Annotated in this window: 52 protein-coding genes (1 of these 52 cut by a window edge); 30 read left to right on the top strand and 22 right to left on the bottom strand. The window is 67.8% G+C overall.

The window, feature by feature from the left end; translation table 11 throughout:
* The 3 genes from xth to AC1DOQ_RS10835 all read left to right on the top strand — a co-directional run.
* Positions 1-223, top strand: the 3' portion of a protein-coding gene (gene xth, locus AC1DOQ_RS10845) for an exodeoxyribonuclease III (RefSeq protein WP_477363590.1). Its footprint begins 554 nt before the window's first position; 223 of the gene's 777 nt are visible here — the last part of the coding sequence; its start codon lies off the left edge, out of view; its stop codon occupies positions 221-223.
* 120 nt (positions 224-343) lie between these two features.
* Positions 344-1747: a hypothetical protein gene (locus AC1DOQ_RS10840; protein WP_477363174.1), complete on the top strand. Its 1404-nt coding sequence runs from the start codon at positions 344-346 to the stop codon at positions 1745-1747.
* A gap of 79 nt (positions 1748-1826) precedes the next feature.
* Positions 1827-2162, top strand: a complete 336-nt coding sequence (locus tag AC1DOQ_RS10835; protein WP_477363171.1) for a DUF7668 domain-containing protein — start codon at positions 1827-1829, stop codon at positions 2160-2162.
* A gap of 10 nt (positions 2163-2172) precedes the next feature.
* On the opposite strand, the gene AC1DOQ_RS10830 is transcribed toward AC1DOQ_RS10835, so the two are convergent.
* Both AC1DOQ_RS10830 and AC1DOQ_RS10825 read right to left on the bottom strand, forming a co-directional pair.
* Positions 2173-2568, bottom strand: coding sequence for a YybH family protein (locus tag AC1DOQ_RS10830; RefSeq protein ID WP_477363168.1), 396 nt, complete (start codon positions 2566-2568; stop codon positions 2173-2175).
* Between the two features lie 32 nt (positions 2569-2600).
* A complete protein-coding gene (locus AC1DOQ_RS10825; protein ID WP_477363165.1) occupies positions 2601-3224 on the bottom strand; it encodes a TetR/AcrR family transcriptional regulator in 624 nt (207 codons plus the stop codon).
* 95 nt (positions 3225-3319) lie between these two features.
* Between AC1DOQ_RS10825 and AC1DOQ_RS10820 the strand changes: the two genes are divergently transcribed.
* Genes AC1DOQ_RS10820 through AC1DOQ_RS10800 form a run of 5 tightly spaced genes read left to right on the top strand, consistent with a single transcriptional unit; the run spans position 3320 to position 7388 of the window.
* A complete protein-coding gene (locus AC1DOQ_RS10820) occupies positions 3320-4798 on the top strand; it encodes a flavin-containing monooxygenase (RefSeq protein WP_477363161.1) in 1479 nt (492 codons plus the stop codon).
* Entirely contained in the window at positions 4795-5604 is an 810-nt protein-coding gene (locus AC1DOQ_RS10815; RefSeq protein WP_477363158.1) for an SDR family NAD(P)-dependent oxidoreductase, read from the top strand. The genes AC1DOQ_RS10820 and AC1DOQ_RS10815 overlap by 4 nt, the downstream gene beginning before the upstream one ends.
* On the top strand, positions 5601-6578 hold the full coding sequence (locus AC1DOQ_RS10810; protein ID WP_477363155.1) for an alpha/beta fold hydrolase: 978 nt from the start codon (positions 5601-5603) through the stop codon (positions 6576-6578). Before AC1DOQ_RS10815 ends, AC1DOQ_RS10810 begins: the two co-directional genes overlap by 4 nt.
* A gap of 4 nt (positions 6579-6582) precedes the next feature.
* Positions 6583-7029, top strand: coding sequence for an N-acetyltransferase family protein (locus AC1DOQ_RS10805; RefSeq protein WP_477363152.1), 447 nt, complete (start codon positions 6583-6585; stop codon positions 7027-7029).
* A 2-nt stretch (positions 7030-7031) separates the two neighbouring features.
* Positions 7032-7388 (top strand): hypothetical protein, encoded by a 357-nt coding sequence (locus tag AC1DOQ_RS10800; protein ID WP_477363148.1) that lies wholly within the window; start codon positions 7032-7034, stop codon positions 7386-7388.
* Here the strand turns inward: AC1DOQ_RS10800 and AC1DOQ_RS10795 are convergent.
* Positions 7385-10615 (bottom strand): hybrid sensor histidine kinase/response regulator, encoded by a 3231-nt coding sequence (locus tag AC1DOQ_RS10795; protein ID WP_477363145.1) that lies wholly within the window; start codon positions 10613-10615, stop codon positions 7385-7387. The genes AC1DOQ_RS10800 and AC1DOQ_RS10795 overlap by 4 nt on opposite strands.
* Positions 10616-10742: 127 nt before the next feature.
* Here AC1DOQ_RS10795 and AC1DOQ_RS10790 point away from each other — a divergent pair, with 127 nt between their 5' ends.
* The 5 genes from AC1DOQ_RS10790 to lpdA all read left to right on the top strand — a co-directional run bounded on the left by AC1DOQ_RS10790 (position 10743) and on the right by lpdA (position 17186).
* Positions 10743-11888: an SMP-30/gluconolactonase/LRE family protein gene (locus AC1DOQ_RS10790; protein WP_477363142.1), complete on the top strand. Its 1146-nt coding sequence runs from the start codon at positions 10743-10745 to the stop codon at positions 11886-11888.
* Between the two features lie 211 nt (positions 11889-12099).
* Positions 12100-13332 carry a thiamine pyrophosphate-dependent enzyme gene (locus AC1DOQ_RS10785; protein WP_477363139.1) on the top strand — a complete coding sequence of 411 codons (1233 nt, stop codon included), beginning with the start codon at positions 12100-12102 and terminating at the stop codon, positions 13330-13332.
* 40 nt (positions 13333-13372) lie between these two features.
* Positions 13373-14377 (top strand): alpha-ketoacid dehydrogenase subunit beta, encoded by a 1005-nt coding sequence (locus tag AC1DOQ_RS10780; RefSeq protein WP_477363136.1) that lies wholly within the window; start codon positions 13373-13375, stop codon positions 14375-14377.
* A gap of 2 nt (positions 14378-14379) precedes the next feature.
* Positions 14380-15738: a dihydrolipoamide acetyltransferase family protein gene (locus AC1DOQ_RS10775; protein WP_477363133.1), complete on the top strand. Its 1359-nt coding sequence runs from the start codon at positions 14380-14382 to the stop codon at positions 15736-15738.
* 20 nt (positions 15739-15758) lie between these two features.
* Positions 15759-17186, top strand: a complete 1428-nt coding sequence (gene lpdA / locus AC1DOQ_RS10770; protein WP_477363130.1) for a dihydrolipoyl dehydrogenase — start codon at positions 15759-15761, stop codon at positions 17184-17186.
* A gap of 89 nt (positions 17187-17275) precedes the next feature.
* On the opposite strand, the gene AC1DOQ_RS10765 is transcribed toward lpdA, so the two are convergent.
* Both AC1DOQ_RS10765 and AC1DOQ_RS10760 read right to left on the bottom strand, forming a co-directional pair.
* Complete coding sequence (locus tag AC1DOQ_RS10765; RefSeq protein WP_477363127.1) at positions 17276-17530, bottom strand: hypothetical protein; 255 nt, start codon at positions 17528-17530, stop codon at positions 17276-17278.
* A gap of 21 nt (positions 17531-17551) precedes the next feature.
* Positions 17552-17869 (bottom strand): hypothetical protein, encoded by a 318-nt coding sequence (locus tag AC1DOQ_RS10760; protein ID WP_477363124.1) that lies wholly within the window; start codon positions 17867-17869, stop codon positions 17552-17554.
* Positions 17870-17990: 121 nt separating this feature from the next.
* Between AC1DOQ_RS10760 and kefF the strand changes: the two genes are divergently transcribed.
* The 4 genes from kefF to AC1DOQ_RS10740 all read left to right on the top strand — a co-directional run bounded on the left by kefF (position 17991) and on the right by AC1DOQ_RS10740 (position 22202).
* On the top strand, positions 17991-18527 hold the full coding sequence (gene kefF, locus AC1DOQ_RS10755; RefSeq protein WP_477363121.1) for a glutathione-regulated potassium-efflux system oxidoreductase KefF: 537 nt from the start codon (positions 17991-17993) through the stop codon (positions 18525-18527).
* Between the two features lie 4 nt (positions 18528-18531).
* Complete coding sequence (gene kefC, locus AC1DOQ_RS10750; protein ID WP_477363118.1) at positions 18532-20340, top strand: glutathione-regulated potassium-efflux system protein KefC; 1809 nt, start codon at positions 18532-18534, stop codon at positions 20338-20340.
* A gap of 135 nt (positions 20341-20475) precedes the next feature.
* A complete protein-coding gene (locus AC1DOQ_RS10745; protein ID WP_477363115.1) occupies positions 20476-21132 on the top strand; it encodes a PEP-CTERM sorting domain-containing protein in 657 nt (218 codons plus the stop codon).
* Between the two features lie 161 nt (positions 21133-21293).
* Positions 21294-22202: an alpha/beta fold hydrolase gene (locus tag AC1DOQ_RS10740; RefSeq protein WP_477363112.1), complete on the top strand. Its 909-nt coding sequence runs from the start codon at positions 21294-21296 to the stop codon at positions 22200-22202.
* A 76-nt stretch (positions 22203-22278) separates the two neighbouring features.
* Here the strand turns inward: AC1DOQ_RS10740 and AC1DOQ_RS10735 are convergent, their stop codons facing one another.
* From AC1DOQ_RS10735 to AC1DOQ_RS10690, 10 genes are all read right to left on the bottom strand, one after another.
* Positions 22279-23262 (bottom strand): glycoside hydrolase family 43 protein, encoded by a 984-nt coding sequence (locus tag AC1DOQ_RS10735; protein ID WP_477363109.1) that lies wholly within the window; start codon positions 23260-23262, stop codon positions 22279-22281.
* Positions 23263-23268: 6 nt separating this feature from the next.
* Positions 23269-26091: a TonB-dependent receptor gene (locus tag AC1DOQ_RS10730; RefSeq protein WP_477363106.1), complete on the bottom strand. Its 2823-nt coding sequence runs from the start codon at positions 26089-26091 to the stop codon at positions 23269-23271.
* Positions 26092-26176: 85 nt separating this feature from the next.
* The gene (locus AC1DOQ_RS10725) at positions 26177-27220 is read right to left on the bottom strand and encodes a LacI family DNA-binding transcriptional regulator (RefSeq protein ID WP_477363103.1); all 1044 of its coding nucleotides are present in this window, start codon (positions 27218-27220) and stop codon (positions 26177-26179) included.
* Between the two features lie 9 nt (positions 27221-27229).
* A complete protein-coding gene (locus AC1DOQ_RS10720; protein ID WP_477363100.1) occupies positions 27230-28369 on the bottom strand; it encodes an ABC transporter ATP-binding protein in 1140 nt (379 codons plus the stop codon).
* 29 nt (positions 28370-28398) lie between these two features.
* Positions 28399-29232, bottom strand: coding sequence for a carbohydrate ABC transporter permease (locus AC1DOQ_RS10715; protein WP_477363097.1), 834 nt, complete (start codon positions 29230-29232; stop codon positions 28399-28401).
* Positions 29229-30116, bottom strand: coding sequence for a carbohydrate ABC transporter permease (locus AC1DOQ_RS10710; RefSeq protein WP_477363094.1), 888 nt, complete (start codon positions 30114-30116; stop codon positions 29229-29231). The genes AC1DOQ_RS10715 and AC1DOQ_RS10710 overlap by 4 nt, the downstream gene beginning before the upstream one ends.
* 8 nt (positions 30117-30124) lie before the next feature.
* On the bottom strand, positions 30125-31549 hold the full coding sequence (locus AC1DOQ_RS10705) for a type 2 periplasmic-binding domain-containing protein (protein ID WP_477363091.1): 1425 nt from the start codon (positions 31547-31549) through the stop codon (positions 30125-30127).
* Positions 31488-33503 carry a glycoside hydrolase family 2 protein gene (locus AC1DOQ_RS10700; RefSeq protein WP_477363088.1) on the bottom strand — a complete coding sequence of 672 codons (2016 nt, stop codon included), beginning with the start codon at positions 33501-33503 and terminating at the stop codon, positions 31488-31490. Before AC1DOQ_RS10700 ends, AC1DOQ_RS10705 begins: the two co-directional genes overlap by 62 nt.
* 108 nt (positions 33504-33611) lie before the next feature.
* A complete protein-coding gene (locus tag AC1DOQ_RS10695) occupies positions 33612-35435 on the bottom strand; it encodes a family 43 glycosylhydrolase (RefSeq protein ID WP_477363085.1) in 1824 nt (607 codons plus the stop codon).
* A 132-nt stretch (positions 35436-35567) separates the two neighbouring features.
* Positions 35568-35900, bottom strand: coding sequence for a DMT family transporter (locus AC1DOQ_RS10690; RefSeq protein ID WP_477363082.1), 333 nt, complete (start codon positions 35898-35900; stop codon positions 35568-35570).
* Positions 35901-36002: 102 nt separating this feature from the next.
* On the opposite strand from AC1DOQ_RS10690, the gene AC1DOQ_RS10685 reads away from it, so the two are divergent.
* From AC1DOQ_RS10685 to AC1DOQ_RS10660, 6 genes are all read left to right on the top strand, one after another.
* Positions 36003-36530: a TlpA family protein disulfide reductase gene (locus AC1DOQ_RS10685; RefSeq protein WP_477363079.1), complete on the top strand. Its 528-nt coding sequence runs from the start codon at positions 36003-36005 to the stop codon at positions 36528-36530.
* 66 nt (positions 36531-36596) lie between these two features.
* Positions 36597-37721, top strand: a complete 1125-nt coding sequence (locus AC1DOQ_RS10680; RefSeq protein WP_477363076.1) for a transglutaminase-like domain-containing protein — start codon at positions 36597-36599, stop codon at positions 37719-37721.
* Positions 37722-37734: 13 nt separating this feature from the next.
* Positions 37735-38088 carry a mercuric transporter MerT family protein gene (locus tag AC1DOQ_RS10675; protein ID WP_477363073.1) on the top strand — a complete coding sequence of 118 codons (354 nt, stop codon included), beginning with the start codon at positions 37735-37737 and terminating at the stop codon, positions 38086-38088.
* A gap of 10 nt (positions 38089-38098) precedes the next feature.
* Entirely contained in the window at positions 38099-38386 is a 288-nt protein-coding gene (gene merP / locus AC1DOQ_RS10670) for a mercury resistance system periplasmic binding protein MerP (RefSeq protein WP_477363070.1), read from the top strand.
* A 96-nt stretch (positions 38387-38482) separates the two neighbouring features.
* The gene (locus AC1DOQ_RS10665; RefSeq protein WP_477363067.1) at positions 38483-38884 is read left to right on the top strand and encodes a hypothetical protein; all 402 of its coding nucleotides are present in this window, start codon (positions 38483-38485) and stop codon (positions 38882-38884) included.
* 49 nt (positions 38885-38933) lie between these two features.
* A complete protein-coding gene (locus tag AC1DOQ_RS10660; RefSeq protein WP_477363064.1) occupies positions 38934-39254 on the top strand; it encodes a hypothetical protein in 321 nt (106 codons plus the stop codon).
* A gap of 100 nt (positions 39255-39354) precedes the next feature.
* Here the strand turns inward: AC1DOQ_RS10660 and mntP are convergent, their stop codons facing one another.
* Together mntP and wrbA are read right to left on the bottom strand one after the other, a co-directional pair.
* Positions 39355-39918 (bottom strand): manganese efflux pump MntP, encoded by a 564-nt coding sequence (mntP, locus tag AC1DOQ_RS10655; protein WP_477363061.1) that lies wholly within the window; start codon positions 39916-39918, stop codon positions 39355-39357.
* A 277-nt stretch (positions 39919-40195) separates the two neighbouring features.
* The gene (gene wrbA, locus AC1DOQ_RS10650) at positions 40196-40795 is read right to left on the bottom strand and encodes an NAD(P)H:quinone oxidoreductase (RefSeq protein WP_477363058.1); all 600 of its coding nucleotides are present in this window, start codon (positions 40793-40795) and stop codon (positions 40196-40198) included.
* A 134-nt stretch (positions 40796-40929) separates the two neighbouring features.
* On the opposite strand from wrbA, the gene AC1DOQ_RS10645 reads away from it, so the two are divergent.
* Entirely contained in the window at positions 40930-42735 is a 1806-nt protein-coding gene (locus tag AC1DOQ_RS10645; RefSeq protein ID WP_477363055.1) for a sensor histidine kinase, read from the top strand.
* Between the two features lie 36 nt (positions 42736-42771).
* Here the strand turns inward: AC1DOQ_RS10645 and gntR are convergent, their stop codons facing one another.
* Complete coding sequence (gene gntR, locus AC1DOQ_RS10640) at positions 42772-43812, bottom strand: HTH-type transcriptional regulator GntR (RefSeq protein WP_477363052.1); 1041 nt, start codon at positions 43810-43812, stop codon at positions 42772-42774.
* Between the two features lie 149 nt (positions 43813-43961).
* On the opposite strand from gntR, the gene AC1DOQ_RS10635 reads away from it, so the two are divergent.
* The 3 genes from AC1DOQ_RS10635 to AC1DOQ_RS10625 all read left to right on the top strand — a co-directional run bounded on the left by AC1DOQ_RS10635 (position 43962) and on the right by AC1DOQ_RS10625 (position 47707).
* The gene (locus tag AC1DOQ_RS10635) at positions 43962-44267 is read left to right on the top strand and encodes a hypothetical protein (protein ID WP_477363048.1); all 306 of its coding nucleotides are present in this window, start codon (positions 43962-43964) and stop codon (positions 44265-44267) included.
* 205 nt (positions 44268-44472) lie between these two features.
* The gene (locus AC1DOQ_RS10630; RefSeq protein WP_477363045.1) at positions 44473-46923 is read left to right on the top strand and encodes a sensor domain-containing protein; all 2451 of its coding nucleotides are present in this window, start codon (positions 44473-44475) and stop codon (positions 46921-46923) included.
* A gap of 178 nt (positions 46924-47101) precedes the next feature.
* Positions 47102-47707, top strand: a complete 606-nt coding sequence (locus AC1DOQ_RS10625; RefSeq protein ID WP_477363042.1) for a TetR family transcriptional regulator — start codon at positions 47102-47104, stop codon at positions 47705-47707.
* 34 nt (positions 47708-47741) lie between these two features.
* Here AC1DOQ_RS10625 and AC1DOQ_RS10620 read toward each other — a convergent pair whose 3' ends face one another.
* Positions 47742-48869, bottom strand: a complete 1128-nt coding sequence (locus tag AC1DOQ_RS10620; RefSeq protein ID WP_477363039.1) for a branched-chain amino acid ABC transporter substrate-binding protein — start codon at positions 48867-48869, stop codon at positions 47742-47744.
* Positions 48870-48954: 85 nt separating this feature from the next.
* On the opposite strand from AC1DOQ_RS10620, the gene AC1DOQ_RS10615 reads away from it, so the two are divergent.
* From AC1DOQ_RS10615 to AC1DOQ_RS10605, 3 genes are read left to right on the top strand one after another with little or no spacing between them, the layout of a single operon-like run.
* Positions 48955-49839 carry a MaoC/PaaZ C-terminal domain-containing protein gene (locus AC1DOQ_RS10615; RefSeq protein WP_477363036.1) on the top strand — a complete coding sequence of 295 codons (885 nt, stop codon included), beginning with the start codon at positions 48955-48957 and terminating at the stop codon, positions 49837-49839.
* 38 nt (positions 49840-49877) lie between these two features.
* Positions 49878-50315, top strand: coding sequence for a universal stress protein (locus AC1DOQ_RS10610; protein WP_477363033.1), 438 nt, complete (start codon positions 49878-49880; stop codon positions 50313-50315).
* Positions 50316-50328: 13 nt separating this feature from the next.
* A complete protein-coding gene (locus tag AC1DOQ_RS10605) occupies positions 50329-50781 on the top strand; it encodes a universal stress protein (protein WP_477363030.1) in 453 nt (150 codons plus the stop codon).
* On the opposite strand, the gene AC1DOQ_RS10600 is transcribed toward AC1DOQ_RS10605, so the two are convergent.
* From AC1DOQ_RS10600 to AC1DOQ_RS10590, 3 genes are read right to left on the bottom strand one after another with little or no spacing between them, the layout of a single operon-like run.
* Positions 50778-51710, bottom strand: a complete 933-nt coding sequence (locus AC1DOQ_RS10600; protein ID WP_477363027.1) for a hypothetical protein — start codon at positions 51708-51710, stop codon at positions 50778-50780. The two genes, AC1DOQ_RS10605 and AC1DOQ_RS10600, sit on opposite strands and share 4 nt — an antisense overlap.
* Positions 51707-54100 (bottom strand): LTA synthase family protein, encoded by a 2394-nt coding sequence (locus AC1DOQ_RS10595; protein WP_477363024.1) that lies wholly within the window; start codon positions 54098-54100, stop codon positions 51707-51709. Before AC1DOQ_RS10595 ends, AC1DOQ_RS10600 begins: the two co-directional genes overlap by 4 nt.
* Positions 54094-55341 (bottom strand): YaiO family outer membrane beta-barrel protein, encoded by a 1248-nt coding sequence (locus AC1DOQ_RS10590; RefSeq protein ID WP_477363021.1) that lies wholly within the window; start codon positions 55339-55341, stop codon positions 54094-54096. The genes AC1DOQ_RS10595 and AC1DOQ_RS10590 overlap by 7 nt, the downstream gene beginning before the upstream one ends.
* Between the last annotated feature and the right edge of the window lie 418 nt (positions 55342-55759).

The following is a 55759-nucleotide window of genomic DNA, read 5'->3' as shown; positions in this document are numbered from 1 at the left end:
GACCGACGCCCTGCGCACCATGCATCCGGACGAAGTGATCTACACCTTCTGGGATTACTTCCGCGACGCCTACGGCCGCAACGCCGGCCTGCGCATCGACCACCTGCTGCTCAGCCCAGCGCTGGCGCCGAAGCTGAAAGCGGCCGGCGTCGACCGCGACGTGCGCGGGCGCGAGAAACCGAGCGACCACGCGCCGACCTGGGTCGAGCTGGACTGGCCGTGACATTCGATAACGCGAAGGCTATAACTGATTACCTTCCGCGAACTACCTTAATCGATAAAATTGCATTCGCTCGTGTAGGTGTTATCCTACACAGAAACTATCACGAGCAAGGGAATTTCAATGCGCGGCAGCGATGAAAAGGAAGAAGTCGATTACGTAGCGGTCCTTGAAGCACTCGATATAAAGCCTGACCGAGGCGATAGCAAACAAACAGTCTGGGTATTGGATGCAGTGCCCTGCAGCACGCTTGATCGTTTGAGTACAGCATTCGACGGCAACGACGTGAATGATGAGCAACCTTTTATTGATTTCTTCTTATTGACGCTCCAGGATACGCCCGACTTGCAAGAGCTCAACGCTTACATTCATGTCACCATATCGCGTAGCAGCCGTGACGCCGAAAACGAGATTATGGCGTTTGCAACCGGCTTGAACACGATCGATAACAATAACATTCCTTACTTCGTTCGGTTTCATCCGGCGCCACCCTCAAAGAAATATATCAATACGCTCGAGCAGCTCTCCAGATTCACCCATATCCACGACGCTGAGGATATCTCCGATTTTTTCCCCTTTGAGACCGGCGTGGCCGTCGCGGTCTACGATGTAGGGCAAGGCAGCATGGCTGCTCTGGTGGACGAGCATGAACACCCTCTGGTATTTTTCGACCTTGGTTGGCCACTTTCATTTTTCAAGAAGTCGGTACCGGCGACCCACAACCACTTCAATCCTTTCCCTCCATCTCTCGAGCCTTTCAATGGTCCAACGCCTGTCGTGCTATCTCATCTCGATTGGGATCACTGGGCTTATGCTTACCAAAGCGGTACTGCACATTGGGATGCAACAATAGGCGCCTGGAAAACCACGCCTACTTATCGTGCAGAGGTCTTGGCGCGACCATGGCTAATGCGTCGCCCAGATTATCGACGTCACAAGCTAAATGGCAGCCATATTCATTTTGTACAGACCCTAGAGAAGACCCGTATTAAATGGCATTCGGCGCTACATTTCTGGCCGAAGCGCCGACGAAGCGTTCAGCGCGACCAGATTACTTATTTCACTTGTACCCCAAAGACCGGATCGCCTAAGACCGCAGCATTTCTACGCAACAATCAAGGGCTCGGTGTGCTTATCAACGATAGTGCGAGCGGAGCCCGTGTATTGGTTGCCGGTGATGCAGATTTCCCGTCTATTCCGGCATTCGCAACAAAGCGGCTTACGGGTTTGGTCGCAACGCACCACGGCGGAAAAGTAACAAGTGGGTCTATACCAATTGCAACCAGCCATGGACGCATGGTAATTTCTGCGTATCCCGGCTGCTACAGCAAAATACCCCACCCGGACGTCGAAGCTGAAGCCAGAAAAAGCGGCTGGCACATTGCCTATACTTCCGAGCGAAGGGCTTGTTTCAGAGCGGACAAATCGGTCGAATGTGGAAATCGTCTTATTCGATTAAGCCAAACACCAATGTGCGGATGTCGCGACGTGCCGAATGCGTGCCTATGCATTAGCACTACATTCTGATAATAACCCCTCTGATCGCGATGGAGAGGACTTGACCGATACCGTACAACCAGTGAAGGACAATGACCAGCAGACGCCAGTGCCCCCTGTCTGGCGCCCCGTCCTTGCCGCCATCGTCGACGCCTTCCGCGAGGGCGACTTCAAACTCGCGCGCGGCATCCCCGAGGTCGCCCCGGTGTCGCCGGACGACGCACGGATCATCGCCGATAACATCGAGGATTACGGCGCGACCCTGGTCGGCCTCCCGGACGAGGCCTGGGAGACCTCGGTCTCTCGGTGGATGGGCGGCTACTGGCACGTACTGGTCGACCTGCACACCGAGGACGAAGGCCCAAGCGACCTGGTGCTCGACGTCCGGGTGCGCGAGCACGACGCGGGCTACCGGTTCGAGGTCCACCTCGTGTACGTGCCGTGAGCGCCGGGCGCTAGGCGTCCAGCAACGCCGTCCCGTAGGAATTATCGATGGCGCACAGCCAGCGCCCGTCCGCGCCGTGCCTGAACACATAGGTGGCGCGGCGGTTCGCGTGCACCTGGGTCCCGTCCGCGTCCAGGTAATCAAGAGTCGACTCCATGATCACCAGCGCGCTGTCGCCGGCCTCCAGCACCTCGATTCGGCCCTGGCCCACGCGCAAGGTATGGCGGACGATTTCCGCGATCTTCACGAAGGCCGCGCGGATGCCCTCCTTGCCGGCCACGTTGAGTCCCGGCTTGACGACCAGCACCGCGTCGTCCGTATAGAAATCCATGAGCGCGTCGAAATCCTCGGCGGTGATGGCGCGGTCGGCGGCTTCGATGAGTGCTTGCAGCAGGTGCTGTGCCATGGGTGAGTCTCCTTGTGCGGGGCCGTGCAAGCTCAGGCCGCGACCCCGGGTTTGGCGCCGACCATCACCAGGCGCATCGCGCTGTCGGTGACGCTGTCGATGTCCGGGCTGTAGCCGTCCTCGATCCAGTGCAGCGCGATGTGGATCACGCCGCCCACCACGCCGGCCTGCAGCAGCGGGTCGGCGCCTTCCGCTTCGGGACCGGCAATGCGGCCGACTGCCTCGCCGATCGCGCGCAGCGATGCGTCGAAGGCCTTGTCGACGGCGCGGCTGACGCCACGGATCTCGACCAGGAACACGCGCGCGGAGCGCGGCTCCCTTTGCAAGGCCGCGAAGTAGGCGCCCAGCATGGCGCGTGCCCGTTGGGTGCGGTCCGGGCCGGCCTCTTCGGCGGCCTTGCGGATCTCGCCGAACACGGAATACGTGACCGCGTTGTACGACGCGATCAGGAGGTCCTCGCTGTTGGCGAAGGATTCGTAGAAGTAGCGTTCGGTCAGGCCTGCCGCTTCGCAGACCGCCTTCACGGTGGCCTGGCGGTAGCCGCGCTCTCCATACACTTCGATGGCGGCGGCGATCAACTGGCTGCGGCGCTGGGCGCGGCGCTCGTCTTGCGACATGCCCCGGTAGGGACGCGCTGGGGGAGTTTCTCGAGACATCCCTCTATTCTGGCATAGAACATTGCAAAATTGTTGTCAGACATAAACTGACAATGTACAGTGTCAGTATAAAGAACCAGAACAAGAGAGACACCATGCCCCATCCTTCGACTGCGGGCGCCGAGCTGCTGGACGTGCTGATCGTCGGCGCCGGCCTGTCCGGCATCGGCGCCGCCTGGCACCTGCAGCAGCGCTGCCCTGACAAGCGCTACGCGATCCTCGAGGCGCGCGATGCCATCGGCGGCACCTGGGACCTGTTCCGCTATCCCGGCGTGCGCTCCGATTCGGACATGTACACCCTCGGCTACGCCTTCCAGCCCTGGACCGCCGGCAAGGCGATCGCCGACGGGCCCTCGATCCGAAACTACATCCGCGACACCGCGCGCGACAACGGCATCGACCGCCACATCCGCTTCCGGCACAAGGTGGTCGCGGCCGCGTGGTCGAGCATCGATGCCTGCTGGACCGTCGAAGCCGATCGCGACGGCACCCCGGTCACGATCCGCACCCGCTTCCTCTACATGTGCAGCGGCTACTACAGCTACGAGGAAGCCTACCGCCCCGCCTTCGAGGACGAAGACCGCTACCTCGGCCGCATCGTGCAGCCGCAGTTCTGGCCGCAGGACCTCGACTACACCGGCAAGCAGGTCGTGGTGGTCGGCAGCGGCGCCACCGCGGTGACCCTGGTGCCGGCGATGGCCGGGAAGGCAGCCCACGTGACCATGCTGCAGCGTTCTCCTACCTATGTCGTGACCCGCCCCTCCGAATACGGCTTCGCGCAGCGCTTCCGCAAGTGGATGCCGGAGCGGGCCGCCTACCGGGCCACGCGCTGGCGCGTGATTCTCGAATCCATGCTGCTGTACCGCGTGGCGCGCAGCAAGCCGGAGCTGGCCAAGCAGAAGATCGTGGCGATGGCGCGCCACCAGCTCGGCAAGGATTTCGACGTCGACACCCACTTCACGCCCGATTACAAACCCTGGGACCAGCGCGTCTGCGTCGTGCCGGACGGCGACATGTTCAAGGCCATCCGCAAGGGCGATGCTTCGGTCGTCACCGACCACATCGAGCGCTTTACCGGGCGCGGCATCCTGCTGAAGTCGGGCAAGGAGCTGGCGGCCGACGTGGTGGTGCTGGCGACCGGCCTGAAGATCAAGGTGCTGGGCGGCGTCGCCGTCACCGTCGACGGCAAGCCCTTCCACGCCGGCGAGTCGATGTCGTACAAGGGCATGATGCTCAGCGAGCTGCCGAACTGCGTGATGACCTTCGGCTATACCAATGCCTCCTGGACCCTGAAGGCCGACCTCACCGCCGCCTATGTCTGCCGGCTGCTGCGCTACATGGACCGCAAGGGCGCGGCCATCGCGGTGCCGCGCCGCGAAGCCGGGGTCGAGCCCGAGCCCTTCCTGAACTTCACCTCGGGCTATGTGCAGCGCGCCAGGGGCGAACTGCCGCAGCAGGGCTCGCGCCGCCCCTGGCAGGTCTACCAGAACTACCTGCAGGACATGATCACCATCCGCTACGGCCGCATCGCCGACGGCGTCATGCATTTTGGAGCGAAAGGAGTACTGCCTTGAAGCTGAAAAACCGGGTTGCCCTGATCACCGGCGCGGGCGGCGGCATCGGCCGCGCCACCGCGCTGGCGATGGCGAAACGCGGCTGCCACCTGGCGCTGGCCGACATCGACCATGAGGGCGCGGCCGAGACCGCGCATCTGGCCCAGGCATTCGGCGTGCGCGCCACCGCCCACCGTCTCGACGTCGCCGACCGCGAGGCGGTGCGCGCCTTCCCCGACGAGGTCGGCGCCGCGCACCGCAAGCTCGACATCCTCATGAACAATGCCGGCGTCGCGCTGGGCGGCACTTTCGAACAGGTCAGCGAGGCCGATTTCGACTGGCTGCTGGAGATTAACTTCCACGGCGTGGTCAGGATGACGCGCGCCTTCCTGCCGCTGCTGCACGGCTCGGACGATGCCCGCATCGTCAACGTCTCCAGCATCTACGGCATCATCACGCCGCCCGGCCAGGCCGCCTACTCGGCCAGCAAGTTCGCGGTGCGCGGCTTCTCCAACGTGCTGCGCCACGAGCTCGAAGGCAGCACGGTCGGCGTGTCGGTCGTCCATCCGGGCGGCGTCGCCACCTCGATCGCGAGGAATGCGCGGATCCCCCACGGCGCGCCGCGGGACGAGGTCGAGCGCGGACGCAAGACCATGGAGAAGCTGCTGCGCATGCCGTCCGAACAGGCCGGCGAGATCATCGTGCGCGGCATCGAGAAGCGCCGGGCCCGCATCCTGGTCGGCAGCGACGCCAAGGCCGCCGCCTTCCTCGAACGACTGGCCCCGGTGGGCTACTGGAATCTCCTGAAGAAAGCGATCAAGCGATGAGCACACTCCTGACGGTCATCGGCTTCCTGCTTGGCGCGCTGCTGGTGCTCGCCGCCATCCTGGTCCTGTTCAGCGCCTGGACGGCGCGCAAGGTGCAGTCCGTGCTGCCGCCCAAGGGACGCTTCGTCGACGTGCCCGGCGCCCGCCTGCACATCCGCGAATTCGGCGAGCCGCGCGCCGGCGAGCCGGCCATCCTGATGATCCACGGCCTGGCCGGCCAGCTCTCGCACTACACCTACGGCGTGGTCGGCCGGCTGGCCGAGCGCCACCGCATCGTGGTGGTCGACCGTCCCGGCTCCGGCTATTCGACCCGCGCGCCCGGAACCTCGGCCGACCTCTCGGCCCAGGCCGCATCGATGGCGGCCCTGATCCGCACACTGGGTCCCGGCCAGGCCTTCGTGGTCGGCCACTCGCTGGGCGGCGCCGTCGCGCTGACGCTGGCGCTGGAACATCCCCGGCAGGTGGCGGGACTGGCCCTGCTGGCGCCGCTGACCCATATGCGCGACGACGTGCCGCCGGTGTTCAAGGGCCTGGCGATCGAGCCGCCCCTGCTGCGCAAGCTGGTGGCCTGGACCCTGGCGATTCCGGCCTCCGTCAAGAACAGCGCCGCCACGCTCGAAGCGGTGTTCGGCCCGGAAGCGGTGCCGCGCGATTTCGCAACCAGGGGCGGCGGCCTGCTCTCGCTGCGCCCTTCCGCCTTCCTGTCCGCCTCGGCCGACATGCAGGCCCTGCCCGCGCGCCTGCCGCTGGTACAGGCGCGGTATGAAGAATTGCGGCTGCCCGTGCACGTCCTGTACGGGAAGGACGACCGCATCCTCGACTGGAAGGCGAACGGACAGGCGCTGGTGGACAAGGTGCCGGGTGCGAAGCTGGAACTGGTCGAGGGCGGCCATATGCTGCCGGTGACCCAGGCGGAACTGAGTGCGCGCTTCATCGAAGAAGCGCTCAGCAACGCCGGCGCCGGAGTACAATAATCGGATGACCACGATCCGACCAGCCCTTCCCGCCGACGCCCGCCTCGTCGCGCCCCTGTTCGACGCCTACCGCCAGTTCTACGGCAAGCCGGCCGAGCCTGACGTCGCCCTGCGCTTCGTGTCCGAGCGCCTGGCGAACGCGGACTCGGCGATCTTCCTGGCCCTTGGCGACGATGGCGAGCCGCTCGGCTTCACCCAGCTCTACCCGTCCTTCTCCTCGGTGTCCGCCGGCCGCGTGTATATCCTGAACGACCTGTTCGTGGCGCCGCAAGGCCGCGGCAAGGGCATCGGCCGCGCCCTGCTCGACGCCGCAGCCGCCTTCGGCCGCGAAAAGGGCGCGCTGCGCCTGGCGCTGTCGACCGCACGCACCAATATCACCGCCCAGGGCCTGTACGAGTCGCAGGGCTGGGTGCGCGACGAGTCCTTCTTCGAATACTCGCTCAAGCTGTAAGCATGGGGCCCTTCTACAGCGGAAGGACGCTCCAGGCGCGCCATGCCCTGGTCAAGGAGTTCGACGACGGCCTGGCCGTGTATGTCGACAAGGAGCGGGGCTTCGCCACCATCGGCACGCGCGGCATCCGCCCGCCCGACGGAACGCCCGGCCTGATCATCCATGTGTCGCTCGACCTGAAGAGCGGGCCCGCCGGCGCGGTCAGGCCGAAATTCATTCCGCTCGAACCCATCAATAACCGCACCTTGGCGCCCATCCCGCCGGAGCAGTTGATCGGCCTGCTCGTTGCCACGCTGGCGGAAGCGGGCCTGGTCCCGCCCGGCGCGGCCTCCGACGATCCGGACTGGGTCACCTTCTAGGCCGCGACCGCCAGGTTCACCAGCACATTCGCCAGCGCCATCAGGTCGTAGGGCTTGCGCAGCACCACCGCATCCGGCCAGTTGCTGACCTCGCCCTTGCCGGTCGCGAACACGATCTGGATCCCTGGCGCCAGCACGCGCGCCTCGGCGGCCAGCATGTCGCCGGACATGCCCGGCAGCTGCACGTCGGTGATCAGCACGTCGGACTCGTTCGAGATCAGCGCCAGCGCATCCTCCGCGGTGGCGGCCGAACGCACCTCGTGGCCGAAGTGGATCAGCAAGGCTTCGGTACTGTCGCGGATTTCCTCCTCGTCCTCGACCAGCACGATGCGCAGCGACGGACGCAGGTCGTCCTCGGCGGCACGCGGGCGCAGCGGCGCCGGCTCGCCCGGCGCGCCCGGCGCGCGGCTGCGCTGGTTGGCCAGCACCTGGCGGATGCGGCGCGCCAGGCTTTCGCGGGTGTAGGGTTTGCCGAGCAGCTCGACGCCGGGGTCCAGGCGGCCACCGTGGACGATCGCGTTTTCCGTATAGCCCGAGGTGAACAGCACCGCCAGATTGGGCAGGCGCTCGCGCGCCATGCGCGCCAGTTCCGGGCTCCGTAACGTGCCGGGCATGACCACGTCGGTGAACAGCACGTCGATCGGCAGCCCGGATTCCACCACCGCCAGCGCGCTGGCGGCATCGGCCGCCTTCAGCACGCGGTAGCCGAGGTCGGTCAGCATCTCGACCACCGTGGTGCGCACGGCCTCGTCGTCCTCCGCCACCAGGATGGTCTCGGTGCCGCCGACGGGCGGCGATGCCTCGACCGGCGGCGCCATCGCGTCCTCGGCGGCCAGGGTGCGCGGCAGGTAGATCTTGACCGTGGTGCCCTGCCCCGGCTCGCTGTAGATCTTCACGTGGCCGCCGGACTGCTTGACGAAGCCGTACACCATCGACAGGCCCAGGCCGGTGCCCTTGCCCTCTTCCTTGGTCGAGAAGAAGGGTTCGAAGGCCTGGCGCAGCACCTCGGGCGTCATGCCGGTGCCGGTGTCGGTCACGCCGAGCATCACGTACTGGCCTGGCGCGACGTCGGCATGGTTGCGGCAGTACAGGTCGTCCAGCACCGCATTGTTCGCCTCGATGGTCAGCCGCCCGGCGCCGTGCATGGCGTCGCGCGCATTGATCGCCAGGTTCAGCACCGCGTTCTCGACCTGGGCGACATCGACGGCCGTATTCCACAGGCCGCCGGAGATTACCAGCTCGACCTCGATTTCCTCGCCCAGCGAGCGGCGCAACATGTCTTCCATGCCCATCACCACGCGGCTGATCCTGACCACGCGCGGCTCCAGCGGCTGGCGGCGGCCGAAAGCGAGCAGGTAGCTGGCCAGCTTGGCGCCCTTCTCGACCGCCGAGCGGGCATTGCCGATCCAGCGCAGCGCCTCGCCGCCTTCGCACTGCACCTTGAGCAATTGCAGGTTGCCGGAAATGATCTGCAGCAGGTTGTTGAAGTCGTGGGCCACGCCGCCGGTCAGCTTGCCGACGGTCTCCATCTTCTGCGCCTGCTGCAGCGCCAGCTCGGTGCGGCGGATCTGCTCGGCCTGTTCGCGGTCGGCCGTGATATCGCGTCCGATCGCGTGGATGTAGGCGGCGTCCGGCGCAGCCGACCACGACAGCAGGCACCAGCTGCCGTCCTTGCGGCGCAAGCGGTTCTCGAACTTGTACACGTAATGGCCTTCGCCCAGCGAATCCATCTGCGCCGCCGTGGCGGCCTGGTCGTCCGGGTGCACCAGGTCGAGGAAGTTGCGGCCGACCACGTCGGCATCACTCCAGCCCAGCAGCGAGCCGAAGGCCGGGCTGACCGCCTCGACCCGTCCGTCGAAGCCCGCCACCAGCATGATGTCCTTCGACAGGCGCCACATGCGGTCGCGCTCGGCGGTACGCAGGGACACTTTCTGTTCCAGGCTGGCGTTCAGGTGCTCGAGACGCTGCTCGCCCTGCTTGCGGTCCTCGATGTCGGTATGGGTACCGACCCAGCCGCACACTTCGCCGTCCGCGCCGCGCTGGGCGACCGCGCGCGCCAGGTGCCAGCGGTAGCTGCCGTCGTGCGCGCGCAGGCGCATCTCGGCCTCGTAGGTCGAGCCGGAAGCGACCGCGATCGCCCAGCGCGTGGTCACCTGGGCCAGGTCGTCCGGGTGCACGATGGCGGTCCAGCCGGTGCCGCCCAGTTCCTCCAGCCCCAGGCCGCTGTAGACATGGGCGTGCTGGTTGAACCAGTCGCTCCTGCCGTCCGCGGTCGCGCTCCACACGTGGTGTGGGATCGCCTGCGCGAAGCTGTGGAACTTCGCTTCGCTTTCGCGCAATGCCTGTTCCGCCAGCACCCGCTCCGTCACGTCGTGGCCCTGCACGAACACGCCGCTGACGTTGCCGGCCTCGTCGCGCATCGGCTGGTAGACGAAGTCGAGGTAGTACAGGCGGCGCTGGTGGCCATGTTCCGCCAGCCACATCGGCGCGGCATGGGCCGTGTGCGGCTCGCCGTTGCGGTAGACCCGGTCGAGCACCGCCACCAGGCCCTGCGGCACGGTCTCCGGCAAGGCCAGGCGCAGCGGACGCCCCAGCACCGGGCGTCCGCCGATCAGCGCGCTGTAGGAGGCGTTGACGAGGGCGAACACGTGGTCCGGGCCGGTCAGCTGGGCGACGAAGCCGGGCGCCTGCTGGAAGATCGCGCGCAGGCGACTGCGTTCGGCGCTCAGCCCGGCCTCGGCCATGACCCTGGCGGTGGTCTCGGTCACCACCGCCAGCACGCCGATCGCCTCGCCATCCTCGCCGGTGACCGGCGAATAGTCGAGATCGAACCAGCACTGGGCCGGCCTGCCCTCGCGCGCCAGGTGCAAGGGCTGGTCGCGGCAGGAAAGCGTGCCGCCCGCCAGCACCACGTCCAGCACATGGGCGTGGAAGCCGGCGGCTTCCGGCCAGGCTTCGCCCACCCTGGCGCCGAAGATGGCCGGATGACGGGCGCCGCACAGCGCCGCATACCCCTCGTTGTAGATCAGGATGCCCTCGCGCCCCCACAGGGTGGCGATCGGGACCGGCGAGCGCAGGACCAGCTCGAGCGTGGTGCGCATCGCAGCCGGCCAGCGGGCGATCGGCCCGATGCTGGTCGTGCTCCAGTCGGCGTCGTCGATCAGCCGTCCGAGGAGACCACCGTTGCTGCCGAAGGTCCTGCCCGGGGCCGCGTCGCGCATCGCCATGTTATCAATATGCTCATTAAATTGTGAAGTCAGCGATTGTAAGGGGTTTCACCTTTCTATGGAACACAGTTCACCTCAAGTAGTATCACCTGTGATACCACTTTTATAACGCCTGACTGGAGCTTGTATGCGACGTCGTCTCGCCGCTGCTGCCGCGCTGTTGATGATTGTCCTGGGCGGCTGCCTGAGCCGCACGCCGCTGCCGGTCGATCCGGTGGCCTGGGAGGCGCCGCCGGATCCCGGCTACACCGGCGTGTATGCCGCCAACCGCCGGCTCGGCGGACTGCAGACGATCAGCCTCGACGGCGCCATCGGTCCCGAACACATCGCCCTCGGACCCGGCGGTCTCCTGTATGCGGCGGTCGAAGGCGGCAGCGTGCTGCGCATGCGGCCGGACGGCGGCGGCCTCGAGATCTGGGCCCAGACCGGCGGCCGGGTGCTGGGCTTCGACTTCGATGCCGATGGCCGGATGGTCGCCGCCGATGCGTATCGCGGCCTGGTGGCGATCGCCGCGACGCCGCCCCACCACGTGACGGTGCTCGCCGACCGCCTGGCGGACGGCGATCCGATCCGTTTTCCGGACGCGGTGACCGTGGCGAGCGACGGCAGGGTCTACTTCACGGACGCCAGCCGGCGCTTCTCGCCGGCCGAGCATGGCGGTCCCTTCGAGGCCAGCGTCCTCGATTACCTCGAACACCGGCCGACCGGCCGCGTGCTGGTCTACCAGCCGGGCGGCAAGGTCGAGGTGGTGGCCGACGGCCTGTCCTTCGCCAACGGCATCGTCCTGTCGCGGGACGAGCGTTCCCTGTTCGTGGCCGAGAGCGGCGCCTACCGGGTCTGGCGCATCGATGCGGATGCGCGCGGCCTCGACCTGGCCCGCGGCCCGGGCGCCCGGGCCCGCATCGTCCTCGCCGATCTGCCGGGCTTCCCGGACAACCTGATGCGCGGCATGGACGGCCGCATCTGGCTGGGCCTGGCCAAGCCGCGCACGGCCTCCGGCGATGTGGCGGCCGCCCATCCCTTCCTGCGCAAGCTGGCCCTGCGCCTGCCGCGCTCCCTGTGGCCGGTGCCGCCCGCCTACGGCCACGTGCTCGCCTTTACCGAGGATGGCCGGGTGGTCGCCGACCTGCAGGATCCGGCCGGCGCCTATCCGGACACGACCGGCGTGCTGGAAACCGCGGACCGCCTGTACATCCAGAGCGGGCACGCGGCCGGCATCGGCTGGCTGCCGAAATCGCGCGCCGGTCTCGCCGAACCGTCTACCGGGCGCTGAACAGGGCCGCGCACGCTTGCCGCAATCGGCATGGCTTCGCTGCGCCGCGTGCTAGTGTCTTGACCTGATCCTGCGGGCAGCCGCGATCTTTCCAGGCGCTATCAGTGCTGCAAAGCAGCAGAAAAATATTCGCGCAAAACATGCGTGCGCGGTCTTGCCGCAATTAATATGTTTTCTGCTGCACACACCTTTACCGAGGGGAAAGCGAACTATGAGCCAGAGTCAACCTCTGTCGCTGCACGTCCCGGAGCCAACCGGCCGCCCGGGTTGCAAGACTGATTTTTCGTATCTTGGAATTAATCCTGCGGGCACGGTCCCGCGTCCGCCCGTCGACGTGCGCTACCAGGACACCGCGGAGATCGCCTCCAGCCTGATCCGGGTGCTGGACGACAACGACGACGCCGTCGGCCCCTGGGCCCCGGAGCTCGACCAGGAGACCCTCCTGTCCGGCTTGCGCACCATGATGAAGACCCGCATCTTCGACGCCCGCATGGTCATCGGCCAGCGCCAGAAGAAGATGTCCTTCTACATGACCTCGCTCGGCGAGGAAGCCATCGGCACCGCCCATGCGCTGGCCCTGAAGGATGGCGACATGTGCTTCCCGACCTATCGCCAGCAGAGCCTGCTGATGGCGCGCAAGTATCCGATGGTCGACATGATCTGCCAGCTGCTGTCGAACGAGCGCGATCCCCTGAAGGGCCGCCAGCTGCCGGTGATGTACTCGTCGAAGAAGGACGGCTTCTTCACGATCTCCGGCAATCTCGCCACCCAGATTCCCCAGGCGGTCGGCTGGGCCATGGCCTCCGCCATCAAGGGCGACACGAAAATCGCCTCCGGCTGGATCGGCGACGGCGCCACCGCCGAAAGCGACTTCCACACCGGCCTCACCTTTGCCCACGTCTACCGCGCCCCGGTGATCCTGAACGTGGTGAATAACCAGTGGGCCATCTCGACCTTCCAGGCCATCGCCGGCGGCGAGAGCGTCACCTTCGCTTCGCGCGGCGTCGGCGCCGGCATCGCCTCGCTGCGCGTGGACGGCAACGACTTCCTGGCCGTGTACGCGGCGTCCTGCTGGGCCGCCGAGCGCGCCAGGAGCAACCTGGGCCCGACCCTGATCGAATGGGTGACCTACCGCGCCGGCCCGCACTCGACCTCCGACGACCCCTCGCGCTACCGCCCGGCCGACGAATGGACCTATTTCCCGCTGGGCGACCCGATCGGCCGCCTGCGCCGCCACCTGGTCAGGAAGGGCTGGTGGTCGGACGCCCAGCACGAGGCCCTGCAGGCCGAGCTGGAAGCCGAGGTCCTGGCCGCGCAGAAGGAAGCCGAGCAATTTGGCACGCTGATCGATGGCCGGGTGCCGAGCGCCGCATCGATGTTCGAGGACGTCTACAAGGACATGCCCGAACACCTGCGCCGCCAACGCCAACAACTGGGGGTGTGAAGTGATGCGAGATATCGAGAAAGATGTAGTAATAACCCCCATGACGATGATCCAGGCCCTGCGTTCGGCCATGGACGTGATGATGGAGCGCGACGAGAACGTGGTCGTCTACGGCCAGGACGTCGGCTATTTCGGCGGCGTGTTCCGCGTCACCGACGGCCTGCAGGCCAAGTACGGCAAGCACCGCGCCTTCGACGCCCCCATCTCCGAGGGCGGCATTGTCGGCACCGCGGTCGGCATGGCCGCCTACGGCCTGCGCCCGGTGGTCGAGATCCAGTTCGCCGACTACTTCTATCCGGCGACCGACCAGATCGTGTCCGAAGCGGCGCGCCTGCGCTACCGCTCGGCCGGCGATTTCACGTCGCCGCTGACCATCCGCATGCCCTGCGGCGGCGGCATCTACGGCGGCCAGACCCACAGCCAGAGCCCGGAAGCCTTCTTCACCCACGTCTGCGGCCTGCGCACCGTGATGCCGTCGAACCCCTACGATGCGAAAGGCTTGCTGATCGCCTCGATCGAGAACGACGATCCGGTGATCTTCCTGGAACCCAAGCGCCTGTACAACGGCCCCTTCGATGGCCACCACGACCGTCCGGTAACCTCCTGGTCCAAGCACCCGCTGGGCAAGGTCCCCGAAGGCTACTACTCGGTCCCGCTGGACAAGGCGGCGATCTTCCGCCCCGGCGCCGACCTCACCGTGCTCACCTACGGCACCATGGTCTGGGTCTCGGAGGCCGCCGCCAACGAGACCGGCATCGATGCCGAGATCATCGACCTGCGCACCCTGTGGCCGCTGGACCTCGACACCATCGTCGAATCGGTCAAGAAGACCGGCCGCTGCGTGGTCGTGCACGAGGCAACCAGGACCAGCGGCTTCGGCGCCGAACTCGCCGCCCTGGTGCAGGAGCACTGCTTCTACCACCTGGAAGCGCCGATCGAGCGCGTGACCGGCTGGGATACGCCTTACCCGCATGCGCAGGAATGGGCCTACTTCCCCGGACCGGACCGCGTCGGCGCGGCATTCAAACGAGCGATGGAGGCATAAAGGTGGGTATTCACGTCATCAAGATGCCCGACGTGGGCGAAGGTATTGCGGAATGCGAAGTGGTGGCCTGGCGCGTCCAGCCCGGCGATACGGTCACGGAAGACCAGATCCTGGCCGACGTCATGACCGACAAGGCCACGGTCGAGATCCCGTCGCCGGTGCATGGCACCGTCATGGCGCTGGGCGGCAAGGTCGGCGAATCGCTGGCCGTGGGCGCCGAACTGGTGCGCCTGGAAATCGAGGGGGCCGGCAATGTCAAGGGCGAGGCTGCGAAGCCGGTGGCGGCTGCCGATGCGCCGGCTGCGGCGCAGGCTGCGGACGAGCCGGCCGATGTGCCGCATGGCTTCGTGCCGGAGCCGCAGCGGGTGGCGGCGGGCGCGGCGAGCGTGTCGGTCCCGGCCACGGCGAAGCTCGCGGGCGCCGACAGCCACGGCGGCCCCAAGGATGCCGCGTTGCGCGCCACTTTCCGTGATGCGAACGAAAAACCGCTGGCCGCGCCGGCCGTGCGCAGGCGCGCCTGGGACATGGGCATCGAGCTGCAGTACGTGGGCGGCAGCGGCCCGGCCGGCCGCATCACCCATGCCGACCTCGACAACTTCGTCGCCGGGCGCCAGCGCGGCCGCGCGGCGCACGCCGGCACGGACCATCGCTACGCCGAGCTGCACGGCGAGGAAGCGGTGCCGCTGATCGGCCTGCGCCGCAAGATCGCCGAGAAGATGCAGCTGTCCAAGCGCCAGATCCCGCACTTTACCTATGTCGAGGAAGTCGACGTCACCGACCTCGAAGCCTTGCGCACCCAGCTGAACGCGCGCTACGGCGAGGAACGCGGCAAGCTGACCCTGCTGCCACTGCTGATGCGCGCCGTCGTACTGGCCATCCGCAAGTTCCCCGAGGTGAATGCCCGCTTCGACGACCAGGCCGGCATCGTCACCCGCTACCAGCCGGTCCACCTCGGCATGGCCACCCAGACCGACGCCGGCCTGATGGTGCCGGTGATCCGCAATGCCGAAGCCCGCGACCCGTGGAACAGCGCGCGTGAGATCCTGCGCCTGGCGGAAGCCGCGCGCACCGGCAAGGCGGCGCGCGACGAGTTGTCCGGCTCGACCATCACCATCACCAGCCTGGGCCCGCTTGGCGGCATCGTGAGCACGCCGGTGATCAACCATCCGGAAGTGGCGATCGTCGGCGTCAACCGCATCCTCGACCGTCCGGTCGTCAAGAACGGCGGCCTGGTGCCGCGCAAGCTGATGAACCTGTCGTCGTCCTTCGACCACCGGGTCATCGACGGCATGGTGGCGGCCGAGTTCATCCAGACCGTGCGCGGCTACCTGGAAGCGCCGGCAACGCTGTTCGTGGAATAAGCACGGAGGACATCAAGAAGATGACGATGGAAACGACTTTACTCATCATCGGCGGCGGTCCGGGAGGCTACGTGGCCGCCATCCGCGCTGGCCAGCTGGGCATCAAGACCGTGCTGGTCGAGGGCGCCCAGCTGGGCGGCACCTGCCTGAACGTGGGCTGCATCCCGTCCAAGGCCATGATCCACGCGGCCGAGGAATTTCATAAGGCGACGCATTACGCCGGCGACTCGCCGCTGGGCATCCGCACGGCCGCACCCAGCATCGACATCGGCCGCACGGTGGCCTGGAAGGAAGGCATCGTCAAGCGCCTGACCGGCGGCGTCGGCGCCCTGCTCAAGAAGAACGGCGTGCAGGTGGTGCGCGGCTGGGCCAGGATCCTGGACGGCAAGACGGTCGAGGTGACGGGCGCGGAAGGCGGCGGCACCGGCGCCGCCAACGATGCCGGCGGACAGACCACCCGCATCCGCTGCGAGCACCTGCTGCTGGCGACCGGCTCGGAAGCGGTCGAACTGCCCTTCCTGCCCTTCGGCGGCAAGGTGGTGTCCGCCACCGAGGCGCTGTCGCCCGAGACCCTGCCCGAGCACCTGGTGGTGGTCGGCGCCGGCTACATCGGCCTGGAACTGGGCACCGCCTACCGCAAGCTGGGCGCGCGCGTGACCGTGGTCGAAGCGGCCGGCCGCGTGCTGCCGGCCTACGACGACGAACTGGCGCGGCCGGTGGCGGCGCGCCTGAAGGCCCTCGGCGTCGAACTGCACCTGGAATCGAGCGTGCTGGGCCTGAGCGAGGACGGCAACTCGGTACGCATGAAGAACGGCGGCGGCGAGGAAGTGGCGATCGACGCCGACCGCGTGCTGGTGGCCGTCGGGCGCCGTCCGCGTACCGCCGGCTTCGGCCTCGAAAGCCTGATGCTGGACATGAACGGGCGCGCCGTCCGCATCGACAACCAGTGCCGCACCTCGATGCGCAACGTCTGGGCGATCGGCGACCTGACCGGCGAACCGATGCTGGCCCACCGCGCGATGGCGCAGGGCGAAATGGTGGCCGAGATCATCGCCGGCAAGCGCCGCCACTTCATGCCGGCGGCGATTCCTGCGGTGTGCTTCACCGATCCGGAAGTGGTGGTGGTCGGCCTCACCCCGCAGGAGGCGGCCAAACAGGGACTGGATTGCATCGGCGCCAGCTTCCCTTACGCCGCCAACGGCCGCGCCATGACCATCGAGGGCACGGAAGGCTTCGTGCGCGTGGTCGCGCGCAAGGACAACCACCTGATCGTCGGCTGGCAGGCCGTCGGCAGCGCGGTATCCGAGCTCAGCACGGCCTTCGTGCAGTCGATCGAACTGGGGGCGCAGCTGGAAGACATCGGCGCCACCATTCATGCGCATCCGACCCTGGGTGAGGCGGTGCAGGAAGCGGCGCTGCGGGCCTTGGGGCACGCGCTGCATATTTGAAGCTCGCAGCCAAGTACCACCTTAGCCCCGTGTGCTGATACGTCGCTCCCGCGAAGGCGGGAACGACGTAACGGCGCCAACGACCTTGATTATTTTCGGGGCGGCTCCTCCGACTGCCTGCTACCCGCATTCCCGGTACTCAAACTGCCGATCCCACCCAGCCCGGTCTGCAACTCCCCAGCCTCCTCGGCGGGAACCCCGGTATCCGTTCCGACCACGTCGTCCAGCCGCGAATCCGACTGCTTGTTGCCGACGTCGCTGTGGCCCCAATCGTTGTGCTGGTTGCCGGCGCCGCCGATGTCGGCGCCGCCCTGCGGTTTCTGTGGCTCGTTTTGCGTGCTCATGGAAGCCTCCCTTGCCCAGTCCTACTGCTGGCCATCCTTGTTCGATTGCCGGTTCCCCGGGTTGCCGCCGACCTTGTTGCCCACGCCTTCCAGGCCGGTCTCGACGGCGCCCGGTTCGCTCGGGCGGTAACCCTGGCGGCGCTCCTCGTCGGTGCCGGCGCTAAGGAGATCGTCGGTGCGCGCGTCCGACTGCGCGCTGCCGGTGTCGGCGTCGCCCGACATGCGGCCGATGTCGCCGGTTCCGCCGGTGCCCATGGTGCCCGCCGAACTGCTGCCGTCCTTCGTGACCTGATCGTAGTTGCGGCCTTTCGCATCCTTGCCTTCGCTTTGCATCGACATGCCGATCTCCTTGACGGTGAAGTAAGGGTCATCATAGTCGCCCACCTCGGCACGGCGAATAGGCCCGCGCCCGGCCGAATTGTAGGACATGTCGGGCGGGCCATTGTGGAATAATCAAGTTATGAACGAACAACACATCCTTGTCCTGTATGCCCACCCTGCCCCGCACCGCTCCCCGGTCAACCGGCGCCTGGCGGATGCCGCCCGCGCCACCCCCGGGGTCATCGTGGAAGATCTCTACAATACCTACCCGGATTTCGACATCGACGCCGAGCGCGAGCGCGCCCTGGTCCGCGATGCCGGCGTGCTGGTCTTCCTGCACCCGATCCGCTGGTACGGCATGCCTTCGCTGCTGAAGGAATGGATGGACGTGGTGATGGTGCCGGGCTGGGCCTACGGCAAGCCGGACGCCGTCCTGCGCGGCAAAGGCTACTGGCTGGTCGCCACCACCGGCAGTGGCCCGGAGGCTTACCAGCCCGGCGGCCTGCACGGGCGCCCGTTCGCCGATTTCCTCGCCCCCTTCGAACAGACCGCGGCCCTGTGCGGGATGAACTGGATCGAACCGCTGATCATGCATGGCGTGGCCCAGGCCGGCGAAGCGGCGGTCGACGCCCACGTGGCCGAATTCACACGCCGCCTGCGCGGCTACGCGGGGTAAGCCGATGGAACACAGCCTGCTGACGAATGCCCTGGTCTATCTTGCCGCCGCCGTGGTCGCGGTGCCGTTGTCGAAACGCCTGGGCATGGGCACCGTGCTCGGCTACCTGGCCGCCGGCATCCTGATCGGCCCCTACGGCCTGAAACTGATCGCCAACGTCGAGGACGCCCTGCACTTCGCCGAATTCGGCGTGGTGCTGCTGCTGTTCCTGATCGGCCTGGAACTCGAGCCGGACCGCCTGTGGGCGCTGCGCCGGCCCATCTTCGGCTGGGGCGGCGCCCAGGTGATCGTGGTCGCCGCGGCCCTGTTCTGCGCCGCCCTGCTGGCCGGCGTCAACTGGAAGCTGGCCCTGATCGGCGGCCTCGGCCTGTCGCTGTCGTCGACCGCGATCGCCCTCGCCTCGCTCGAGGAGCGCAACCTGATGCCGACCCCGGCGGGCCAGGCCGGCTTTGCGATCCTGCTGTTCCAGGACATCGCCGCGATCCCGATGATCGCCATCGTGCCCCTGCTCGGCATTCCCGACGAAGCGGGTTCGAGCGGCAACTTCTGGCTGGCCACCTTCAAGGTCGTCGGCGTGCTGGCCGGGATCATCGTCGGCGGCCGCTACCTGGTGCGCCCGCTGCTGCAGGTCATCGCCCGCACCGATACCCGCGAGATCTTCACCGCCTTCGCCCTGCTGCTGGTGATCGCGATCGGACTGCTGATGCAGTGGATCGGCATGTCGATGGCGCTCGGCTCCTTCATGGCCGGCGTGCTGCTGGCCGATTCCGAGTACCGCCATGCGCTGGAGACCGACCTCGAACCCTTCAAGGGCCTGCTGCTCGGCCTGTTCTTCATCGCGGTCGGCATGTCGGTCGATTTTGCCGTCTTCCTCGCCCATCCCTGGCTGATCCTGGGCCTGGTGGCCGGCTTCCTGCTGATCAAGACCGCGGTGCTCTACATCCTGTCGCGGGTGTTCGGCATGGCCCGCGGCCAGCACCTGCAGTTCGCCCTGCTGCTGTCCCAGGGCGGCGAATTCGCCTTCGTGGTATTCGGCGCGGCCGCCACCGCGCGCGTGTTCAGCGACGACACCGCCTCGATGCTGGTGGTCGTGGTGGCGCTGTCGATGGTGGTGACGCCACTCGTACTGATGGCCTACGACAAGCTGTCGGCCAGCCGCGAAGGCGCCGGCGCCAGGCCCGAAGCCGACGCCATCGAACCGAACGAGGATCATGTGATCGTCGCCGGCTTTGGCCGTTACGGCCAGATCGTCGGCCGCTTCCTGAACGCGAACGGGGTCAAGCTGACGGTGCTGGACCACGACCCCGACCAGATCGAGGTGCTGCGCCGCTTCGGCTTCAAGGTCTTCTACGGCGACGCCACCCGCGCCGACCTGCTGCGCGCCGCCGGCGCCGCCCGCGCCCGCGCGCTGGTGGTGGCGATCGACGACATCGAAGACAGCCTCGACCTGGTCGAGACCGTGCGCCGCGAGTGGCCGGAACTGCAGATCTTCGCCCGCGCCCGCAACGTCACCCACTGGTACCAGCTGATGGACCGCGGCGTGACGATGATCGAAAGGGAGACCTTTGAATCGGCGCTGCAACTGGGCCGCACCGTGCTCACGGCCGGCCTTGGCCAGAACGCCTACCGCATCCGCCAGGCCGCGCTGAAGTTCCGGAAGCTCAATATCGCCAACGTGCAGGCGGTCTATCCCTACTATAAGGACCGCGAACAGTATGTGTCGATGGCCAAGCGGGCCCGCGAAGAGCTGGAGGAGATGATTGCGCGCGACCGCCAGGCGCAGGAGGGGGAAACCCGGCATGACTGGGACTAGCCAGGCAAGTGTCGGATTTATTTACACGAGTACATTCAATTTTCCGATAAACAATTGATTTTTAAAAACAATTGTTTATCGGCATGGTCTTTGCTTGAACCTGATGGCAAGTCCACCATAAAAATAGGGAATGTAATGAAACCAAGCTATTTGAAAGCCTCCTTGCTTCTTTGTGCCGTCCTCGGCGCTGTTGCCGCAGACGCGACTGCCTCCGTCATCGACAACACCGGAATCAAGGCCAGGATTCATCCTTTCGGCTATGACGACACGTCGACCTACGGCCAGACCTTTACGGTTGGTGCCGATCAAGCGCTGAACGGCTTCTCGATGTACCTGTACGGGAATAATCAAACGCTGAATTTGCGCGGCTATGTGGCAGGCTGGGACGGCAGCAAGGCCACCAGCATTCTCTACACCAGCGCCACGCGTTCGGTCACGCCCGGCCAGGGGCTGATGGAGTTCTCCTTCGACACCGGCAAGCTGGGCCTGACGGAAGGCCAGAAATACGTCATGTTCCTCTCGGTCTCGGACCTGGGGACCCAGGCGTACAGCACTTTCGACATGCCTACGACAAACAACAGCTATGCCGGTGGCGATTTCGTCTATTTCAACAACGGCTTGGATTTCGGGGCGCTGACGACGCGGGCATGGGATTGCCAGGAGTGCGGCATTGGCGACGTGGCATTCAAGGCCGAGTTTTCGCCGTCGACCGGCAATGTCCCGGAGCCGGCCTCGCTGGCCTTGCTGGGACTGGGTTTCGTCGGCATGGCTGCCCTGCGCCGCAAAGCGTAAGCGCTCCACACGCCAACCGGAAGCCCGCCGCGTGCGGGCTTCTCGTTTCAAGCACACTATCATTTCTTTCAGGCAGCTTTTTCGGCCACCCCGCGTTAGCATCCTGTCCATCCGACCGGCCGCGCATGCGGCGGGTTTCCGATCACGAACCAGGAGACACGATGCGCCTCACCAAGCTTTCCCGCCGTTCCACCCTCAAGGCCGCCGCAGCGGTGGCGGCCTTCGCCCTGCTCGGCGCATCCGCCGGCGCCTGGGCGGCGCCTTTCGACTCGACCCGCATCACGGTCCGCACCGAAGGCGCCGGTCCGGACGTGATCCTGATCCCCGGCCTGAACTCCTCGCCGCGCGTCTGGGCCGAGATGATCAAGGCCGTGCCCGGCTACCGCTACCACCTGGTGCAGGTCTCGGGCTTCGCCGGCCAGCCGAAAGGCGGCAACGCCGACGGTCCGGTGGCGGCGCCGGTGGCCGAAGAGATCGACCGCTACATCAGGGAAACCGGCCTGAAGCAACCGGCCGTGATCGGCCACTCGATGGGCGGCACCATCGGCATGATGCTGGCCGCGCGCCATCCGGCCGACCTGTCGCGCCTGATGGTGGTCGACATGGTGCCCTTCCTCGGCATGTTCTTCGGCGGCCCCGGCGCCACCGTCGCCAGCGTCGAGCCGATCGCGGACCGCATCGCCGCCGGCATCCGGACCGCCGCGCCCGAGGAACGCAGCAAGCGCGCCGTCGAGACCATCAACGGCATGGTCAATACCGAGTCCATGCGTGCCGGCGCGATCGACGATTCGATGCGCAGCGACGTCGACGTCGGCGCCCGCGCCTACCACGAACTGGTGGTGACCAACCTGGGGCCGGAACTGCCGAAGATCTCGGTACCGGTGACCGTGCTGTACGTCCAGCCGAAGAGCGTGCCGGTTCCCGCCGAGCATTTCGATGCGGTCTACAAAAGCGTGTTTGCACCGGTGCCGGCCGTGAGCCTGAAGCGGATTGCGGACAGCGCCCACTTCATCATGTGGGACCAGGCGGCGCGCTTTCAGGCGGAGGTGAGGGAATTCCTGGGCAAATGAGTCCTCGTCCCGCGCAGGCGGGCCGGCAAACTTGGGTCCCCGCCTGCGCGGGGGCGACGGAGCGGCGAATGGCGCTTCAGGCCGCCGGCGCCGGCTGCTCCGTCCAGCTGGGCCCGCCGCTCACCGGCTTCCCATCGACCCAGTCGACGCGGTCGATGCACATCCGGCGCGCCGTCCGTGCCGGATCCCAGGCGTGGTAGACGATCCAGGTCTCGCTGCCGTCCGGGGATGTGGTAAAGGAATTGTGCCCCGGACCCACCAGCTCGCCGGAGGCCGGCGTGCGCATCAGCAGCGCCTCGTGGCCGCCTTCCGGACGGCGGTACGGCCCTTCGGGGTGCTTCGCGATCACATAGCTGACGCCGTAGTTCTCCTTCTCCCAGGCGCCGCCGCTGTAGAAGCAGTAATAGTGGCCGTCGTGGTACAGCACCGCCGCGCCCTCGACCGTGTGCCAGTCGAAAACCTTGCCGTAAATGGGCCTGTTCTTGCGGAACACGTGCCAGTCGTGGTGCGGGCGCACCACCGTGCGCGGCTCGCCGGCCAGGGTGCACATGTCGAGCAGGCGGTCGACCACGATGCCGGTGCCGATCCGCCCGTCGTGCGCCATCTCCAGGAAATCGACGCAATAGTACAGCCACCAGTTCCCGTCCTGGTCGCGGAAAGGGTGGGCGTCGATCGAGAAGGGCTGGTCCGGCACCAGAATCTTGCCGGCGTCGAGGAAGGGGCCGGCCGGATGGTCGGCCACCGCCACCCTCAGCTTCTGGTCGGTGCCCTCGGGCGCGTTGCCGGACGAGTAGTACATGTAGAAGCGGCCGCCGTGGCTGGCCACTTCCGGCGCCCAGAAATGGTAACCCTGCTCTGCCTCCATGCCGGCGGCCGGCACCAGGGCGTGGCCGAGCGCTTCCCAGTTCACCAGGTCGTTCGAGCGCAGCACCGGGATCTGGCGGCCGTCATCGCCGCCGGGGGCGGTGCCGTAGGCGTAATACACCCCCTCGTGCCGCAGCACGAAGGGATCGGCGAAGATGTCCGGGTAGACCGGATTCCGGTAAGTCTTCTGCATCATGTGACCTTAGAGCGAGAAACGCAGGCCCAGCCCGTAGGTGGTCGGGTTGTAGCGGATGTCGCGCGGACGGATCGGATCGTTCAGGTAGCTCTCGTACTTTTCCTTCGTGATATTGATCGCGTCAAACTGCACGGAAACGTTCTTGTTGATTGCGTAAGACAAGCTCAAGTCCACGAAAGTTGCAGCCTTCACGTAACGGTCCTGGCCGAAGCGCGGCTCGGCGATCTGCTCGACGTAGTCGCCGCGGTGGGTCGCCGTCAGGCGCCCGGTGATGCCATTGCCCTCGTACAGCAGGGCGAAGTTGTAGTTCTTCTTCGCGACCCCGATCAGCGGGGTGGTGGTGAAGGTGTTGCCGGTCGAGGACACCAGGGTCTGGTTCTCGCCCGAGATCCAGGTGTAGTTGGCCTGGGCGCCGAAGTTGCTCCACGGCGCAGGCAGGAAATCGAAGAACTTCTGGATCCCGAGTTCGGCCCCCTTCAACTTGCCGGAACCCGAATTCTGCGGCCGCGTCACGCGGTAGTTCAGGCCGCCGATGGTCTCGTTCGACTCCATGTTCTGCAGGTAGCCGTCGATGTCGCGGTGGAACAGCGCGATCTGGGCGTATCCATTTTTCTGGAAATAATATTCCAGCGTGGCGTCGATATTCTTCGACTTGGTCGGCCGCAAATTCGGGTTGCCGGCCGAGCCCGTGCCCGGCGCATTGACCGTCGGCGGGATCAGCGACAGCGCCGGGTTCAGCGAAGCGAAGTCCGGATAGGTCAGGGTCTTGCCGAAGGATAGGTGGGATTGCAGGTCCTTGCGCCAGCCGATCACGGCCGACAGGCTCGGCAGGAAGTTGTTTTCGCGCGAGGACTGGTCGATCGGGCTGATCACGTCGCCGATGCGGCTGTTGCCCACCAGGCTGCGGGTAATGTGGGCGTAACGCCCGCCGACGGTGCCGCTGACGTCGATGTCGCCCATCTTGGTCTGCCAGCGTCCCTGCAGGTAGAGGGTCGTGTTGTTCTCGTTCTGGCTGAAGGCGCGGGTCGGGTCTTCCGCCACGCGGCCGGGGGCGGCGCCGTAGAAGGCGCGCACGGCGTCGGCCTGGTCGATCAGGAAGTCGTGCGAGGGCGTGACCCAGGGACCGCCGAGGCGGTCCAGGCCCGGCACGAGGGTCTCGAAGGACGGACCGAAGGCGCCGATCGGGCTGGCGCGGGTGGGTCCGCCGATGTCGCTGTGGCCTTCGGCGCCCTTGAAGCCGGCGCGCCGCTGCGACAGGCGGATGCCGCTGTCGATGCTGCTGAAGAAGCCGTCGCCCAGGCGGTAGCTGCTGTCCAGCCGCCACTGCGACTGCTCGCCGGTCGAGATGCCCCAGTTCTGCACCATCCCGCGCAGCACGAACTGGCTCGGATCGCGCAGCGCCTGGCTGCTGGTCGGGGTGGTGACCATGTTGTAGCCGCCGTGGCCGTCGCGGCCATACGTGTAGACGTCGATGCTGGCGCCCGGGATCTGCTGGTCGACGATCACGGTATCGTTCACGAAGGTCGACTTGGTCCAGGCGTAGTTCGATGCCAGCTTCCAGGGGCCGTCCTTGTACTGCACGCCGAGGTTCAGGTAATGGGTGACCGTGTGCTCCTTCACGCCCCAGGTCGAGGTGGCGGTGTAGGGATCCCAGTCGTAGGGGCCGCCGAACCGGGCGGCGCCGGCATGGGCCGACTGGATCGGGCAGATCGAGCCGTTCGGGGTATTGCAATAGCTGCCTTCGGGCGCCATCACGACATTCGTCAGGCGCGGGGTCCAGGTGACGATGCCGAGGATGTAGTCGACGGCGCTGCGGGCGCGGTAGCCGGTGCCGAGGTACTGGGCGCTGGCTTCCATCTGCGGGCTGATCTTCCACTGCAGGGCGCCGTGGATGCTGCCGCGGTCGCGGTTGCCCTGGTTGTAGATGCCGCCGACGTTGGGCAGCTCGCCCAGGCGGTCGCCGGGTTTCAGCGGCGCGATCGGCTGGTCGTCGTTCAGGCGCACCGCGGTGCCGTCCGGGCTGACCGAGAAGATGCGGTCGGGACGGTCGACCCACTGCACCGGATAGCCCCAGTGTTCGCGGTTGAACTGGACGTCGAACAGCGCACCGATCTCGCCGTAGCTGGTGTTCCAGCGGTTGCTGACCGCGAAGCCGCCGTTGGGATTGTTCTTGTCGCTGGTGGCGCTGGAGCCGTTCACCTTCTGGCGCCGGTCTTCGATGAAGGCGGTGGCGTTGAAGCCCTTGACGTCGAAGGGCGAACGCAGGCGCACGTTGACGGCGCCGGCGATGCCGCCTTCGAGCTGGTTGGCGGTGGCGCTCTTGTACACGTCCAGGCCGCCGATCGACTGCACCGGCAGGTCCTGGTATTGGAGTCTGCGGCCGTTGCCGGTGAAGATCTGGTTGCCGTCCAGGGTCGTGACCACGTCCGGCAGGCCGCGGATGATGACGCTGCTGGTCTCGCCGCGGTCGCGGCCCACCTGCACGCCGGCGATGCGCTGCAGGGCGTCGCCGGTGGCGCGGTCGGGAAACTTGCCGATATCCTCGGCGTTGATGGAGTCGACCACCTGGTCCGAATTCCGCTTGATCGCCTCGGCGCTGCGGATACTGCTGCGCAGGCCGGTCACCTGCACCTGGACGATCTGGCCGGGCTGGGTCGGTGCCGCCGGGCTGGCCTGGTCCTGAGCCTGGGGCTGGGAGGCCGGGTCCTGCAGGGTGGCCTGGTCGGGCTGCGAAGGCGGGGTGCCGGCGCCGCTCTGGGCGCAGGCCGCCGCGTGGGCGATCAGGGCGAGGACGGCCACGCACACGGGCCGAAGCTGGAATGTGGTCATGCGAGTCTCCTGAAAATATTAGTAATAATACTTAGCAGGAAGCTAACGCAAAACCGGGCGCGGCGGCGCGCGCTTGGGACCGCTTCTAGGAGGCCGGCGGCGCCACCGATTCGCGGCTCACCAGAGGGCACTCCCTCTGGAAAACCTCGTTGGAAACCTTGCCACCACGCGTCAGCGCGATCAGGGTCTCGGCCGCCCAACGGCCCATTTCGTAGTTTGGCAACAACACTGTGCTCAGCGGCGGGTGGGTATAGCGGGCCAGGTCCTGGTCGTCGTAGCCGACCACGGACAGTTCGCGCGGCACCGCCAGCTTGCGTTCGCGGGCCGCGTCCAGGGCGCCCAGCGCCATCAGGTCGTTGGCGCAGAACAGCGCGCTGGGGCGGTCGGGGCCGTCGAGCAGGGACAGCGCATGCGCATAGCCGCTCTCCACCTGCCAGTCGCCTTCGCGCACCAGCGCCGGATCGAAGGGGATGCCGGCATCGAGCAGCGCATGGCGGTAGCCCTTCAGGCGGTCGGCGGCGGCCTCGATCCAGCCTTCGCCGTTGATGAAGCCGATGCGGCGGTGGCCGGCTGCGACCAGGTGCATGGTGGCGCTGTAGCCGCCCTGCTGCTCTGCCGGCACCACCGCCGGGTGGCGGCGCTCGCGCTCGTGGCAGTTGAGCAGCACGGCCGGCACGCCGTCCAGCGCCGCCGGCAGGCTCACCGCGCGCGTGAAAATGGTGGCGTAGATCACGCCCAGCAGGGCCGGATGGTCGAGCATGCGGGCCAGCACCGCCCGCTCGCGTTCGGGGTCGCCCCGCGTGGCGAAAACGGCGACCAGGCAGTCCTGGTCCCAGGCGCCGTCCTTGGCGCCATCCATGGTCTGCATCGCATGCGGGCTGGTGGCCAGCTCGTCGGCCAGGTAGACGATCAGGTTCGGCGCCTGGGCCGGGCGGTTGTCGTGCCGGCCCTGGTGGCGCTCCAGCGGGTAGCCGAGTTCGCGGGCGATCCTCAGCACGGTCTCGCGGGTGGCGCGCGAGACCTTGGCCCCGCTCAGGTGGTTGATCACCAGCGAGACGGTCGATTGCGAGACGCCGGCCAGCTTGGCGATGTCGGTCATGGTCGGCCGGCCGCGCACCGCCTTCGTCATGGCGCGCCCCTAGCCCACCGTGGCTGCCGCCGGCACGCCGCGGCTGCGCGCCGCCATCGCCGCGCCGTCGGCACCGAACAGATAGGCGTGGGCCGGGTCGAAAGCCAGCAGCACATGGCTGCCGAGCGCCGGCAGCACCTGGCCGCCATTGCACTTCACCGCCACCATCTCCGCCACGCCCACGACCTGCACATAGGCCAGCATGACGTCGCCCAGGTATTCGACCAGGCCTACCGTGCCCGGGATGCCCTCCGCGCCGGCGCCGCCTTCGGCCCGCTGCAGGCGCAGGTGCTCGGGCCGCACGCCCAGGGTCACTTTGGCGCCCACCGGCGCCTCGGCGGCATCGGCGGCGACCTCGACCTCGGCGCCGCCCGCCAGCCGCACCACGGCGATCGCGCCCCGCTCGCCCACCAGGCTGGCGTCCAGGAAGTTCATGCGCGGCGAGCCCAGGAAGCCCGCCACGAACAGGTTGGCCGGCCGCTCGTACAGCTCGTACGGCGTGCCGACCTGCTCGATGCGGCCGCCGTTGAAGACCACGATCTTTTGCCCCAGGGTCATGGCCTCGACCTGGTCGTGGGTCACGTAGATCATGGTGGTGGCCAGTTCGCGGTGCATGCGCGCCAGCTCGACCCTGGTCTGGGCGCGCAGGGCGGCGTCCAGGTTCGACAGCGGTTCGTCGAACAGGAAGACCTCGGGCTTGCGCACGATGGCGCGGCCGATCGCCACGCGCTGGCGCTGGCCGCCGGACAGGGCTTTCGGCTTCCTGTCGAGCAGGTGGCCAATCTGCAGGATCTCGGCGGCGCGCTCGACCCGTTCGCGGATCTCGTCCTTCGGGACCTTGGCCAGCTTGAGGGCAAAGCCCATGTTCTCGGCCACCGTCATGTGCGGGTACAGCGCATAGCTCTGGAAGACCATGGCGATGCCGCGCCGCGACGGGTCGACGTCGTTGCTGCGCACCCCGCCGATCTCGAGTTCGCCGTCGCTCACGTCCTCCAGCCCGGCGATGATGCGCAGCAGGGTCGACTTGCCGCAGCCGGACGGGCCGACGAAGACGACGAATTCGCCGTCCCCGATGTCCAGGTCGATGCCCTTGATGACGGGATTGTCCCCATAGTCCTTCCTGATGCCGCGCAGCCTTACCGATGCCATACCCTCTCCTCTTCTTGTTCTTCGTTCCATCAGCCTTTCAGGCCGCTCGCCGCCAGGAAGCCCTGCGTGACCCGGCGCTGGAAAGCGATATAGGCCAGCGCCACCGGCATCGCGCCCAGCAGCGCCGCCGCCATCAGCTGGGCGTAGCGGACCCCGAAGGCGTCGTAGGTCTGGGTCAACCCGAGCGGAATCGTCATCATGTCGTTCGAGGTGACGATGATGAAGGGCCACAGGAAGTTGTTCCAGGCGGCAATGAAGGTCACGATCGCCATCGCCCACACGATATTCCCCGAGATCGGCAGGTAGACGCTCCACAATACGCGCAGCGGGCCGGCGCCGTCCATCGTCGCGGCTTCGCGGAAGTCGGCCGGGATCTCGTCGAAGAACCGCTTGAACACATAGATCACCACCGGCGACACCACCTGCGGCAGCACGATGCCGGCATAGGTGTTGATCAGGCCGAGCTGGTTCATGGTGCGGAACAGCGGCACCAGCAGCGCTTCAAAAGGTAGCAGGAACGCCAGCATGGCGACCCCGAACAGGACGCTGCGCCCGCGGAAGCGCAGCTGCGAGAAAGCATAGGCCGCCATCAGGCTGATCGCCATGGTGACGACGGTGACCAGCAGCGCCACCAGGAAGCTGTTGAACAGCCAGCGCACCACGTTGCCGGCGCCGAGGGTCCTGGCGAAGGCGTCCAGGGTCCAGGTCTGCGGCAGCCAGTGGAAGTCGGCGGACACGGTCTCGAGCTCGGGGCGCAAGGCCGTCGACAGCGCCCACAGCAGGGGCGCCGCCCACAGCGCGGCCAGCAGCACGGCGGCGAGCACGCCGACGATGGTCCAGCCCACATTCGAACGTCCGTTCATGCTTCCCTCCTCGCCAGCCAGCGTACGATGCCGGCCTGCAGTATCGACAGCAGGATCACGATCGTCACGAAGGCCATCGCGATGGCCGCCGCATAGCCGGCGTCGCTCTGGGTGAATGCCGTTTCGTACATGTAGTGCAAGGTGACCCGGGTCGTGTTGAAGGGGCCGCCGGAGGTCAGGATATAGGTCTGGCCGAACACCTTCAGCGAGGCGATGATCTGCAGGATCAGCGCGGTAGTCGCCACCGGGCGCAGCGCCGGCCAGGTGATCGAGCGGAACAGGGTGAAGCCGCGGGCGCCGTCCAGCGCCGCCGCCTCGTAGAGGTCGGCCGGGATGTTGCGCAGGCCGGCCAGGAACAGCAGCATATTGAAGCCGACCGTCCACCAGACCGTGCCGATGGCCACCGCCGGCAGCGCCCAGTAGGGATCCGCCAGCCAGGGACGCTGGCCGCCGAGGATGTGGTTGATCACGCCGGACGATGGCTGCAGCATCCAGTCCGCGATCAGGGTCATCACCGAGATCGGCAGCACGAAGGGCAGGAAGAACACGCCCTGCAGCCAGGCTTGGGCCTTGACGAAACGGTTGACCAGCAGCGCCATCACCAGCCCGAGCACCGTCAGCGGGATCACGGTCAGCAGGGCAAAATAAAAGGTGTTCAGCACCGAATCCCAGAACGAGGGATCGTTCAGCAGGGTGTGGTAGTTGTCCAGGCCGATGAAGGCATTGGTGCGGGTCAGGCTGCTCTCGGTAAGGCTCATCCAGAAGGTGATGCCGGCCGGGATCAGGAAAAACAGCAGGAAAGCGATCACGAAGGGCGCCAGCAGCAGCGTCGCCGGCAGGCCCTCGCGGCGCGCGCTTCCCAGGACGAAGTCGTTCGGTTTCATCGATCTCCTCAGTAGCGTGGCGGCTGCTTGCGGATCAGGCGCGCGCCTTCCTGTTCGAAGCGCTTGATGGCCTGGGCCGGGGTCATGTAACCGTACAGTGCCGCCGGCAGGAACTTGGAGGCGATCGCTTCCAGCGGCCCCGCCGCGCCCATGTACCAGCCGTCCGGATCGTAGACCACGTTATGCGCCGCCTCCGCATACTGGGCGTTCGGCTGCAGCGCCAGCGCCTCCGGCGACTCCGCCACCGAACGGTAGGCCGGGATGTGACCGCCTTCGGCCCAGCCGAGGGAATGCTTGCCGACGTAGGCGACGAAGCGCAGCACCGCGTTCACTTTGGCCTTCGACGCCGGATTGCCGGCGTTCGCGGGAATGGCGAAGGCGTGGGAATCGGCCCAGGTACTGGCGTTCGAATACATCTTCGGCAGCGGGACGATGCCGTAGTCGAAGCCCAGCGTACCCGCCTTGGTGGCGCGCACCAGTTCCGGCACTTCCCACACGCCGTTCAGCATGAAGGTGGCGCTGCCGCCCATGAACTGGCTGGTGGAGGCCGGGTAATCGAGGCCGGCCTGGGCATAGCCCTTGCGGAACCAGCCGCTGATGCGGGCCAGGGTGGCTTCGCCGGCCGGGCCGTAGCTGTACTGGCCGTTGCGGACGATCGCGATGTTCTGCTGGGCCAGCATCGCCAGCCACAGGCGCCAGATGGCGAACGAGCTCTGGCTGCTCTCCATGGTGAGCCCGCGGCGGCCGGTACGCTCGGTGGCGACGCGGAAGGCATCGGTGAGCGCATCGGCGCCCTCGATGGGCTTGAGATTGCCGTCGGCGTCCAGCAGGCCGGCCTGGCCGGCGAGCTTCTTGTTGTAGTAGAGGACCAGCGGGTGCACGTCCAGCGGCACCGCCCAGGTCTTGCCCTGCCAGCGCGCCTTCTCCCACTGGCGCGGCAGGTAGTCGCCGCCCTTCAGGCCGACCTCGGCCAGCTCGGCGTCGGAGATCGGCCGCAGCACGCCGCCGCCGGCCAGGTTGACCAGGCGTGACAAATGAATCGTGGCCAGGTCCGGCCCGGCGCCGACCACCGAGGAGGTGATCAGCTTCGTATAAAACGGTTCGCCCCATTTCAGGGTCGTGCTCACCACGCGCACCTCGCGCTGGCTGGCGTTGAAGTCGTCGACCAGGGCCCGCATGCGGGCGCCGTCGCCCCCGCTCAGCAGGGTCCACATCCTGACTTCGACCTGCGCCCACGCCGGCGCCGGCCCGGCGGCCAGCGTCACCAGCAGCGCGACGGCGGCGGCGAGGCTCCAGCCTCGTCTCGCCACGTCATCTCCATTCGTCTCGTTGTTCTTGTCCGGAGCGCCGTCGGCCTGCCTCGCCTGCCCTTCAGGCGACCCGGCGTCGCGGCCGCGCTCCCGCGCCGCCACGGCTCCGGCGCTCGAACCCACCGGCTCCCGCCGGCGGCGTCGCCGGCGGATCGTCCGGGCCAGGGTTGTTCGTCCCGGCACCGACAGGCTGGCGTTCGCCCGGATAGGCTATCACTTCTGCAATTTCTCCGACGCGCGTCCATTCTATAGGGAAATCCGGTCCACGCCGAGCCAGCCAGCGTTTCGCGTGCCCGAGGGGATCGAGGTACCAGTCGTGCAGGTGGGCGTCGGGCCCGCGCGTGGCCGCCGCCAGCGCGTCCACCGGCGCCTTCGGCACCCTGTCCTCGGTCAGCAGGCCGTTCTTTTCGAGGAAGGTATCGGTCAGCTGGGTGTAGCAGAAGCCGGACAGCGGGCGGCAGGCGTGGATCGCCGACATCAGGAGCTGGTAGCGCGCCAGCAGCTCCTTGCCGTCCTTCGCCACCGAATAGCCCCAGCCCGGCTCCTCGCTGTTCTTCATGACGGCGATCCCGCCGAATTCGGACAGGAAGAGCGGCTTGCCGACCCCGGTAAAGCCGTCGATGACGAGGCGCCGGCGGTCCGGCTGCACGTGCTGCAGGGTGTAGGCGACGGCGTCGCGGCTGCCGTAGCGCTCGACCAGCACCTTCGGATCCTGCTCGTAGTCGTGCACGCAGACCAGGTCGCCGCAAGGCATCTCCCAGCCGTCGTTGCCGACCACGGGACGGGTGCCGTCCAGCGCCCGGGTCATATGGTAGAGCGCACGCACGAAGTCGACCTGGCGGCGGTCGTTCATCAGCTCCGGCACGCCCCAGGATTCGTTGGTCGGCACCCAGGCCACGATGCAGGGATGGGAGATGTCGCGCTCGACCAGTTCCTTCCACTCCTCCATCACGCCGTGCACGGTGGCGCTGGAGAAACCGTAGGCCGAGGGCATCTCGCCCCACACGCACAGGCCCAGCACGTCGCACCAGTAGAGCCAGCGCGGGTCTTCGGACTTCTGGTGCTTGCGCACGCCGTTGAACCCCAGCCGCTTGATCAGCAGGACGTCGTGGCGCAGCTGGTCGCTGGAAGCCACCATCAGGCTGTCCGGCCAGTAGCCCTGGTCGAGCACCATGCGCAGGAAATACGGACGGCTGTTGAGGACGAAGCGGTCGCCCTCGACGCTCACCGTGCGCAGTGCCGTATAGCTTTGCACGCTGTCGATCAGGTTGCCGTCGGCCGAGCGGATCTCGATCTCGGCATCGATCAGCTGCGGGCTTTCCGGGCTCCACATCCACAGCGCGCGGGCATCGTCGATGCCGGGGTCGGGCAGCTGGAAGATGCGCGACAGGCGCGGCCCGGTCAGCAGGCAGCGGTCGGCCACCAGCAGCTTGTCGCCGAGGCGCAGGGTGACGTTGGCGATGCCGCCCTCGGGCACGTGGGCGATGTCGGCATCGAGGCGGATCTGCCAGGAGGCGACGTCGGCAATCCAGCGCAGCTGGCTCACGTGGGCGCGCGGCACCTTCTCGATCCATACGGTGCGCCAGATACCGCTGGTGCGCGGATACCAGATCTTGTGCGGCTCCGGCTCCCAGTCCATCTTGCCGCGCGCCTTGTGCATGTCCTGCGGGTCGTCCTCGGCCTGCACCACGACCTCGAGCAGCGAACCGTCGAGGTGGCGGCTGACGTCGATCGAGAACGGGCTGTGGCCGCCGCGGTGCTCGACCGCAAAGCGACCGTTCACCCACACCCTGGCGCGGTAGTTGACGGCACCGAAGTGCAGCATCAGGCGCTCGTCGCGCGACGGCGTCATCGACGGATCGAGCTGGATCTGGCGCTTGTACCAGACCCGGCGCCGGTAGCTGCGGTCGTGGACGCCGCTGGCACGGGCCTCGGGCGGATACGGCACCACGATGGTGCGGTCCCAGTTCGCTTCGGAAGGGTCGGCGCAGGCGGCCATATCGTCGAGCATGGCCTGCCATGGGCCATCCAGGCTGCGCCAGGTGGCGCGTCGCAATTGGGGGCGGGGGTATTCCACGATGAACTCCTGGTCTTCGGTGTTCTTATGAAGCCTATTTAATGACCCGCCGTCCATGAAAGCAAGCGCTTTCGAACTCCGTTACAAACGGTTGCACGCCCTGTATTTTTAAGGCGACAGGCTGCCGACGGCGACCCGCACGAAGGTGGCGTGCCGTCCGGCGCCGCCCATCGCGACGAGCCCCAGGCGGGCGCCCTTGCCGAGGCGGTGCGTCCACGTTCCGCCGCCGACCCAGCTACGCCCGTCCTGGCTCGAATACGCCATATAACGTTCCTGCCCCCCTGTGCGGTGGACATCGAGACGCAACCACGTGGTGGGGCCCGGCGTGCCGGCCAGGGTATTCCCGTAGCGCGGCTGGTACTGCTCGACGGGGGCGACTTCCTTCGCGAACTCGACCTGGCGCAGCCCTTCGCGCGCCATCTCGACCAGCTTGACGTAGTTGTCGTCGTCGCGCATGACCACGAAGCCGGCCTGCACCGCGGTGGCGCAGCAGTCTTCGGGCGCGTCCAGGCGGATCTCCGCCTCGACGCGGTAGTCGCCATCCGGCAGCGCCGCCTGCAGCACGCTGGCGGTATTGCGGTCGACATAGAGGTCGGCGTCCTGGGTCGCCATCGTCAAGCCTTCGGCGCCAAGCGACCAGCCGCCATCGGCACGCGGGCGCAGCCAGTGCCAGCGCGGGTTCAGGGTCTTGCCGCGGAACTCGTCCTGCCACAGCGGGCGCACGCGCGGCGCCGCCTGTACGGCCAGCGGATGCGATTCGGCGCGCGCGCCCTCGAGCACGATCGGGGCCGCCATCGCCTGGTCGCTCGGCGCCAGCCCGCCGCCCGCCACCGGCCAGCCGCCGACCCAGTCGATACGGTCGAGCAGCGCGAGGCGCCGGGTAAGCTTGTCCTTCGCGCTGAAGAAAGGCTCGTTGACGTCGATGCCATGGTAGATGGTCCACCACTGGCCGGCGGCGTCCGTGAACACGGTGTTGTGGCCGACCCCGACCCAGCGGTTGCCGTTCTGGAGCAGCAGCGGCGTACCGCCCGCGCGGCCGTTCGCCATGTCGTTGCCGTAGCGGTCGAGGAAGGGCCCCTCCGGCGTGCGTGCGCGGCCGGTGAAGACGGCGTAGCCGGTCAGCGGACCGTTGCAGCAGTCGGTGCTTGATGCGAACAGATACCACCAGCCGTCGTGGCGCTTGACCTCGGCGCCCTCGTAGCGGCCCGGCGCGCCGACCATCGTGGCTTGCCCTTCGGCGCGCAGGCCGTCGTCGCTCAGCCGCGTCACGAAGATACCGCCGCCATAGCTGCCGTAGTAGAGGTATTTGCGGCCTCCGTCCTCGATCACCTTGGGATCGAAGGTCCAGTGGAAGTTGCAACCCGGTCCGGCTCGGCGCGGCATGACCACCGGCGTGGTGCTGGCCTTCCACGGACCGGTGGGCGAATCCGCGGTCGCCACCCCGATCGCGCTGTCGTTCCCGCAGCCCTTCTCGGGACTGTGCGCATCGACCACGTCGGTGACGGTGAAGTAGAGGTAGTAGCGCCCGTTCAGGTATTCCGGCTCCGGCGCCCACAGGCCGGAGGTCGGCGCGGCCAGTCCGGCCGGACGGTCGGAAAAGGCATCGGCGACGAAATCCCAGTGCACCAGGTCGGTGGAGCGGTAGATCGGAATCATGCGGAAGTGCCAGCCGCCGTCCTTGCCCTGCGGGTCGCGCTCGCGCTTGCTGACCGGGTCGCTGGTGCAGTACAGATACCAGGTGGGGGCCTTGGCGCGCGGGTCGCGCAGCACGGCGGGGTCGGCGCAGTTCTGGGCCGGCTCGCCGCTGGCCAGGCGTACGGTCAGGGGATTGTGGTACGCACGGGTGGCGGGAGCGGAGTCGGCGGCGGCCAGCAGGGGCAGGGCGAGCAGCAATGTAAGCAATTGCGCGGACAGGGAACGGATGTGGGGCATGGCGTCTCCTTGGTTTTTGCCGGAGAGAATACCGCAGCGAGTGACGGGCTGTTGCACGTTTGAAAATAGCCGCTAGCACATGCACCGCCGTCGCCTCCGCCTTCGCGGGGACGGCGTGTATCTGCCGCAGGCCTAGTGCCCAGCCGTCTTCGAAAACAAGTTCATCACCAGCACCCCAGCCACGATCAAGCCCATCCCCACCAGCGCCGCGGCATCCAGCCGCTGCCCGTACAGCACCCACCCCGCCAGCGCAATCAGCACGATCCCGACCCCCGACCACACGGCATACGCCACCCCCAGCGGTATTGAACGCAAGGTCAGCGCCAGCATATAGAAGGCAATGCCGTAGCCCAGCACCACCAGCGCCGACGGCAGCACGCGGGTGAAGCCGGCGCTGGCTTTCAGGGCCGTGGTGGCCACGGTTTCGGCAAGGATGGCGATCGCCAGGAAGACCCAGTTATTCATCTTGACACCATATTCATGAGCGAAAGCGCGATTATCGGTGCAGAACCCGGCAGGCGCCAGTCTGGTATCATGACGCCCTTTCCCCCAGCCGTAGCGACGCCGATGCAGACCAGGACCATCCGCCGTTTCCTCGCGGTTGCAGCGTGCCTGCTGGCCGGCACCGCAGCAGCAACAGCAGCCGCCGCCGATGCCGTGTTGAAGCCCTGGCCGGGAAAGCAGGCGACGCCAGCCCTGCGCCTGAGCGACCTGCAGGGCAAGGAATGGGTACTGAGCCAGTTGCGCGGCAAGGTGGTGGTGGTGAATTTCTGGGCCAGCTGGTGCGGTCCCTGCGTGGACGAGCTGCCGGTGCTGAATGCGCTGGCGCGCCGGGATCCCGACCAGGTGGCCGTGGTCGGCGTCAATTACAAGGAGCCGCTCGACACCATCGAGCGCTTCTCCGGCGCCCATCCCTTCGCCTACCCGGTGCTGCGCGACCGCGCCGGCGACATGTTCCGGCAATGGACCGCCGGCGTGATGCCGACCACCATCCTGGTCGACCGCCGGGGACGCGCGCGCTGGCGCAGCGTGGGCGAGATCGGGGCCGGCGATACCCGCCTGAAGGCGGCGATCGACGCCCTCGTGGCCGAATGAAGAACTTGAATAACAACGAATAATCAACCACGACCAGCAACGACATCCAGACAGGAAGACTCGACCATGAAAGACAGCAAACCGACCAACCGCCGACACCTGCTCAAGGCCGCCACCGGCGTCCTGCTGGCCGGCGCCCTGCCGCGCACCCTGCTGGCGCAGACCGCCGCCGCCGAACCCGAGCGCCACTTCGACCCGCGTCCGGGCGACTGGAAGAGCTACGAAGTCGTGACCCGCGTGAACCTGCAGCGCGCCTCCGGCCCGTCGACGGTCTGGATTCCCCTGCCCTCGGTCGACACCGACTGGCAGCGCACGCTGTCGAACAACTGGTCGGGCAACGCCAAGAGCATGAAGGTCGGCACCGACCCGCACTATGGCGCCCGCTTCCTGGTGGCCGAGTTCGACGGCTCCGCAGCGCCGGTGCTGGAAGTGGTCTCGCGCGTCCAGACCCGCGACCGCGCGGAAAACTGGAAAACCCGCACCCCGGGCGCCGAGTCCGCGGAAGACCTGAAGCTGTGGCTGCGCCCGACCGACCTGATGCCGCTGGACGGCATCGTCAAGAAGACCGCGCTGCAGATCACCTCGGGCGCGAAGACCGATGAAGACAAGGTCCAGCGCATCTACGACTGGATCGTGCTGAACACCTTCCGCGAGCCGAAAGTGCGCGGCTGCGGCACCGGCGACATCAAGACCATGCTGGAGACCGGCAATTTCGGCGGCAAGTGCGCCGACCTGAACGGCCTGTTCGTCGGCCTGTGCCGCGCCGCCGGCGTACCGGCGCGCGACGTCTACGGCATCCGCATTGCCCCGAGCGCCTTCGGCTACCGCGAACTGGGCGGCAAGCCGGCGTCCCTGCAGGGCGCCCAGCACTGCCGCGCCGAGGTTTACCTGAAGCAGCACGGCTGGGTCGCCATGGATCCGGCCGACGTCGCCAAGGTCATGCGCCAGGAAACCCCGAACTGGATCAAGGATCCGGACCACCCGCTGGTCGCCCCGGTCCGCCAGGCCCTGTTCGGCGGCTGGGAAGGCAACTGGATGGGCTACAACTTCGCCCACGACGTGCGCCTGCCTGGCTCGAGCGCAGGCAAGGTCGGCTTCCTGATGTACCCGCAGGCCGAAAGCCGCGGCGAGGCCTACGACTCGCTGGCGCCGGACAGCTTCGCGTACACCATCACCGCGCGCGCCATCTGACCGCGAACCGACGATGAGCCGACCGACCGACCGCAAACTCGGGGGCATCATGGCGTTTGCCGTGCTGGCCTCGATCCTGGCCTCCACCTGCTGCGTGCTGCCGCTGGTGCTGGTCCTGGTCGGCATCACCGGCGCCTGGATGGTGCACCTGACGGCGCTGAAGCCGCTGGCCCCGTACGCGATCGCGCTCACCCTGGGCGCGCTCGGCTGGGCCGGCTGGCTGCTGTTCCGGCCGGCCGCGGCCTGCGCGGTCGACGACCAGGCCTGCGCTACCACCCGCCCGGCCATGCGCAAGCTGTTCGCCGGCTGCGCCGTGTTCATCGCCCTGCTGCTGGGCTTCCCGCTGATCGCTCCCCTGTTCTATTGAGACCACGACCATGAAAACGCTGAACGCCGTTTCCCTCATTGTCCTGCTGGCCGCCGCGCCCTTCGCGCTGGCCAAGCAGCAGACCGTCAAGCTGAACGTGCCGACCATGGATTGCGCCACCTGCCCGATCACGATCAAGGCCTCCCTGTCCAAGGTGCCGGGCGTGAGCAAGGTGCAGGTCAGCTACGAGAAGCGCGAAGCCGTGATCGTCTACGACGACGCCCAGGCGACCGTGGCCGACCTCAAGAAGGCTACCGAAGACGTCGGGTATCCGTCGATGCTGAAGACGTCGCGCTAGCCTGAAACGCTAACTGCAGGAAAGAACTGTTCCCTTCGTAATAGTTTGGAACAATTTCGTTCCGTGCGCGGCGGACTGCAGGATTACGATTCCTGCATGAACTTTACTTTTTCATCAGCCGACGCCGGCGTCTGCGCCGTCAAGCTGTGGGCCAGCGGGCGCTACGGCTTCTCTCTGCCGAAGAAGGTCGACATCGTCACCGCGGATGGCGAGACCGCCACCTTCCTGTACTACAACCGGAAAATGCGGCTCACCGCGGAACTCAGCAATCGCGCCATCGTCAAGATCGCGATCGCCCAGTTCCTGGCCGGCGAAGGCCGCGGCCCGGAACCCACCGAAATCGACCACGCTACGGCTCCGTACGAGGGACCGTTGACGCCGATCCGCTCCAACACACCGCGCGCACCGCTACGGGTGCGGCCGGGAAAGCTCCATGCCCGCATGCGAACCGAGTTGACTCCGGAATTGCAGCGCGGACCGGGCCGGGCGGACCAGTAGGAAGGACGAGACCACCATGCGACACCAGTTCACACCAGGACAGCTCCGCATGCTCATCCAGCGCGCGGAAACACAATTCGAACAGACCATTGCCCAGTCACTGGCGCTCGACCCCGGCGGCACGCACATCGCGCGCGCCTTGCACGCTGCCGTGCACGAATCCGTGGTCGGCCTGATCAAGCTGTTCCGCGACCAGATTCCCGGCGCGGCCGAGGTCGCGACCAGGCTGGCCCGCATGTACGCCAAGGGCGCGGACGCCGACGCCGGCGCACCCACCCTCGACTGCCTGCGCGCCATCGCCCGGCTCACGCGCGAGGCCCGCGAGCGTTACCTGCCTGTGCCGGAGGACGCCGAGGCGGAACGGCGCTAGACCCGCACGTAGTCGACCAGCATGCGCTGCGGGAAGGTAGTGTCGGCGTCCGGATTGCCGGGCCAGTCGCCGCCCGGCGTCGATTGGATCCGGCGTGCGATCAGGCCGCGCCGAGGTGCTCGTAGAGAATGAATCCGCCGATCGCGATCAGCACGAAACCGCCGATCAGCTCCGCGCGCTTGCCGACCAGGTGGCCCAGGCCGCGTCCCAGCATCACGCCGATGGTCACCATCACGAAGGTCGCCAAGCCGATCGCGCCGGCGGTGGCGACGATATTCGCGTCGATGAAGGCCAGGCTGGCGCCAACCACCATGGCGTCGATGCTGGTGGCGAAGCCGGTGATCGCCAGCAGCCAGAAGGAGTGGCTGCTCGGCTTTTCCTCTTCGTCGTCTGCGGTCAGGCTGGCGTAGATCATACGCAGGCCCAGTACGCCCAGCAGGGTGAAGGCGATCCAGTGGTCCCAGGCTTCGACGTAGGGCGCCGCCACCTTGCCCATCGCCCAGCCGCCCAGCGGGGTCAGGCCTTCGATGACGCCGAAGATCAGGCCCGTGCGCAGGGCTTCCTTGAGTTGGGGGCGATGCAGGGCTGCGCCCTTGCCGATGGCGACGGCAAAGGCGTCGGTGGACATGGCAAGCGCGATGGCCAGCGTGGCGGCTACGTTCATGGATTTCTCACTGGCCGGGCGAAGACGATGGCATAGCCGCGCGGCCCAGCCTGAGCGCACGGAATGCCAAAGGTCTTGCCAACCGAGACGGCTGCCCGCACCACGTCGCGCAGTACTTATGAGCGGCAACGAGTATGTTGATACGGGAACTCCTGAGATGCTGGAGCAGGCTACTCCCCAATGGGTGCCGACATCTTACACGAAGCCAACAAAAAAAGCGCCTCCACGGCCCTTGGAAGCCGCTGCCATGCCGCGGGGTGAACAGCGATACGACTGCCTAGCCAAACAGCTTCGCCGCCGTCTTCGCCACCAGATCCCCCTGGAAGCGCGCCCCGTCCAGCTCCAGCTGGCTGGGTTGCCGCTGCCCCTGTCCGCCGGCGATGGTGCTGGCGCCGTACGGGCTGCAGCCGGTGATCTCGTCGAGGGTCATCTGGCCGGCGAAGCTGTACGGCAGGCCGACCACCACCATGCCGAGGTGCAGCAGGTTGGTGATGATGGAGAACTGGGTGGTTTCCTGGCCGCCGTGCTGGGTCGCGGTCGAGGTGAAGGCGGCGCCGACCTTGCCGTGCAGGGCACCGCGCGCCCACAGGCCACCGGTCTGGTCGAGGAAGGCCGCCATCTGCGAAGGCATGCGGCCGTAGCGGGTCGGCGCGCCGATGATGATGGCGTCGTAGTCCGGCAGTTCGTCGACGGTGGCGATCGGCGCCTGCTGGTCGAGCTTGAAGTGCGCCGGCCGCGCGATCTGTTCGGACACCGTCTCCGGCACGCGCTTGAGTTCCACCGTGGCCCCGGCGGCGCGCGCCCCTGCGGCCACCGCCTCCGCCATCTTTTCGATGTGGCCATAGGTGGAGTAATACAGTACCAGTACTTTCGCCATGTCGTCCTCCCGAGTCGATGTGTGGTGCGGGTCATGCTATCCCAAAGCGCCCGGCCGGGACGCGCGCGAGAAATGCCGAGCACGGCGCCGGGAGTGCACGTACAATGCAAGGCCTTAGCAATTTCTCAAGCCGGATGAAAGCCCGTACTTACCTGATCCTGATGGCGGCGGCCATCCTGGTGCCAGTGGTGCTGCTCGCCTCGGTGGGCCTGAGCCGGCTGCTGGACTCGGAACGGGCATCGCGCATCCGCGGCGTGCAGGAGACCGGGCGCGCCACCGCTCTCGTGATCGACCGCGAAATCGCCGTCGCCGATGCCTCCTTGCGCGTGATCGTCAACTCCGAGGCGCTGCGCCGCGCCGACTTCGCCCAGTTGCACCGCGAAGCCAGCGCCATGAATCGCGGCACGCCCTGGTCCTGGACCGTGCTGATGGACTCCGACGGCACGCCCAGGCTGAACACCCTGGTGCCCTGGGGCTCACCGCTGCCGGAATACGGGGCAAAATGGGTCGGCGCGGTCTACGAAGCGCAGAAGACCCGCGTCTCCGGTTACTTCCTGGGCATCCTGGCGAAGCGTCCCACGATCTCGATCGACGTGCCGGTGCCGCGCGTGCTTGGCGAGCGCTACGTGGTCAGCCAGATCTTCGATGCCGCCTACTTTGCGCGCGTCTTCGACGACCCGGCCATCGGCCGCGACTGGGTGATCACGATCTTCGACGCCAACGGCATCGCGATCGCCCGCAACCGCAATGCCGAAGAGCTGGTCGGCAAGCCGGTACGCCCCGAGCTGTACCAGGCCTCGCGGCGCCAGCCGAACGGCATCCTGCGCCACGTCACCCACGACGGCATCGACGTCTACAGCGTCTACACGCGCGCGCCGCTGTCCGGCTGGACCCTGGCGATCGGCGTACCGGCGCCGGAGATCGAGGGACCGGCGCGCACCGCGACCCTGTATGCGGCCCTGGCCCTGCTGGGCGTGATGGGACTGGCGATCGGCATCGCCGTGTTCCTGGCCAAGCGGCTGTCGGTGTCGCTGGACCAGGCCCACGCGGCGGCCCAGGCGCTGGCCAGCGGTGCCGAACCGGCCGGTGCGCCGACCCGGGTGGTCGAAGTCGACACCCTGCTCGACGGCCTGCGCCGCACCAGCGCCGACCTCGCGCGCGAACGCAGCGCGCGCCAGCAGCTGCAGGACGAGCGCGAAGCCCTGCTGCGCAGCGAACAGGATGCGCGGCGCGAGGCCGAGGCCCAGAGCCATGCCAAGGACGCCTTCCTCGCCATGTTGAGCCATGAGCTGCGCAATCCGCTGGCGGCGATCGCCGGCGCGCTGCAGGTACTCGACCTGCCGGGCGTGAAGCCGGCGCTGGCCGCCCAGGCGCGCGAGATCGGCCGGCGCCAGGTGCGCCACCTGACCCGTATCGTCGACGACCTGCTCGACGTGCGCGGCATCCTGTCCGGCAAGGTGACGCTCAAACGCTCGCGCATAGATGCCGGCGCCCTGCTGCGCCAGTGCTGCGCGACCCGCGAACTGGCCGACGCCGGCGCCCACGTCTGGGAGGTCGAAGCCGGCGAGCTGTGGATCGACGCCGATCCGACGCGCCTCGAGCAGATCTTCGACAACCTGCTGCACAACGCGATCAAGTACACGCCGGCCGGCGGCAGCATCGCGGTGCGCGCCCGCGCCGCCGGGACGCAAGCCGTGATCGAGGTGGCCGATACCGGGGTCGGCATCGCCGCCGAGGTCCTGCCGACCATCTTCGACGTGCTGGTGCAGGGACCGACCGCGATCGACCGCTCACAGGGCGGGCTCGGGCTCGGGCTGGCGCTGGTGAAGGAACTCACTGCGCTGCATGGCGGCAGCGTGGATGCCCGCAGCGCGGGGCCGGGGATGGGTTGTACTTTTACGCTGCGGTTTCCGTTGGCGGAGGCGGTGGTGGAGGCGTAGGGCGACCGTCCCGCTGTACCCGTGCAGCTCGTGCATTCAGGCGCTCTCGCGTGCGCGCAGGGTGAAGCCGAGGTCGATGCGGCGCGCCGGCGGCGTCTTGCCCGCGATGACGTCCAGCAGCAGCGACGCCGCACGATAGCCGACCTGGTAGCGTGGGGTCTCGACCGTCGTCAGCGAGGGCACCATCAGGCTGGAAGCCGGCAGGTCGTTGAAGCCGGCCACCGCCACCTGATCGGGAATCCGGATGCCGGCGCGCTGGCAGTGGAAAATCGCGCCGTGGGCCAGGTCGTCATTGCAGAAGAAGACGGCGTCGCAATCGGGCAGTTCGGCCAGCACGCGGCGCATCAGGTCCGCCCCCAGCGCCATGGTCGAGGGCGCGGGGGTCATGATCTCCAGGCGCGGGTCGAACCGGCCGGCCTCGATCATGACCTGGCGCCAGCCGTCGGCGCGGCGCAAGGTGCGTTCGTCGAGCTGGGCGCCGACGAAGGCGATGCGGCGGTAGCCCTTGCCGAGCAGGTGGCGCGTGAGGGCCATGCCGGCATCGAGCTGGGAAAAGCCGACCGACAGCGTGGACGGCTTGTCCGCCAGGTCCATCATCGACACCACCGGCACCCGCAGCGACTCCAGCATGGCGGCGACCTCCGGGCTGTGGCTCAGGCCCGGCAGCAGGATGCCGTCCGGGTCCGACTGCAGATAGATGCGCAGCAGCTTCTCTTCCTCGGCGTCCGAATAATGGGTGTTGCCGATCAGGAGCTGGTACTGGCTGGCGCCGACGGCATCCTGGATTCCGTCCAGCACGGCCGGGTAGACCGCGTTCGACAGCGAGGGCACCAGCACCACGATCACCCGCGAGCGGCTCGACGCCAGGGCGCGCGCGGCGCGGTTCGGTACATAGCCGAGCTCCTGGACGGCCTGCTCGACCCTGGCGCGGGTGGCATCGGACACCAGTTGCGGCTGGCTGAGGGCGCGCGAGGCGGTCATCGTCGAGACCCCGGCGCGCACCGCCACCTGCTCCAGCGTGGCCCTGCCCGAACCCCGTCCAGCACCTCGTCCCTTGCCTGTCCCGCTTCTGCTCATCGATTTCCTCCGACTCTGGATTGCGCCATGCTTTGGCAGGTTTGTCAACGTCATGTCCGAGTCGTCCTACGCAGCGTCCGCCTGTTTTCCGATTGTCTGCTGCCGCGGGCGGCCTACCATGGAGTCTTCGGCACGGAATAGGAGCGCATATGCCCAGTAACCAGGAATACAAAGGCAAAGGCAGCAAAGGCCGCGACTATGACGAACTCAGCGGCGTAGGCACCAGTAGTGCCGGCAAGACCGGCAGCGCTGGCAACCTCAACGACGGCGGCCGCGACGGCGGCATCGGATCGCCCGACCTCGCCGACTCGGGTAACCTGCAATCGGCCAACGCCGGCCAGCGGGGCGCTACCCCAGCCCAGGGTAACGCCCAGCGCGGGCAGGCGAATCCGGGCAACAGCCAGCAAGGAGGATCAAGTAATCAGCAACAGGGCAAGCAGCAAGACAGACAGTAACCTTGACCACCTCGAGCGGCGGGCGCCCTGCCCGCCGCGTCTTCCCTCCGGCGTTGTCGGAAAATCCTGAACTGTCGCTAACACGCGTCAGTCCGCTGGAAGTTTCCATGCGGAATCATTATACTCGGCTGGGCAAAGTCTACCCGATGCGCATGAGCGCGCCGCCGTCGACCCCTTTCTCTCCCGCCCCGAACGGAACCACATCATGGACGCGCCGGCCCCGATCACCCACGCCGCCGATGCGCAGTTGCGCATCGACGATGCCCTCGAAGAGCTGAAACGTTCGCGCGAACGCATGGACGCCATGCTGGAAAACATCGGCGACGCCTTCTTTGCCGTCGACCGCGACTGGCGCATCATCTACGCCAACCGCAAGGCCACCAGCTTCGTCGAGATCGAAATGCGCGACGCCCTCGGCCTGCCGCTGCTGGAGGTGGCGCCGGCGCTCGAAGGCAGTTCGCTGCTGGATTGCTACCGCCGGGCGATGGCCAGCGGGCGGCCGGGCATCGTCGAAGCCTGCTGGGGTCCGACCGGCGACTGGGTCGAGGCGCGCGCCTACCCGACCCCGGACGGGCTGTCGGTCTACTTCCACGACATCACCGAGAAGCGCCGCGCCAGCGAAGCGGTACGCAAGAGCGAGCAGCGCTTCCGCAACCTGTTCCAGCAGGCCGGCGACAGCATCCTGATCACCGACCGCGAACTGCGCATCATCGCCGCCAACGGGCGCGCCTGCGCCCACTTCGGCTACCGCGAGGACGAGCTGATCGGCCTCTCGGCGCGCGCGATCGACAGCGGCTTCGCCTACGGCCCGCGCCTGCTGGAGAGCCTGCGCCAGGGCCAGACCCACCTGCTGCGCATGACCAAGCGGCGCAAGGATGGCAGCACCTTCCCGGCCGAGGTCCACGTATCGCGCTTCGAGGACGGCGACCAGGAATTCTTCCAGGCGATCATCCGCGACCTGACCGACCGCGAGGAAGCCGAACGCCAGCTGCGCGAAAGCGAACAGCGCTTCCGCGAAGTGATCGAGATGACGCCGGCCGGCTATGTGGTGGCAAATGCCGAGGGCCGCATCCTGGACGTCAACCCGGCCCTGTGTGCGCTCTCGGGCTACCCGCGCGAGACACTGGTCGGCTCGCGCCTGGCGCACCTGTTCGAAGCCTTTCCGTGGGACCAGCTGGAACTCGGCCAGCAAGGCCATGCGACCGTGCAGGGCTTCGACGCCGTGCTGCGTCATGCCGGCGGCCACACGCTGCACGTGCTGCTGAACGGCAGCACGCGCTGCGATGCCGACGGCCGCCTCGAGTCCATTACCGGCCTGCTGACCGACATCACCGGCCGCAAGCAGGCCGAACGCCGCCTGCAGGAACTGGCCACCCACGACACCCTGACCGGCCTGCCGAACCGCGCCCTGCTGCACGACCGTTTGCAGCACATGGTCGAGACCTGCGCGCCCGGCCAGGCGGTGGCGGTGATGTTCCTCGACCTCGACCGCTTCAAGGAAGTCAACGACTCCTTCGGCCACGACCACGGCGACGTGCTGCTGTGCGAAGTCGCCGCCCGGCTGCGCAGGATACTGCGCCCGGCCGACGTGGTGGCGCGCCTCGGTGGCGACGAATTCGTGGTGGCGGCCGCCTGCACCGGCGGCGCGGCCGATGCCGGCCGCGCCGCCGCGCGCATCGCCGCCAAGCTGCTGGAGGCATTGACCGTGCCGGTGACGGTCGGGAACCAGGACGTGGTGGTCGGCGCCTCGATCGGCATCAGCATGTACCCGCGCGACGCCGCCACCCGCGAGCTGCTGTTCCAGACCGCCGACACCGCGATGTACCGCGCCAAGGCCGAGGGCCGCAACCGCTACCGTTTCTTCGAGCCGGAGATGACGGTGGCCGCGCGCGCGCGCATGGCACTCGAACTGTCGCTGCGGCCCGCGCTGGCGCGCGAGGAGTTCGAACTGCACTACCAGCCGCGGGTCGACCTGCGCAGCATGGCGGTGGTCGGCATGGAGGCGCTGATCCGCTGGCGCCATCCGCAACAGGGCATGGTGCCGCCGCAGCAGTTCATCGGCATCGCCGAGGAGACTGGGCTCATCAATCCGATCGGGCGCTGGGTGCTGCGCGAAGCCTGCCGCCAGACGCGCCGCCTGCTCGACGAATTCGGACGGCCGATCCGCGTGTCGGTGAACGTCTCGGCGCGCCAGCTGGCCCAGCCGGGTTTCGTGGCCGAGGTGCGCGAAGCCCTGGCCGACGCCGGCCTGGCGCCGTCGAGCCTGGAACTGGAGCTGACCGAGAGCGCCCTGATCGACGACCTGGAGCGCACCGCCGCCATGCTGGCGGAGCTGCAGGCGCTCGGCGTCAAGCTGGCGGTCGACGATTTCGGCACCGGCTATTCCGGCCTGGCCTACCTGCGCCGCCTGCCGATCGACGTGCTCAAGCTGGACCGCTCCTTCGTGCTGCAGGACGACGGCCGCATCAGCGCCTTCGACTTCGTGAAGGCCTTCGTCGACATGGCGCACGCGCTGCAGATGTCGGTGGTGGCGGAAGGCGTGGAGACCGCCGAGGTGCTGGACTTCCTGCGCGCGGCGTCCTGCGACGAGGCCCAGGGCTATCTGCTGGGCCGCCCGCTGCCGCTGGCCGAGCTGCGCGCCCTGTTGCGGGGCTGACCAGTGCCGTCGCCGCCGGCCGCCACCAGGATGCCGCCCGCGCGCGGCCTGCCCGACCACCCTGACTGGCGTCTTTACAGGATGGCAGTTCCGCACGAAGGGCCGCGACCGCTTGCCGCGCAGGCTGTCGCCAATTCTGCGACGCGGTACGCCCCACCCCGGCCGTTATAATACTGACATGAGAATTAGCAAGGAAAAAAGCGCCGAGAACAGGGCATCCCTGGTCCGGGCCGCCAGCAAGCTCATTCGCGAGCGCGGCATCGACGGTGTCGGCGTGGCGGAGATCAGCAAGGAGGCCGGCCTGACCCACGGGGCGCTGTATGCCCACTTCCGTTCGAAGGAGGAACTGGCACTGGCCGCCCTGTCGTTCGGCCTGGAGGAGACCCGCGTGCGCCTCGAGGAACACGGTCGCGAAGGCATGCCGGGCCTGGCGCGCTTCGTCGACCATTTCCTGTCGGCCGACTGCCGCGACGACTACGCCGGCGCCTGCCCGATCTCGGCCTCGGCCAGCGAGATCGGCCGCCAGGACCGCGCCATCAGCCTGCGCTTTTCGGAGGCTTACCTGGACATGGTGCGCACTTTCGAGCGCGAGCTCGAAGCCGCCCGGCCGGGCGACGATGCGCATGGCCGCGCGCTGACCCTGCTGGCGACCCTGGTGGGCGCGCAAGCCGTGGCGCGCGGCGCCGCCAAGGGCGACCCCGCGCTGTCGGAACGGGTGCTGAACGCGGCGCGCAAGGTGATCGGCGAGACCATCATGGCGCCGGCGGACGGCCCGGCGCGCTGAGGCGCCGCGGACGCTTGTTTGCGCTTGTTTGCGCTTACTTGGTCACCGCGAGCTGGGTGCGGTGACCGCCCTTGAAGGTGTACAGGGTGATGGTGCCGTCGCGGATGTCGCCGTGCGGATCGAAGGCGATATTCCCGGTCACACCCTTGTAGTGGATCTTCGCCAGCTCCGGCAGGTATTTCGCCGGCGCCGAGGAGCCGGCCTTGTTCATCGCTTCGGCCAGCAGCATGGTGGCGTCATACGAATACGGGGCGATGATCTGGACGTCGATGCCGAAGCGCTTGCGGTAGGCCGCGCGGAAGTTGTCCATGCCGGCCTTGCCCGACTCCTCGACGCCGCCGGCTTCCGCGCACACCACCTGGCCGTCGGCCATGGTGCCGCCGGACAGCTTGTGCATCTCGTCCGAGCAGATGCCGTCGCCGCCCATCATCTTGACGTTCAGGCCGAGCTGCTTCATCTGGCGCAGCATCGGGCCGGCCACCGCATTCATCCCGCCGAAGAACACCAGGTCCGGATTGCCGGCGCGGATGCGGGTCAGGATGGCCGAGAAGTCGGTCGCCTTGTCGTTGGTGAACTCCTTCGCCACCACGTTCACGCCCTGCTGGCGCAGGCCGTTGACGAACTCGGTGACCAGGCCCTGGCCGTAGGCGGTGCGGTCGTCGATCACGGCGACACGCTTGGCGGCCATGTTCTTGACGGCATAGCGGCCCAGTGCGCGGCCGAGCTGGATGTCGTTGGCGACCACGCGGAAGGTGGTGTTGAAGCCCTGGCGCGTGTAGGCCGGATTGGTCGAGGAGGCGGTAATCTGCGGGATGCCTGCATCGTAGTAGATCTTCGAAGCCGGGATGGTGGTGCCGGAGGTCTCGTGGCCGATCACGCCATTGACCTTCGCATCGGCCAGCTTCTGCGCCGCCGCGGTCGCCTGCTTCGGTTCGCCGGCGTCGTCCTCGGCCACCAGCTGCCACTTGACCTTGCGCCCGGCGATCGTTGCGCCGCGCGCATTCAGCGCGTCGATGGCCATGCGGACGCCGTTTTCGCTATCCTTGCCGAAGTGGGCCACCGGTCCGGTCATCGCGGCCACGTGGCCGATGCGGACGACTTCCTGGGCCGGTGCCAGGCCTGCGGCCGTCAGGGCGGCCAGGGCAAACGCGTACTTCTTCATTCCATCCTCGTCTATACAGGTGATTCTTTATATCAAAAACGATATGTTACAGCGGAAAGCCATAACTAACAACTGTTCCTAAGCCATGTCCAAAGACTCATTGACTGTAGCGCTGCCGCCGATGTCCGCGGCGACCCTGCTGCGCGCGCTGTTCAAGCGGCCCGCGCCCTCCTCCGCCACGACGGCGGCGCCGACCCGCTACCGGCTCGACCGCATCGACGAGGCCGGCGTGGCCCGCTACCGCGCCGCCCTCGGCTTCCAGGGCGCCCACATCCCGCTCACCTGGTACTACCTGGCGGCCCAGCGCGCCCATCTGGCGACCATGCTGGGTGCCTCCTTCCCCTTCCGCGTGGTCGGCGCCATCCACGTCGACAATGCCCTGGAAGTAGCGCAGAGGACGCCCGCACCCGGCCGGCCGCTGGAACTGCTGACCGAGGTGAAGGTCGAGCCGCCGGCCGCGAACGGCGCCGTGCACGCCTTGCTGGACACCCGCGCGACCCAGGACGGCGAACTGCTGTTTACCTGCCGCAGCAATTACCTGGTGGCGCGCGGCGCGCGCGGCGGCCGGCAGCACCGGCCTGCCGCCCCGCAGGCGCCGGCCTTGGCGCCGATCGCCGGCTGGCAACTGTCCGCCACCAGCGGGCGCGAGTATGCCTCGGTGTCCGGCGACTGGAACCCGATCCACCTCTGGCCCTGGACGGCGCGGCTGATGGGTCTGAAGGCACCGATCATCCAGGGCATGCACACCCTGGGGCGCAGCTGCGCCGAACTGGAGCGCGCCGGCGGACGCCGCGTGCTGCGGCTGGACGGGCGCTTCCGCGCGCCGATCGAACTGGGCGCCCGGGCGGCGCTGGCGGCCGACCTCGAAGGTGGCCGCTACACCGTCGAGAGCGGTGGACGCCTGGCCGTCGAGGGCGGATTTGAATTTGATTCAACTCAAACTATACTGAGTGCATATCCACCATCCTGAATCAACCAGCCAACTGGGGCATTCACGGAGGGAAGGTCATGTACAAGCGCATCCTGATCCCTAGCGACGGTTCGGAAGCCTCCGAACGCGCGATACTGGCCGGGGTCGATTTCGCCCGCGAAGTCGGGGCCGAAGTCGTGGGCCTGACCGTGACGCCGCCCTTCCGCGTCGTCACCGCCGACAGCGCCATGCTGGAAGACACGCCCGAACAGTTCGACGCCGCCAGCAGCGCCCGCGCCCGCCGCATCCTGGCCGTCGTCGAGGACGCCGCGGGCGATGCCGGCGTGCCCTGCCGCAGCGAACACGCAGTCGAGGACGATCCCTACGCGGCCATCATCGACACCGCCCGGCGCCTCGGCTGCGACCTGATCGTGATGGCTTCGCATGGGCGCCATGGGCTGAAGGGCCTGCTGCTGGGCAGCGAGACCCAGAAGGTGCTGGTGCACGGCACGATCCCGGTGCTGGTCCACCGCTGACAGGAGTGCCATCATGTACCAGCGTATCCTCGTACCCACCGACGGCACCGAACTGTGCAGCGGTGCCCTCGCCGCCGCCCTCGAACTGGCGGCGCTGGGCGGCGGATCCATCGTCGGCCTGCATGCCGGGCCGCCCGAACGGCTCGAACCCCTGGCCGACGAAGACCCGGTGCGCGCCGCCTGGCTCAAGGAACGCGAACGCAACGGCACCGACGCCCTGGCCTGGATCGCACGCCGCGCCGCCGAAGCCGGCATCCCCTGCGAAACCCTGCTGCTGCCTTATGAAAGCCCGGCCGCGGCCATCGTCGACACCGCACGCGACCGCCATTGCGACCTGATCGTGATGGCCTCGCATGGACGCGGCGGCCTGCGCGCGCGGCTGCTGGGCAGCGAGACCTGGAAGGTGCTGAGTATCTGCGCGATTCCGGTGCTGGTGGTGCGCGGGCCGACTAACGCGGCACCCTAGTCGAGCCCCAGCCAGCGGCGATACGACGCATAGTGGTGCACCACGAAGCCGCCGAAGGAGTGCATGCCGCCCACGCTGCGCGCCGTCGCCACCAGCTCGCGCTCCAGGTCGGCCTCGCCGAGGTGATTGAACGACACCTTCTTCAACGCGTTCGGCATGGTCTCGATGCCGATCAGGACCGGGCGGCCGATGGTTTCGCCATACGCCAGCTCGTCCATCGCATGGCTGACCAGGCCGTCGCCGCCGTCCGCATGGTCGCGGTAATCCATCAGCGCCACATAGTCGTAGATGTCCTGCACATGCTGGTTGACCGGCTTGCGCCTGCCATGCCAGTCGAGCTGGATGCCGTCCAGCCAGAACGGGATGGCGGGGCCGACCGGCAGCGCCTGGCCCGACCGGGCCTTCGCCCGCATCAGCGCCTCCGACATGTCGAGGAAGTTGGCCAGCAATTCCATCTTGCGGGTCGACCACTCGGCCAGGATGTGGGGTTCGATGTCGAGGTTGATGCCGTCGAAGCGCGCGTCAAGCGGCGCCGCCTCGTTATAGTCGAGCACGCGCTGGAGCATGGCGACGGCCTCCTCGCGGTGCCGCGGCAGCACATAGCGCTCGGTGTTCAGGTAGCCCGAACCCAGCAGGGCGTAGACCTTCAGGCCGGCCGCGTGCAGGCGGCGCAGCAGGCGGCGGTAGCGTTCCGGCTGGGACACGATCAGGTTGCGGCCGCGCCAGGCGTCGGCGTACAGGTAGACGGTGCCGATCGACTTCGCCTTCAGGAAGGCGATGCCCTGGGCGGCCATGCCTTCGCTCTCGAGCATGGCGTAGGATTCGCCTTCCCAGGTCCAGATCGCGCGCGGGCCGGCCGCGTCGGCCGCATGCGCACTGCCGGCGCCAAGCAGCGCGGCCAGCAACGCAGTGCGCAGCAGCCGCCTCACAGCTTCATCTCCACATGGTACTGGCCGATGCCGATCGAGCGCCCGGTTTCCGGATGCGAAGGAATCACGGACACGAAATAGGTCCCGTGCGGCAGCTTGCCCAGCCTGGCCGGCAGCGCAAGGTGCAGCGTGGCGCCCGCCTCCATGGTTTGCGGCTCGCCGGCGACTTCGCCGACTTCGAGTCCGCCGGCATCGCTGATCACCAGCAGGGGCACGAAGGCGCGCGAGGCCGTGGTCGACTGGTTGTGCAGGGTCGCCTCGACCATGACCGCCCCGTCAGGCCCCGGCGCGGCTGCGCGGCGCACGTTCGAGATGCCCACGCCACCGCCCTCGGCCGCCAGCGCCACGCTGCGCAGGTTGCGGCTGGCGGCGCCGTAGGGAGCCAGGGCGTCGACGGCATCCAGCGGCGCCAGCGCGGCAGAGCGTCCCGCCACGGCGTTCGCCTGCAGGAAGGACTGGAACTGGGCCCGCGCCGTGGCCAGCGCCTTGTCTTCGGGCGCGCGGTCGGTCTGCATGCCGTCGGCCAGCGCATACAGGCGGCCTTGCGCCAGGTAGACGGTGCCCGAGACGAAGTCGCTCAGCTCGGTCTTGGTCTGCTTCAGCGGAATCACGTGCAGGTTGCGGAAGGCCGGCTCGGTATCCAGGCCGGTGCCGAGCCAGGTCACCGCGGGCGGCGATTTCAGCCCGTGATTGTTCGACAGGTAGGCCAGCAGCGAGGGCGCGATATCGAACTGCGAGCTGACCGACTTGATGGCGCGCGCCTGCTTCAGCAGCGGCGAATAAACGATCAGCGGCACGTGGTAGCGCTCGATGCGGGTGTCCATCGGCAGCTCGGGCAGCCGGTGGTCGCCGGTGATCACGAAGATGGTATTGTCATAGCCCGGCAGCTTTTGCGCGCCGTCGAAGAAGCGCCGTAGCGCGTCGTCCGTGTAGAGGATGCTGGCGAAGATCTCGCGCTGGGCCGCATAGCCCGGGTTCGCGTCCGGCGCGATGCCCAGCCGGGCCAGGCGCTGCCCCACCTTCTCCATGTAGCGCGGCTTGTCCGGGAAGGTGAAGGGATCGTGCATGCTGGTGGTCTGGATGATCGTCAGCGATGGCGCCTGCGTGTCCTTCGCTTCCCTGCGCAGGGCCATGTCGACCAGCTCGCCGTCGGCATAGCCCCAGTCGTTGCTGCGCTGGGCCGGCGGGCCGTAATCGCGCTCGCTGACGAACTGTTCGACGCCTTCCTGGCGCAGGAACTTGCCTTCGTTGTCGAAGTCGAGATTCGAGCCGCTGTAGAACTTCAGGCGGTAGCCCTGGGACTTCAGTACGCTCAGGATGGACGCGTGGCGCGGCGTCCTGTCGCCGAGCGCGGCCAGGCCGTTCTCGCCGAAGGGCAGCGATCCGAACATCGTGGTCAGCACGCCGAAGGTGCGGCCCTGGCCGGACAGGAAGTTCTCGAAATACAGGCTGCGGCCGGCCAGTTCGTCGAGGAAGGGCGTGAAGCTGCCCAGGCGGGCGCCGGGACCGGAGAAGTTGCGGCCCAGGCCTTCGACGATGATGAAGACCAGGTTCGGCGGCGTGCCGGCGCGGCGTTCGAACAGCGGGCCGAGGGTGTCCGGCGTGCGCTCCGGATGCAGGAAGGGATAGCGCGCGTCCTTGCCGGCCCAGGGCAGCTCGCCCGTGCGGTGGTCGACGGCGCCGCCGCCGCTGCTGCCCATCAGGTGGGCCAGGTTGCGGTCGGCAAAATAGGCGGTCTTGTTCAGCAGGTAGTCGATGCTGGCTTCGCTCTGGGCGGCGCTTGGGGCGTAGTGGTCGGGCAGGAAGGCGAAGGCCAGCAGGCTCACGGCGCCGAAGCCCAAGGCGCGGCGGGCGTCCGCGCGTGGCCACCAGGGACGGCCGCAGGCCCGCAGTGCCAGCCACAGCACGGCCAGGGCGCTTACGAGGGCCAGCACCAGCGGCGCATCGGCACGCCAGCCGCCGCCGACCGTGGTCGCGACTTCGGCGCCGGTATAGCCGAACAGGTCGGCGCCCAGCGGCACCCCGGCGACCCAGTGGTATTGCAGCAGCCCGGCCTGGGCCGCCAGCAGCAGCGACCAGCACGCACCCAGCAGCGCCCTGCGCCAGCGCGGCGCCGGCACCAGCGCCAGCAGCGGCGCGCCCAGCACGAACAGGAAGCCATAGCGCAGCAGCGACAGCAGGTCGTTCGCCAGCGCCGGCCCGAACAGGATCGAGACCTTCATCTCGCCGCCGGCGGCATGCCAGCTCTCGGCCACGCGCAGGCAGAGCCAGGCCAGCACCAGGGCCGGCAGGCAGCCCAGCACCTCGCCGAGGGCGGCGCCCAGGGCACGGGCAAGCGGGCCGCGTTCCCTGACCGGCGCGGCGGCCGGCTTGTCGGCCACCGCTACCATCGGCGGTACAGCGCGAAGGACAGGCCGCGCTCGTCGCCGCCCTTGCCCGAGGCGGACCGCGAGAAGGTCGCGCCGATCTTGCCGCCCCATTGCGGGGTGAAGTAACGCACCCAGGTCAGGCCGCCGCCGCCCGAGCGGGCGCGCCCGCCGACGAGGCTGAGCGGATCGTCGCTGCGGCCGCTGTTGACGCTCAGCTCGAGGTAGTTGTCGGCGTCGCCGAGGTAGTACCAGCGTCCCAGCAGGCGCTCGCCGGTGCTGTGCGAACCCGCCGACACGATGTTCTGGTGACGCAGCTGGACGTAGAAGTTGCCCACGTATTTGGCGATGCTGGCGCCGTAGATGTTGACGCGCGACGCGAAGCCCAGCACGTCGTCGCTGAGCGAGGCTTCCCAGCCCCCGCCCAGGGCCTGCCAGACCTCGACGCGGCCGGCATTGGCCGGGAACAGGCGGCTGGCGGCCGAATGCTGGTAGCGCAGGTTGGCATAGGCGCCGCGCCACAGGCCGGTATAGGCGTCCAGCGCCCAGGCGTAGTCATGCTCGCCGAAGCGGTGGGCGCGCAGGGTTTCGAAGGCGATCGAGCCGTTCGCCAGGTAGCGGCGCACGCTGGCGGTCTGGTCGTTCCAGCGCGGGCCGTTGCCGACGTCGGTCCAGCTCGAGGACAGGCTGGCGCCCCAGGCATAGCCGGCGGCGCCGGTGACGTCCGGATTGCCGGCGGCGGGCACCGCGGGACGCGGCTGCAGGTCGGCCAGCAGGACGTCGATCTCGCTCGCCTCGCCGCCGAGGGCGCGCGCGCGTTCGAGGTCGGCCTTCGCCTCGGCAAACTGGCCGAGGGCGCGCCGGGACCGCGCACGTGCGATATAGGCGGCCGGGTCGTTCGGGCGCAGGGCGACGAGCCGGTTCCAGGTTTCCAGCGCCTTCGCCGGCTGCTCGCTCCAGCGATAGGTATTGCCGAGCGCTTCCCACACGTCCGCATAATCGGGCGAGGCCTTCGCCGCCGCGCCGAGGTCGGCCTCGGCTTCGCTCCAGCGCCCCAAGCGGGCATACACGATGCCGCGGCCCAGCAGGACGTCGGGATTGCCCGGCGAACGGGTCAGCAGCGCCGAATAGGCGGCCAGCGCCAGCGCCGGCTGGCCGCCGTTGGCGAGGGCGCGCGCGCTGGCGTACTGGTCGTCGAAGGATGGGGCGCTGGCTGGCTGAACCTGGGCGGGCGGATCGGACGGAAGCTGGAAATCGATGGGCATGTAGGAGGAAGACTGGGTGAAATCGGCGCGCGGCGGGAGCGCCGCGCAGGCGAAACTGTGCCGGACTCCCTGAATTGCGTCAAGGAAAGCACCTGCCCCGTTCGCTATCTGTCGCGCAAAACCCTCAAAGCCTTTGCCGCTTCGTCATCGAAGCTGCCGGCGGCATTCGAACCGCGCGTGGCGCTCGCCACTGCCGCGCACCAGCCGACGCCATGGTCACGGATGGGCAGCAAAGGCCCCAGACGGTACACTAGCGGGATGAAGTCCAACGCTTTCCTGCCGCGCAACCGCCGCCTGCTCGTCCTGTGCGCGCTGTCGCTCGCCCTGCATGGCGCCCTGCTGGAACTGGCGGCGCGGCGCCTGCCCGGCCCGCTGGCGCCGCCGCCGACCGGCGCGCCGCTGGTGATGCGCCTGGTCG

The sequence above is a fragment of the Massilia sp. 01N417 genome (assembly GCF_056399645.1).
This window is presented reverse-complemented; position numbering and strand designations above follow the sequence as displayed.

Coding starts and splice junctions, on each gene's coding strand:
- AC1DOQ_RS10675 (WP_477363073.1), top strand. CDS start 37,735: ATGAGCCGACCGACCGACCGCAAACTCGGGGGCATCATGGCGTTTGCC.
- AC1DOQ_RS10830 (WP_477363168.1), bottom strand. CDS start 2,568: ATGGCACAGCACCTGCTGCAAGCACTCATCGAAGCCGCCGACCGCGCC.
- AC1DOQ_RS10800 (WP_477363148.1), top strand. CDS start 7,032: ATGGGGCCCTTCTACAGCGGAAGGACGCTCCAGGCGCGCCATGCCCTG.
- AC1DOQ_RS10740 (WP_477363112.1), top strand. CDS start 21,294: ATGCGCCTCACCAAGCTTTCCCGCCGTTCCACCCTCAAGGCCGCCGCA.
- AC1DOQ_RS10760 (WP_477363124.1), bottom strand. CDS start 17,869: ATGTCGATGCAAAGCGAAGGCAAGGATGCGAAAGGCCGCAACTACGAT.
- AC1DOQ_RS10745 (WP_477363115.1), top strand. CDS start 20,476: ATGAAACCAAGCTATTTGAAAGCCTCCTTGCTTCTTTGTGCCGTCCTC.
- AC1DOQ_RS10810 (WP_477363155.1), top strand. CDS start 5,601: ATGAGCACACTCCTGACGGTCATCGGCTTCCTGCTTGGCGCGCTGCTG.
- lpdA (WP_477363130.1), top strand. CDS start 15,759: ATGACGATGGAAACGACTTTACTCATCATCGGCGGCGGTCCGGGAGGC.
- AC1DOQ_RS10790 (WP_477363142.1), top strand. CDS start 10,743: ATGCGACGTCGTCTCGCCGCTGCTGCCGCGCTGTTGATGATTGTCCTG.
- AC1DOQ_RS10630 (WP_477363045.1), top strand. CDS start 44,473: ATGGACGCGCCGGCCCCGATCACCCACGCCGCCGATGCGCAGTTGCGC.
- AC1DOQ_RS10710 (WP_477363094.1), bottom strand. CDS start 30,116: ATGAAACCGAACGACTTCGTCCTGGGAAGCGCGCGCCGCGAGGGCCTG.
- AC1DOQ_RS10730 (WP_477363106.1), bottom strand. CDS start 26,091: ATGACCACATTCCAGCTTCGGCCCGTGTGCGTGGCCGTCCTCGCCCTG.
- AC1DOQ_RS10805 (WP_477363152.1), top strand. CDS start 6,583: ATGACCACGATCCGACCAGCCCTTCCCGCCGACGCCCGCCTCGTCGCG.
- AC1DOQ_RS10780 (WP_477363136.1), top strand. CDS start 13,373: ATGACGATGATCCAGGCCCTGCGTTCGGCCATGGACGTGATGATGGAG.
- AC1DOQ_RS10715 (WP_477363097.1), bottom strand. CDS start 29,232: ATGAACGGACGTTCGAATGTGGGCTGGACCATCGTCGGCGTGCTCGCC.
- AC1DOQ_RS10660 (WP_477363064.1), top strand. CDS start 38,934: ATGCTCATCCAGCGCGCGGAAACACAATTCGAACAGACCATTGCCCAG.
- kefF (WP_477363121.1), top strand. CDS start 17,991: ATGAACGAACAACACATCCTTGTCCTGTATGCCCACCCTGCCCCGCAC.
- AC1DOQ_RS10665 (WP_477363067.1), top strand. CDS start 38,483: ATGAACTTTACTTTTTCATCAGCCGACGCCGGCGTCTGCGCCGTCAAG.
- AC1DOQ_RS10820 (WP_477363161.1), top strand. CDS start 3,320: ATGCCCCATCCTTCGACTGCGGGCGCCGAGCTGCTGGACGTGCTGATC.
- AC1DOQ_RS10595 (WP_477363024.1), bottom strand. CDS start 54,100: ATGGTAGCGGTGGCCGACAAGCCGGCCGCCGCGCCGGTCAGGGAACGC.
- gntR (WP_477363052.1), bottom strand. CDS start 43,812: ATGAGCAGAAGCGGGACAGGCAAGGGACGAGGTGCTGGACGGGGTTCG.
- AC1DOQ_RS10610 (WP_477363033.1), top strand. CDS start 49,878: ATGTACAAGCGCATCCTGATCCCTAGCGACGGTTCGGAAGCCTCCGAA.
- AC1DOQ_RS10635 (WP_477363048.1), top strand. CDS start 43,962: ATGCCCAGTAACCAGGAATACAAAGGCAAAGGCAGCAAAGGCCGCGAC.
- AC1DOQ_RS10625 (WP_477363042.1), top strand. CDS start 47,102: ATGAGAATTAGCAAGGAAAAAAGCGCCGAGAACAGGGCATCCCTGGTC.
- AC1DOQ_RS10765 (WP_477363127.1), bottom strand. CDS start 17,530: ATGAGCACGCAAAACGAGCCACAGAAACCGCAGGGCGGCGCCGACATC.
- AC1DOQ_RS10590 (WP_477363021.1), bottom strand. CDS start 55,341: ATGCCCATCGATTTCCAGCTTCCGTCCGATCCGCCCGCCCAGGTTCAG.
- AC1DOQ_RS10615 (WP_477363036.1), top strand. CDS start 48,955: ATGTCCAAAGACTCATTGACTGTAGCGCTGCCGCCGATGTCCGCGGCG.
- AC1DOQ_RS10645 (WP_477363055.1), top strand. CDS start 40,930: ATGAAAGCCCGTACTTACCTGATCCTGATGGCGGCGGCCATCCTGGTG.
- AC1DOQ_RS10605 (WP_477363030.1), top strand. CDS start 50,329: ATGTACCAGCGTATCCTCGTACCCACCGACGGCACCGAACTGTGCAGC.
- AC1DOQ_RS10620 (WP_477363039.1), bottom strand. CDS start 48,869: ATGAAGAAGTACGCGTTTGCCCTGGCCGCCCTGACGGCCGCAGGCCTG.
- AC1DOQ_RS10685 (WP_477363079.1), top strand. CDS start 36,003: ATGCAGACCAGGACCATCCGCCGTTTCCTCGCGGTTGCAGCGTGCCTG.
- AC1DOQ_RS10720 (WP_477363100.1), bottom strand. CDS start 28,369: ATGGCATCGGTAAGGCTGCGCGGCATCAGGAAGGACTATGGGGACAAT.
- AC1DOQ_RS10690 (WP_477363082.1), bottom strand. CDS start 35,900: ATGAATAACTGGGTCTTCCTGGCGATCGCCATCCTTGCCGAAACCGTG.
- merP (WP_477363070.1), top strand. CDS start 38,099: ATGAAAACGCTGAACGCCGTTTCCCTCATTGTCCTGCTGGCCGCCGCG.
- mntP (WP_477363061.1), bottom strand. CDS start 39,918: ATGAACGTAGCCGCCACGCTGGCCATCGCGCTTGCCATGTCCACCGAC.
- AC1DOQ_RS10735 (WP_477363109.1), bottom strand. CDS start 23,262: ATGATGCAGAAGACTTACCGGAATCCGGTCTACCCGGACATCTTCGCC.
- kefC (WP_477363118.1), top strand. CDS start 18,532: ATGGAACACAGCCTGCTGACGAATGCCCTGGTCTATCTTGCCGCCGCC.
- AC1DOQ_RS10825 (WP_477363165.1), bottom strand. CDS start 3,224: ATGTCTCGAGAAACTCCCCCAGCGCGTCCCTACCGGGGCATGTCGCAA.
- wrbA (WP_477363058.1), bottom strand. CDS start 40,795: ATGGCGAAAGTACTGGTACTGTATTACTCCACCTATGGCCACATCGAA.
- AC1DOQ_RS10840 (WP_477363174.1), top strand. CDS start 344: ATGCGCGGCAGCGATGAAAAGGAAGAAGTCGATTACGTAGCGGTCCTT.
- AC1DOQ_RS10695 (WP_477363085.1), bottom strand. CDS start 35,435: ATGCCCCACATCCGTTCCCTGTCCGCGCAATTGCTTACATTGCTGCTC.
- AC1DOQ_RS10785 (WP_477363139.1), top strand. CDS start 12,100: ATGAGCCAGAGTCAACCTCTGTCGCTGCACGTCCCGGAGCCAACCGGC.
- AC1DOQ_RS10680 (WP_477363076.1), top strand. CDS start 36,597: ATGAAAGACAGCAAACCGACCAACCGCCGACACCTGCTCAAGGCCGCC.
- AC1DOQ_RS10795 (WP_477363145.1), bottom strand. CDS start 10,615: ATGGCGATGCGCGACGCGGCCCCGGGCAGGACCTTCGGCAGCAACGGT.
- AC1DOQ_RS10725 (WP_477363103.1), bottom strand. CDS start 27,220: ATGACGAAGGCGGTGCGCGGCCGGCCGACCATGACCGACATCGCCAAG.